The sequence below is a fragment of the Gordonia effusa NBRC 100432 genome (assembly GCF_000241305.1).
GTDB classification, from domain to species: Bacteria; Actinomycetota; Actinomycetes; order Mycobacteriales; family Mycobacteriaceae; genus Gordonia; species Gordonia effusa.
Window position 1 is genome coordinate 1 of record NZ_BAEH01000124.1, and the last position, 41,335, is coordinate 41,335.

Sequence of the window (41,335 nt, forward strand, 5' to 3'; positions counted from 1 at the left end):
TCGCGCCACCAACACAGTCGACGGCGGCGGCCCATTTGGATTTGCCGAGCGGCCGCGGCTTGGCTTCGGGATCCTCGGGGAGACGGCCGATAACGGTAGAGGCTCCGAGATCGGTGAGAAGTGTTGCGGAATCTGACTTTCCGGTCGACGCGTAGACGTCGAAACCGAGTGCGGCGAGCAAGTCAATCGCGACACTGCCAACCCCGCCGCTCGCGCCGGTAACGACAACAGGACCATCGTCGGGGGTCAGACCGTGGTCGAGGAGTGCCGCGACACTCATCGCCGACGTGAATCCCGCCGTGCCGATGGCTGCGGCCTCACGAGTAGTCAGCACGTCAAGCTTGACCACCTGGCCGGCAGGTACACGGGCGAACGCCGCATAACCGCCGTGGGCGTCGGTGCCGATTGGACCGCCGTGGGCGACAACTGTGTCCCCAGCGGTGAAGGCGGGGTCGGTCGACTCGACGACGGTGCCCGCGATATCGATGCCGGGGACGATCGGGTAATTGCGAACCACTCCACCGCGCGGCGTAATGGCAAGTGCGTCTTTGTAATTGACGCCGGAATATTCGACGGCGATGGTGACGTCGGCGTCGGGGAGATCACTCGGCGTCAGAGTGCCGGGGGACAGATCGATGGCGCCGTCGTTCTCGGTGGCGATAAGTGCGGGGAAATCGGCGGGGACGGTCACGCGGAGGCTCCTCGGTAATTCAGGCGGTCGGTACGCGATTGGTGTTCTGCGATGTAATGGCAAAGGTGGCGGCGGACGCGGCGGCGGTTACCACCGCGACCGACGGCCAGGCACCGATCTTCTTGGCCAGTGGATGCGAAACACCGAACGCACCGAGATAGCCGGCGAGCAAACCGGCCGCGACGCCTGGACCCTGCTTGACCCATTCACGGGTGCTGTACGCCCCGGCGGCGGCTAACACCACGCCGCCGAGTTCACGCCGGCCGGAGTAGCGTGCCGCGGCATACCCTCCGACGAGACCCGCAGCGACGACTGGAACCGTTGGACTAATCGTTGGTCTGATCGACATGAAACCCAGAGTAGGCGGTCAGTGTTTGACAGCGCCGCCCACGATGGTGAATCGCGCCGAGCGGGTCTTGCACGCGATGCTCGCGTGGTCCCCGACAACGCAGGTGATGCCCTCGACAGAGATTTCGTGATTGGGCGCGATGCGACGGGCGGCGGACCACGTGGTGTCGTAGGTGGTGGCGGTGACGTTGCGGCCGAGCAGCCGAACCGCACTGGGCTGCGCCTCGCATTCGACAGCCAGCGACCTGCCAACCGGGGAGATTCGACACTCGTGGCCGGTGCCGGCGGCGTAGCGCCAACGGAAGTTGCCGTGCCCGCCGGGAGTGGCGTAGACGCTGGAGTCGACAGTGGTCGCGCCCGGCGTCGCGGAGGCCGGATGCGCCGCAACAGTCAGCCCACCGATGGCGAGGGCAGCCAGTACTCCGGCGCCCAGGTGGCGGGTAAACGTATGACGTGAACGCATCAGTGTCCTTTTCGATTGGCGGATCGCGGGTACGACAACGTCAAGTAGCTTCTCATGTGCTGGAAGCGGGACATGCGGGGAGGTAGGGCACCATAGGCAGATGGTCATCGCCACACCGCTGCCCGACATCCCCGAGCCGACCGCGCTTACCGCCGAGCGGGGGTACGGTCCGTATCGAGCATCCTGGCCAGTTCGGCTCGCAGATACCGATCAGCATCGTCGACTACGTCTCGACGCGATCGCGCGGTATATGCAAGACATCGGTTATGAACATCTCGACCACACTCCCGATGGCGACGTCCACCAAGGTTGGGTGGTGCGACGCAACGTGATTGACGTAATCCGGCCGATTGAGTTCGGTTCCGACGTCGTGTTGCAGAGATGGTGTGCGGCAACGTCGAATCGGTGGTGCAATATGCGCGTCCGGATCGAAGGCAGCGACGGTGGCCTGGTGGAAACCGAAGCCTTTCTCATTCACTTCGACACCGAGTCGGGGCTGCCCTCTCGAATGAGCGACGCCTTTCTAGAGCCGATGCTGGCGACTACCACCGAACACCGGCTGCGCTGGAAAGCCGCGCTGCCCACCGCGGCGCCCGACGACGCTTCCGAACGCGAATATCCTTTGCGGACAGTCGATTTGGATTGGCTCGGCCACGTCAATAACGCGGCGTACCTCGGCGCGGTCGAGGAGTTGATGGGTGATCGCGAGGCGCCATACCGAACGATCATCGAATACGCGAAGCCGCTGGTGCTCGCTGACCCGCTGACACTCGCGACTACCACCGATGGCGACGCGCTCAACGTGTGGTTCGTCGTCGGTGAGCAAGCGCGGGCATCGTCTCGGGTGGAGCCGCTCAGATAGATCGAAGGCGTCAGCGCTTCAGAAGCCCCCGGATGATGCGCTCGAGTCGGGTGGATCGCACGTTGACGGGATCGAAAAGGTCGGCGTGCGCTAGCGCCGAGCCTTCGTTGGCGACCGTCTGCGGCGTGAACGGCTTCAGCGTCTTGCCGTCGCCGCGTAGCGAATCAATCGCGGCGATCATCGATGACGATTCGATGGCATCGTCGAGGACGTCGGTCGTCACGTCGAGATGCTCGGCCAATAGCCTCGCCCGGACCGAAGCGATTGTGTGTCGAAGTACTTGATCGGCGCTGGAATTCGGGTCTGCTTCCACGGCCACGTCACATTCGCTGTCAAAGCCCATCGAGCGATTGTTGAGATTCGCCGACCCGACTCTCAGCAGCGCGTCATCGACAATAAGTACCTTAGCGTGGACGTAGATCGGATCACCCGCCGTCGTCACGGGATAGTAGGCCCGGAATCTATTGTGCCGGTCGGCGTCCCACAGTTTGGTGAGTGACGACTGACGGGCACCGTCCATCACCTTTCGTTCCACGTCGCCATCGGCATGACGCGGCAGCACAATCGCGATCTGCGGGCCATCGGGCTCAGCCAGCCGAGACACAAGGGCGTCGACCATATGTTGCGACGCCAGGTACTGACTTTCGATGTACAGGGTGCTCCTGGCTGCCGCGATCGCCGCCAGGTGCAGATTGCGGATCTCGCAGATCTCGGCGCGATCGCCGTATTCCGGAATGGTGCGGGCCACACCAACATCCTGATCGGTGAAAGTTGGCGCAAGTCCCGTCGGCCAGATCTCGTTTCTGTTGTCCGACAAGGGTTCTAGGTACTCGCCGGTGGCAGCCTCCCAACGGGCCCGGGCGACGTCGGCGACCACGCGGGCGGCGGCACCGTCGAGCGCCACGGTGACGTCGTGCCACGGGTCGTGTTGCTTGCCATCGGGTCCGGTTCGAAAGTCATTGTCGGGCAGATGGTCTGAGGTGTCCCACCGATTCAGGGTCATATCGATTCCGCCGCAGAAGGCGAACTCGTCGTCGATGACGACAATCTTTTGGTGATGGGCTGAACCCACCGGGTGCGCGGCGTCGGCGTGTAGATGAATTCGCTTGCCGCCCAGTATGTTCTGGATGAAGTACGGCAGCGACCCTCGGGTGATCCCGGCAAGTGCCTCGACACTCCATTTGAGGATGTAGATCTCGAGGTCGGGTTTCTCGCTCCGCAGCCACCCGAGGAACGCTCCCAGCTCGTCGGGAACCCCATCCTCCGCTTCACGCGGGTCCAGGTGGATACGACGGTCGAAATCCCAGCCAATCAACATCGCGCGACGGTTAGCTTGGCGCAGAGCCGATTTCGCGTAGGCAAAGTAGTCAGCGGCATCGACGATGACCGACATCCGCCCTGCGGGTGCGATTCGCCAGCAGGTATCGCCGGGGACGAGAATTGGCCGAGTTTCGCTCATAGGACTACCTGTTCGATGCGCGTAAGTAAGTCTAGTAGCTGCCGATTGACGAACAGGCGATCCCGCCCGGCGCGTATCTCTTCGAGAAGTCCGGCCTCAGACATCGAAGTCAACCAGCCTGTAGCCGTCGGACGAGAGACCGCGCAGCGCTCCATCACTGTCTTGATTCGGCAGTACGGCTGCTCGAACAGAACGTTCTGGAACTCGAAATCGGCACCACCCTTGCTCACTTCCCTTGCACTCCGGGCGAATTCGTCTTGGAGAGAACGTACAGCGGCGATTTTCTGTGTCGCTGAAAGCGCGGTCACCCGCACTCCGCGCAGCATGTACAACACCCATTGTTCCCATTCTTGGCTAACGGTAACGGCAAGTAGGTTGCGGTAGTACTCGTCCTTGGTGGCAATGACGTAGCGGGAGAGGTACAAAATTGGCTCGCGCAGGAGACCGGCCTCGTTGAGCATCAGGATGTTCAAGATTCGACCCGTACGGCCGTTGCCATCGCTGAATGGATGGATAGCTTCAAATTGGTAGTGCGCCACGGCCATTCGTACCAACGCATCCATCTCGTCCGTTCCATGGACGAAAGTCTCCCAGTCCTTGAGCTTGTCCAGGATGACGTCGGTGCCTTCGGGCGGACTATATGTCACAGCGCCGGTCAGTGGGTTGGCGAGTCGCGTGCCGGGCCGATCCCGAATACGCATTTCCCGACCCTTGATAACGCTGCAGACCTCGATCGCAGTCGTCGCACTGAGTCCTCGCTCGCGGGTGTGCTCGTAGCCGACCCGAAGCGCGGTTCGATAACGAAGAGTTTCCCGAGTGGCCGCATCAGCCGTCCCCTCATCGCCTCTGAAACGGAACAGGTCGTCGGCGGTGGTAACGATGTTCTCGATCTCGGAGCTGGCTTGCGCTTCCAAGAGCGGGATCGTATTGATGAGTACCGCCGGGTTTGGAATCGACATGGCCGATTGGTCCAGCTTGGCAAGTGCGGTGTTGGCGCCGATCGCGGCCTTCAATACGCGTGGGGTCTCGAGTAGATCCAGAGTCGGCGGCGGCGCGAGGGTGTTGTACGGAACGTCGGGATCCCAGGTGCGCGGCATCACCGCATGGTTGCACGACGGCTCCGATATGTAAAGAAATCGCCAATTTTTTGACATGTTCTGGCGACATGCAAGCATTCTTTGCATATTCACCTGGCGGATCCGCGGAAATATGCCCCCTCGCGGACTCAGACGTCCATATGACATCTCTCCCAGCCAGGGGACATTTCTCGCCCCTAAGAGTGATGTGGAGCGGTGGCTCGGGCGGAAATACTCCCACTTATGGAGATCACCGGGGCGTTCACCGCTCGCTACGTCGCCTTCGCCTTCTCGTGGAGTTGGGCGTGGTGGACACTGGCGATAGCCGCCAGAAATCACCTCGACGATGAGGTCCTAGCTTCGCTGTTCGGCATCCTCGGCGACATCGGCCCATTCGTCGCCGTCATTCTCGCGCTGCTTGCCCAGCGTGTCCGTGCTCGACGGATCGCGCAGCTGCTCCGCTCAGCACTACGACTTCCTCGACAGAGGATCGCGTTGCTCGGATTCAGCGGGCTCGTCGTCACCATCGTCGCGGTCGCCGCCTACACGCAGCATCGAGCCGATCCAGTCTCACGGGGGCCGAGTCCATGGCTATTCGTTCCGTATTTGCTTCTCATGCTGATCGTCGGTGGCGGCCAGGAAGAGGTCGGCTGGCGCGGTGTGCTGCAACCGTGGCTGGTGAGCAAGTTCGGCCGCTGGCAGGGGTCAATCACCGCGGGAGTCGTCTGGTTCGCCTGGCATCTGCCGCTCTTCTGGACTCCGGGCAGCCTGCAGACTCACCTCCCCCTACTCGCGTTCGCCGGGTTCGCCGTGGGGTTCTCCCTTCTCGTATGGAAAGCGATGGAGATGACGTCGTATCGTCCGGCGACCGCGATCTGGCTCCACGCGCTGAACAATTGTGTCGGTATATTCTGCGTCTTCTACAGCACCCAGCCGGGATCGCCGCAGCCGGGCGCGTGGGCGTTAGCGGCCGGCTACCTCGTTGCCGGAATCATCGCGCTCGCTATTCCAGCTTCTCCAAAACTTTCGCCCGAGAAGCAGAGCGGTCGTCCCGAAGCCAGCGCATAGACCGGTCCACACACCCCAGCCTTCCCAACCAAATACATAGGCGCACAACGCCATCACCGGAACACCGACGCCCCAATACCCGATCAGGGTGCCCCGCAGACCAGACTTGGTATCACCAAGTCCGCGCAACAGGCCGACGAAGATGTTCTGCGTGCCCTTGCAGAATTGCTGCACGACGGCGAATACCAGCAAAGTCGACGCCGTGCCGATCACCGCGGCGTCGGCATGCGCTCCGAGGAATGGCCACAGCGCGACGCCTGGCACGGCAAGGTAGAAGATCGACACCACCGCCATCAAACTCCACGAAGCAGTCAGCACCCGCCGCGCGACCACCATCGGAGCATCCGTCTCACCGCGGGCAAGTGCTCGGCTGAGCAGAATCGACGCCCCCTGGGAAAGCCCGATATTGCACTGGTAGACGATGTACGCCAGCTGGTTCACGACATTCGACGCCGCCAGCATCGCCGGACCGAAGCCTCCCATCATCAGCGTGGCAATCGACGTGATCGCCGCCTCCGAGCCATAGGTCAAGCAGATCGGAGTGCCGTGTCGAACGATGTGGCGCACCACCTTTGGGTCCGCGCGCCACGCGGCGAGGGATACGAGTGACCGGAGCATCCGATCTCGGCGGAGTGTCGACACGAACGCCGCCAGCGTGAACACCTGCACCAATGAGGTCGCCAAGCCGACACCCGCGACGCCGAGCTTAGGCAGTCCGAGCCATCCGTAGATGAACACGGCATTGAGCGCCGCGTTCACTCCGATCGAAACAATGGTGACCGCCAATAGCGACCCTGGCCGACGCAGACCAACAGCGAACTGCCGCAACACATTTAGCCACACCATCGGGAACAGTCCACCGGCGAGGGCATAAAGCATCGCCCGCGCTAGCGAAACGACTTCGGCGCGCTGCCCAAGCAACGGCAGTAGGAGTGCGATGCCGACGAGTACAGCCGCACCCGCAGCGGCGGTGAGTGTCGCGACAAGCAGCGCCGAGCGCAGCAGCGAGCGGATCTCGTCTTCCGCATCCGCATCGAGATCGACACTGCCCGTACGCTGTTCGCCCCGTCCGGCAGCAGCGGCGATGAGGTTACCTACACCGGTGACCATGCCGACGCACATAGTGCGCACCTGGTTGTACAGCAGGATCGCCAAGCCGCCAGCGGCCACCGCGGTGACGCCGAGCAAACCGAGCATTGCGAGGTCGACGGTGGTGAGCGCGACCTGAGCGAGCTGAACACCGGCGATCGGACCTGCGAGCAATGCCAATTCGCGATAGCCCCCGACGTCGGGCCGCCGAAATGTGATGCTCATGCGGTCGCTCGCCTTCGCTGATCTCGCTGCAGTCGATCTCGCCGCTGTTGATCTTGCTGGGCCACGCGCACCGAATCCGCATACGCCGACAGCCACCGGTCGACTCGGCGGTGCGCGGGTTCGTCGTATACACCGCGTTCGCGTAGCCACTCCACGTCGAATACCGATGCGAGATACTTTTCGCCCGCGTCATTGCATAACACCACGACGGTGCTGCCCGGCGGGTAGTCGAGCAACCGGCGTAGGGCAACGTGAACCGCTCCCCCGGTGGTTCCGCCGACGAGCATGCCGTTGCGGCGAGCCATCACCCTGGCGCAGGCAAATGCGTCCGCGTCGCTCACTTGATGAGACTCATCGATCACCGATCGAATTACATTGCGACCCACTGGAAATCCCGCCGGGCTGCCTGCTCCGGTCTGATGGTAGACGCCAGGCGAGCCGTCGAAGATGATCGACCCAACCGGCTCGACGGCGACCGATCGCGTGTGTGCGCCACGAGCGTGCAACTCCTTTGTGGTGCCGCAGAGCGAACCACCGGTTCCGATGGCGGCGATGAGGACATCGACGTGGCCGAGTTCGTCGAGCAGTTCGCCAGCCAGATCCATGTAGCCGTTTCCGTTTCCAGTGTGGTTGTGCTGATCTGGATGAAAGGCATTGCGCTGCACCGCCAGACGACCGGCCACCTCGCGCCTGCGAACCGACGCAACGCCGCCGTCGGGCGGGCAGTCAACGAAGACCAACTCCGCGCCGAGCGCCGTGAGCATCCGCAGCTTGTCCGGCGCGGCATGATGATCGACGACGGCGGTGAACCGGTAACCACGTTCAAGCGCTATCAGTGCGAGGCCGCAACCGGTATTACCCGACGTCGGCTCGACGATCTCGCCGCCCACCTTGAGGTGACCGGCTTCCTCGGCCTCGTCGATGATTCGGCGAGCCATACGCACCTTGCACGACCCGGTGGGATTGAGGTGATCGAGTTTGAGCAGCAGACGTGTCCCGGTGCCGGTGCGGGCCAACTCGTAGAGCGGGGTGTCGCCGATCAGGTCGGAGGTGCGGGTGACGATCGTCATGGCCGAGACCCCTCATCGAACCGCCACGACGTATCCGCCCAGATAACCTTGGGCGGCAACGGAAGCTGGTGGAACTCGCTCTCGTTTTTGTCCATCTGATAGCCAGCGGTGTTGGGATAGACCAGCAGGTCTCCATAGCGCGGCGTGGTGGGCAGCTGGACCAACCGCCACGTAAGCACGTCGTATTCCATACAACTCGATCCACCGACCGCGGTGTAGACCGGCCCGTCGTCACGTCCGCGCGGGTCGCTCGGCGTCACGAGAATCGGATCGGGCAGAAACTCGCTGCCCTTCCACTGTTCGGACACACTCATCGACAGGCCGGCGACGGTGGTAATCAGATGTTCCGGAATGTCTCCGGCCGTCGGGCTTTGCTTGCAGCCCAGCACCGGGAACACACTGAATCCAGCACCGTCGACCAACGCGCGGCCCGGTTCGATCAGCAACGCCACCCCGGCATCGCGGAGTCGTTCGGCCAACGAGATCCCGGCACTCTCATGCCGCGCGATCGCGGTTACCATATCGGCGCCGGTCGGCGCCTGATAGTAGGGATAGGTGCGCTGTGGGTTGCGGCCAGCGTGGAACCACGCATCGGTGCGTCCTTCTTCGAAAGTCGCCCAATCGGTTTCGTCCACATATGCGCACGCGATTCCGCCGCCGATGCTGATCCGATCGGCCCGATGACCGAGTGAACGAGCCCGCAGGCAACGATCAACGAGTTCGGCTGCCAGTTCGGCGCGGGGTACCGGGTCGTAACCGTCAAGATGGAAGGAGAAGCCGCACAAATCAATTCGCAGGTCCGCGCACTTCGCGACGACGTCGCCCAATTCGTCGGGGCCGAACCCGAACCGGCTCGCCGGTGCTGCCGGCGGTCGTATACGGAGCAGGACTCGGGGGGTCAGTTTGGTTCGCACGGCGAGGTCGGCGAGACGGACAAGTTCGGAGTACTCGTCGATGGCGATGAGGCAGTCGTGACGCATAGCCAGCCACAGCAGCGCATCGGACTTTGCCGCACCGGTCACTCCGATATCCGTTCCGCGGATACCGCCACCGAGCGCTGCGACGAGTTCGGGAACGCTTGCGACATCGACTCCCGTTGCGGGACGGGCACATTGGGTCAACCACGCGGCGGCTTTGTTCGCCTTCTTTCCGAAATACACCATCCCGTCGATGTTTTCGGCGGCCAGCGCAGAGGTGATTCGATCGAGATTGTCGGCGAAAGTCGGTGGATGGACGACGTGGAATGGTCCGTCGACCGCCCGGGCGATGTCGAACAGCGTCGATGACTCACGCGCTGCTCGGGCCCAATCCCGTTCGACGGCCGGCAATGTCACGACCACAGGGCCACCTCCGAACCGCGGCCCGCGGCGATCGCTCGAGTAGCCAAAGCGTGCGCGACGGGGATGTCGGTGATAATCATCCCGCTACTGAACGCGAACACCCGGTCGTCATCGCTGCGGCGTCCAATCGCACTGCCCGACAGGATATCTGGCAGTTCGGCATCGAGTCGGAACGCCCCGTCGACGCCTGCCATTCGTCGCCCGGTTACCTCGACCTGCGCGGCGTTGGTTGCGACCGTGTAGTCAGCCTGGGACAGTGTTCCTTCCGCAACGCCTTTACTCGCAACCGAAATCAGCAGTCCGCCGGGTGGCAGCCAGCCGAGCTGGATCTTCGGGTGCGCCGCCCGTCCGGATGCCGCGACGACGATGTCGGCGTCGGCGGCCGCCTGTTCCACGTCGTCAACCAATTCGACGTCGCAGGCGGGAAAGGTGGCGCGCACCGCCGCCAGCGAGTCGGCGATGCCGCCGGGGTGGGTGCCGAACAGGCGCAGCCGGTTAAGGCTGGGCACGGCGGTGAGTAGGTATGGCAGGGTGCGTATTCCCTGAATTCCGGTGCCGACCATGAGCGCAGTCCGCGCGCCGGGACGGGCACAGGTCCGTGCCAACAGAGCAGTGCTCGCCGGTGTGCGCGTGGCGCCGACGCGCTGGCAATCCATCAGGACGTGCGGCATGCCGGTGGCGTCGTCGTACAGCGTGATCGTCGTGTAGTACCGCTCCGACGACGTGCTGCCCTGCCGGTAGCTGGTCTTGAACGCGGCCTGATGCAGTGAGCCGTCGTAGCCGAGCATCGAATATGCGACCGAATCACGCTCGGGCATCGGCACCATGAGTTTGGCCGGATTGGCCGACTTACCTTGCGCGTAGGCAAGATAGCCGTCCTCGACGAGCCCGATCGCCTCGGACGGACTCAGTTCTAAGTCGTCGAGATCACTTCGGGTGAGGATATGTAGACGTGGTCCGGGACGGGTCACGATGTAGATGCCTCTTTCTTCACTATGGAATGGTCATGGATTTCGAGCACGCGGTCACAGGTGGCGACAAGAAGCGGGACGTCGTGCGAGGCAATCAAAAGTCCAGTGCCATCGCCGGTTACGCGACGCAGCGCGGTCATCACCGCGGCGGCCGCCAGGGGATCGAGCGCCGACGTCGGCTCGTCGCAGACCAGGAACTTGGGTTTCGACACCAGCGCACGGACGAGGGATACGCGCTGGAGCTGCCCCTGGGACACTTGTCTCGGGAGTCGGTCGAGCAATTCGCCCGGCAGCTCGACGAGATCGCACAGTCTTCTCCACTCATCCTCTGCGAGTGGCCCTTTCGCGCAGACCCGCACCGCATCGCGTAGCCGCAGCCGCGGATCGAAGGAACGGCGAGGCGACTGAAACAGCATCGTGACACTGCCGTTAGGGCGGCGCGGCAGTGGATTGCCGTCAAGTTCGACGGTCCCGGAGTCGGGCGGTGTGAGCCCCACCATTACGCGGCCGAGCGTCGTCTTCCCCGACCCTGACGGGCCGATCAGTCCGACGATCTCCCCGGCGTCGACCTCGAGGTCGACGCCGCTCAATAATGGTCTCCCGGCCACCGAGATGCTGAGGTCGCGTGCGGCGATCATCGCGCTGCCCCCAGCCGAAAGTTACTCGCCGCGAGTAGGTTTTGAGTGTAGGTATGTGTCGGGTCGTCGAATACCCGTCTAATCGAGCCGCGTTCCACAATGTGCGCGTCACACATAACCGAGACGTCGGCCTCGCCATCGACGGCAGCTTTCCGAACCGCGGCGATGTCATGTGTCGCCACCACGACGACGCGTCCCGTCTCGGCGAGGTTTGTCAACATCGTCAGAACGGCGAGCGCGAGGTGCGGGTCGAGTGAAGCCGTGGGCTCATCGGCGATCAAGATCGCTGGGTCACCCGCGAGCGCAGTAGCGATGGCCGCACGTTGCGCCATGCCGCCGGACAATTCGAATGGGTAGCGCCGCAACACATCTGGTTCGAGTTCGACCAGTTCTAGAAGTTCTTCCGGCGTTCGTTTTCCGTCCAGGTATCGGACCACCTCCGACAGTTGTGAGCCGAGCCGTCGGATCGGGGTGAAGCTGGTCGTCGGTGACTGCGGAACCACACCGATGTCGCGACCGAGGACGCGCTGCGGATCGCCAGTTGTGATCTCGCCGGAGACGATCGCGGCGTCGGGCAGAAGCCCAGAAACGGCGTCGAGAAGAGTGGACTTGCCCGATCCCGACCCACCCACAATGTAGTGGACCCGATTGCGTAGTGCGACAAGGGAAGCGTTTCTCACCGCCTCAACGACATCACCGTCGGGCAATGGGATTCGGACGGACAGGTCGGTGATGTGCAGGGTCATCGACGTTCCTTCCCCACGGAATGAGCCACCACGGTAAGTGACAATGTGCAGGCGATAATCGCTCCAGCCGGAAATACCAGCAGCCACCATTGCCCGAGGAGTAGTGATTCCTGAGCGTCGGAGAGCAGCGTGCCGAGTGATGCCTCGTGGGGTGGCAATCCGACGCCCAGAAAGGACAGTGTCGACTCGTGCCAGATGGCGTGAGCCACCAACAGGGCACCGCCGATCGCCGCCTGCGCGCTCGCCACCGGAAGCAGGTGTACTCGGATGACACGCCGCTGAGGCAGTCCCGAAAGCTTCGCCGCTTCAACATATTCGGCGTTGCGCAGGGGTAGGACATCACTGCGAACCACGCGGGCTACCGTCGTCCAGTGGGTCAGTACGAGCGAAACGACGATGGCCACCACCGATCCGCGGAACATCGCGACGATCAGCAACGAAAGCAGCAGACTCGGCACGGCTGTCATCGCGTCGGCGATACGCATGGCGATCCGATCCCACCAACCGCCGAAGGTGCCGGCCGCGAGGCCAACCGCGAGCCCGACAGCGGTTGAGAGTAGCGCCGTCGCGAAGGCAATACCCAGGGAGACCCGCATCGCGTTGGCCACCATCGTGAATAGGTCTCGTCCCGATGAATCGGTGCCGAACCAATGCGCGGCGCCCGGGCCAATTCCCGTGGCGGAGAAGTCCGTGTCGGACGACCCCGAAGGCGACAGCATCGGGCCGAATACCGCGTAGCCCAGCAGCACGACGAGCACAAATGTCGCCGCCCGAGCGGTCATCCGTCTGCCTCGATCCGCGGATCGACGATTGCGGCGCCCAAATCTGCCGCCAAGTTACCGACGACCACCACCGCGACTGTCAACACGGTGACTACGGCTAGTAGTGGAAAGTCTTGTGCGCGTACGGCATTGATGGTGGCCTCGCCAAGCCCGGGCCAACTGAACACTGTCTCCACGACCGCTGCCCCGATTATCAACTCCGGCAGGCGAGCTCCGACGAGCGCGAAGAACGGTGCGAGACCCATCGGCACGATATGCCGAAGTTCGATGACACGGCGCGGCAGCCCCCGGGCGTATGCGCCGCGGATCGCGTCGGAGCTCACGGCCGATACGATTGCCTGCCGCAAACCCAAAGCGAGCCAGGGAGTTTGAGATATTCCGAGCACGAGAGCCGGCAATATGAGATGACGTAGCGTGGATTCGGCGGTTATCGCGCCGCCTGGATCGGTTAGTCCTGACGCCGGAAACAATCGCAGAGTTACGGAGAACACCAGCACACTGCCCAGCGCGACGATGAACGGCGGAACCGCTTGCAGCACTGAGGCAAAGACCGTAACTAGGCGGTCGGCGATGCCGCCGGCACGCAGACCCGCCACGATGCCGAGCGCCGCGCCGACGATGACAGCGACCACCGCGCCGGAGATTCCGAGTAGCACGGTCCAGCCGAATCTGTCGCCGAGTACGTCGGTTACCGGCTGGTGATAGGCGCGGGAGAAGCCGAGATCGCCACCGGCGGTGTGTGATACCCAGTGGACCCACGCGGAGAACCAGCCTTGGTCGAGTCCCAGGGTGCGCCGAAGGTCGGCACGCTGTGCCTCGGTGTAGCCATCACCAGAATTGCCCAGATACGAGTCAAGCGGATCAAAGGGACTCGCACCCGCGAGAGCGAAGGTGCCGAGCGACACGACGACGACCAAGGCCACTCCGAAGGCCGCGCGCCGACCGCTCATCGAAATGAGTTGCCGGGCGCGACTACTCACCGAGTCCACCGCGGCAGCGAATACCACGGACCCCACGCGACGCCATGGGTATGCGGTTCGAGCGCCGTCGGCCCCGGGCGCCAGCCATTGTCGCGTATCACGTAGACGTGATTCTCGTTGACCAGAGCCAACATTGGCGGGTCGCGGTGGTACTCGGCCTGGAATTCCCGATACAGCGCATCACGTTTACGCACGTCTGTCTCGGTGCGAGCCGAGTCCAACAGCCGATCTATCGTCGGGTTGACGTAGCGAGAAGCGTTGTCCCACTTAGAGCCGACCCCTGCGGGTGCGTACTTGGAGTGGAATTTCGGATAGAGCTGCGTGTCCAGGGTGTATGGCTGACCACCACCGCCGAGAAGAAACGCGGTCTTGGTGATGTACTGCTCGGTCATCGTCGATTTCTCCACGGCGACCGGATTGATCTCGATTCCGAGCTGCTTCGCGTCGGCGACGGTGGCCATCGTGAGGTCACGGCGGAGCAGGTCCGTCGGGTAGTAGGCGAGGTCGAATCGTGCGCGGCGGCCATCTTTGGCGCGAATGCCGTCGGCCCCCACTTGCCATCCGGCAGAATCGAGTTCACGCTTGGCCTGATCCGGTGCGGTCCGGAAATCCTGGGACGGATCGTATGCGGCTCCGTATTGAGCGGTGACCAGAGTCGACACCGGCTGACCTTCGCCCTTGAGGATGTCGCGCACCATCGCGTCACGGTCGACGCCGAGGTTGAGAGCGCGGCGGATCGCGAGATCGCCGGCTACCGGATCTGCCTGCGGCAGAGTAATTCCGAGCCAATCGTCGGTCTTCGCGCTCACCACTCGGTAGCCGTTCTTGGCGACAGCCTTGGCGAGTTCGGGTGGTAGGCGGGTGCCGTCAGCATTGCCGATAAGTTGTGCGGCTCGTGCCTTGTCGTCGTCAGTACGACGAACGACAAACGTGCGGATGCCGGGTTTGCTGCCCCAGTAATCCGACCGCGCCGTCAGCACCATCTGATCTGGGCGCAATTCGGTAAGCGCATACGGACCGGTACCGATGGGATGGTCGTTCAGGGCGGACTGGTCGGCCGGCGCAGGCGTGGCTAGCGATGCGGCCGGGACTATCGACAGGAATAGACGGTGTGGGACATCGGCATATGCACCTGTGAGGTGGAAGTCGACGGTATTGGGTCCGCTCGCGTCTACCGATTTGATGAAGTCGAAGTTGGCCGCGATCGGCGATGCGAAACGCTTGTCGATGACGGCGTTGTAGGTGGCGGCGACGTCGGCCGGTCCGAATAGCGAGCCGTCGGAGAAGTGGATACCCGGGCGGGTTTTTACCCGCCAGTGCGAAAGATCGCCGTCGACCGGCGTTGGTGATCCGTCGGCGAGGACCGGGGTGGCGTCGGGAATGCGGTTGTCCTGCCCCTCGGTGATCCGGTAGAGGCTTTCGTAGATCTTCGACTCGCCGCTATCACCATGTCCCATAAGGGGATTGAGCTGACCAAGCTCCTCGGCGTCGATCACGACGAATCGATCGGAGCTACCTGATTGCTGCGCGGATCCACATCCGGCCAGCGCGGAAGCGGCGACGAGAACTGCGGCGAGCGGCTTGAGATAACGCGGGATCGATTGCACAGCGCAGATCGTAGCAGTTAACGATAATGGTTATCATTATTGCTAACGTGAGCTGACTCACTTTCCCGACATGCGGTTTTGGCTATGGAATCAGTCGTTGATCGCGCAGATCCTGGAAGATTCGCGTGAACATCTCCTCGGTATCGACGTAGCGGTGGAAGCCGGCACGGCGTGACTTCGACGTGTCCGCGATGACGTCGTAGTCCCACGAGAAGACGAAGTCACCGAACACCCAGGAGGAGACGTCGTCATACGACGTCGGCTTCAATCCGTACTTCGCGACCATCGCGTCCCAGACCGGCGCCTTGTCCGCCATGACCTCAGCGAGCGACATCGGCAGCGGGTCGGCTACCGGCAACTCGAAGAACGCCGCTACCGACGCCCACATGCGGCTCCAGCGAAACATGTCTCCGTTGGTGATGTTGTATGCCTCGTTGGCAGCACCGGGAGCGGTCGCCGCCCATTCGGTTGCCTGGGCCAATAGCGTGGCGTCGGTCATCTCGATCAGACTTGTGTAGGCTCCGGGTTTGCCCGGAAAGCGCAGTGGCACACCGAGTTCCTTGCTGATCGACGCATAGATCGCCAACACCATCGCGAGGTTCATCGGATTGCCCAACCCGATGCCAGCGACCACCGACGGTCGCAGCGCTGACCACGTCCACCGCTGGCCGGATTGTCGAGCCTCGAGCAATTGCTGCTGGTCGACGTTGAACTCGGGCGGCATATGGGGCGGGTCGCTTTCCTTCGCGGGCGTCGCGAACGGTCCCAAATGCGCGCCGTAGACCTTGTACCCCTGCATAAGGCTGACGTGCTGGAGGTCGGACAACACATCAAGCGAATCGAGGACGTTGCGCAGCATTGTCAGGTTTGGCTCGACGAGTTCTGACCACGTCACTCGGTCTTGATAGGCGGCGTAGAACAGATGGGTCGCGGTTGACGCTTGCGCTATCGCCGAGCGCGTCGACGCCGCGTTGAACAAGTCCGCCTTGACATGTCGCACGCCGGGCCGGTCCACACCCCCTCGCCTGGACAGGCCAATCACGTTCCACTCACCGGTAGCGGCGAGATGGTCGACCAGATTGCCCCCGATAACCCCTCGCGCCCCTACCACCAATGCTGTCTTCGGACTCATGACTCCTCCATCTGTAGATCACGATTTTATGATGAACTTGTTTATCACATAATTACGATGATGCGATAGGCTGGAGCCGTGCACGACGAAGAATGGCTGGTGGCAGCGCTCAAAGCTGTCGCCCATCCGCAACGGTTGACGATCCTCGGCTGGCTCCGCGAGCCCGAGTCGTTCCCGCCGCAGCTGCGTCCCGCCGAAGAAGTTGGCGTGTGCCTCAAGCACATCCAGGCTCGATTGGGCGCCTCACAATCCACCGTCTCGCAGTATCTGGCGGTGTTGCAGCGAGCCGGTTTGGTGCACTGCACCAAGATCGGACAGTGGTCGCATTACCGTCGAGACGAAGCCGCCGTCGGAAGGCTGACGAGTCAGTTGCCGTCGGTTATCTGAGCCGAGAGCCACTGGTGCTCTGGGTGATTCGCGCGGAGATAGTCGTGAACCACCCGCCGGGCATCGGGGGTGAGCAGCGGCCAGGTGCGGTTGAAGTCGTCAATATCCTTGTCCCGCAGGTACTTTGCTTTGAAGCAGAGAACAAACTCAGGCGACATGTAGGAGATACCGTCGCCGGCTTTCCATCTGGTCCCACGACGATCCTCCGGCCGGGTAACCAAAACATCGAGCAGCCAAGGCGATTGGGCATTCTCGCGCATCCAGATCTGATCGGCGTCGGGGTGCAGCGCTACGCCGTCGGTGATTGGTCGCAGTCCTGCGGGGCCAGCCGACCAGAGGTGGAATCGACCCGCCAGCACTCGGCAGAACTCTTCGACATCGTCGCGATAGATGCAGACATCGATGTCGTCATGTTCTCGGCACGACCCGACGAAGGCGTCGATCGCCCAGCCGCCCGCGATCCACCACGGTGAGCCGAAGCCGTCGAGGATCGCGGGGACATCGTCGGGGGTTAGCATCGCCCAGTCGCCGTAGCGCGCGTAGAACTCCGCGGTGTCGGGTGTGGTCGGCACTCGCAGGCGAAAAGGCATGGGTCACATGCTAACTGGCGTCAGTCAGTCGCTTCGCCGGGCGAGCTATTCTTCCGTCGCACGGGAATTGGTCAACGAGAGGGCTCCGACCGCGGCAATCAACCCGACAACCACCGCCAGCACCCCGTAGGTGATTCGTTCACCGTGGAAGAACGACTCGACGAGTTCGTTGCTCCAAATGCCGGTTGGCAGTTGGGTTGTCACCAGAGCCGCGATCAGTGTTCCGAAGACGGCGGTGCCGACACTAGTACCGACTTCTTGCGCGGTGTCGTTGAGGGCGGTGCCGATTGACGTGCGATTGGCCGGCATGGCGGCGACCAGCGCGACGGCGCAGATCGTCATGACGGTGCGCAGGCCGATGGTCATCACGACCATCGATATCGCGATCGGGAGATATCCGTGTCCGACGCCCCAAGCGAGGCCGCCGAGCGAACCAGCCAAGCAAAGCGCACCGATGAGGCAGGCGATGCGATGGCCAAACCGCGCTGCGAGCCATTCCGATAGCGGCGAGGCCGCAAGCATCGTCACGATGATGGGCAGATTGGCCAGACCCGCTTTGACCGGGCTCCAACCGTAGGCGTACTGGAAGTGCAGGATGAGCCCGAACATCACGCTCGCCATCGCGATCGCCGTACCGATCTGGGCGATGGCCGCGCCCCGGACGGTGCCGTTGGAGAACAACCGAATGTCGAGCATCGGTGCTGCACTTCGGCGCTCATGCCAAACGAACGCGATACCCGCGGCGATGGCGCCGACAATCGCGGCAAGGGTCGCCGCCGACAACCAGCCGTGCTCGACTCCACTGGTCAACGACCAGCACGCGAGCCCGATCGTAATGATGCTGAGCACGGCGCCGGGTATATCGAGCGCATCTTTGGTCAATCCGTCCGGGCTGTCGGGGGCGACGCCGCGCCACACGCCGATCCCGGCGATCAGCGCGATCGGTGCGTTGACCACGAGCAGCCACTCCCACCGGAAATGCGCGAGCGCCGTGCCGCCGAGTAGCGGACCGAGGACGAACCCCGCCATACCGACGACGATCATGATGGTCATCGCGCGCATCCGTAGCTTTTCGTCGTCGAATAGCCGGAAGACCAGCGAATTGGTGATCGGGGCCATCGCGGCAGCGGCGATGCCGAGTGCGGCGCGCAACGCGATGAGTTCGCCGGTGCTGTCGACGAAGAGGACCAACAGACTCAGTGCGCCGAACGCACCTAGACCTACTAGGAGAACTCGACGTCGGCCGAATCTGTCGGCGACCGATCCAGCGGTGAGCAACAGGCCGCCGAATGTCAGCGAGTAGATACCGGTAACCCACTGCAGGTCGGTGGTTCCGCCCCCGAGGTCACGGCCAATCGTCGGCAAGGCGATCGACAACAGGGTGTTATCGACCATCTCGACGAAGAACGCCAGGCATAGGGCGGCGAGCGGAATCCACGCCGCGGCGAGCGACGTATAGGTACGTGGTGGTGCCGGCGATGCGGCGCGAGTGATGGTCATAGCGGTCTCCTAGCGAGTTGTCGAACTTGAGACCGAGGCTAGGAAGACGGGCTTTCATCAGTCTGTCGTGTGCTGTCGGGGTCTGTCATCGACCTGCGATCCCCGCCATTTGCCGACAGTTTCGGGCCGACTCAGCACAGGGCGGTAGACGGTGCCGCGCGCCACCTCAAGAAGTTCTCGCCCGACTTTCGTGACGTTTCGGCAGCCTCGTCCATCATCTCCATACGCTTGCGCCGCTGTCGCGAAGTTGCTGCCGCTCGCCGCGAGCGCGATGAACAGCGGTATGAGCACCAGTCGAAGTAGACGCGTCAGATTCATCCAGTTTCCCCATTTGGTGTCGGTCGCGTCGGGTCATTCCTGGCGACTCGACGATACGTTAACGTATTTAAGACACAAGCACATTGAATACACGCTGCACCGTGTCGTTTCCGCGCACTTCCCGCTGGGACGCGGCGGTTCGGAGGCAGGGGGCGAGCGGAGAGCCGCGATCAGGGATAAGGTGAGTAGTGCCACTCCACCCAGGTGAACAGGAAGAACACCAAATGATGCGGCATGATGCACGCGAAGCGCGCACCAGAAGTTGAGTTTGTCGCTCTCCGACCAAGTAGGGTTAATTCAGTCGGGGACACGCTCTCATGGGTCGTGCACGAGAGTGCCAATCCACATCCAGTATATTAGCGCACTGAAAGCGAAGGACATCGGAGGGAAATATGGCCAGAATGGATCCGCCGGTCGGCGACCTGGCCGTTCGTCGAAAGGCTAATACGAGGCAGCGTCTGTTGGACGCCGCGCTGGCGGTATTCGCCGAACGCGGCTTCGGGCAGGCCACCGTCCAGCAAGTCTGCGCCGCAGCAGATTTCACCCGCGGAGCGTTCTACTCGAACTTCTCCTCGCTCGACGAGTTGTATCTCGAGGTATGGCGCCGTGAGTCGGACCGCATAATCGAACGGCTCAAGGCTGCCGGCGACCGAGTGGTCGCCAACGCGAAACTCTCGCTCGATGACGCCATTGCGCAGATCGATGCCGGGCTATCCCAAGATATGGACTGGTTTCGGGTTTCCACCGAGTTCACCGTCCTCGCGACGAGGCGACCCGAACTCTGGCATGTGAGAGATCTCAGCGAGCGGGCGATCATGTCAGCGTTGCAAACAGTCGTGGACGGAATAGTTACTCGCCTGGGGCGGCAGCCGAATGACCTAGATGAACTGTGCAGCGCGGTGTGGGCAGTACACGACGGCACGCTCGTTCAGTGCGTTACAAAATCCGACCCCGCGACCGCACGGCATCGCCGAGCGAAATTGCTTGCCACGGTGGTCACCAGCTATACCACCGTGACGAGCTGAGTCGAGTTCTCACTCGGTGATCGGATGGGCGACCTTGGCGAGGGTGCGTGCTCCCGACCGAACTCGCCAGGACTGAGCGTGAAATTGCGCGGTGGAGCGGACGGCCTTGTCCATCAGGAAATGCCAATCCATTTGTGCCGCTTGTCGAGTGACCGTGAGAATCCCGTAACCGTGGGAGTCGGTGTCCACCCACCGGGTGTTCGGATTGGCTATCTGAATCGCGGTTGCCTCAGCGCCGAACATGCGTTCGGGAGTCTTCAGGCTGTCATCAAAATTGGGCGAAGTGATCGACGGCACGACGAATTCGACGGCGGCAGAAACTGATTGGGACTTCGTGGAAGGCGAGATTGCCCGAGTAAGTGAATTGATCGGCCAGTTTCAAGAGCAGCTGATAGATCCGTTGCAGTTGGCCGACCGAGTGACCGAGGAGGCGCTGACTGCACTCGGCTGGCGACCGGCTCATCCCCGGTCACCGCGGAACAGCTACTGAAGGTCGTGTTGGGAGCGAGTTCGCTTGGCGAAGACGGTGGCCGCCGCGATGAGGAGAACGGCGAGCAACAGCGGAACTAGGAAGGCGCTGCGCAGCCCGACTGCGGTCGACACCGCTCCGACGACAGCACCACCCACCAGCGTGCCCGCGTAGTTGAACAAATTGAGACGCGCGATGACGGAGTCGAGTTCCTTACCGACCGTCCGCTGACCGAGTTCGCTGAAACACAGCGGCGCGATGAGCGGAAGTCCGATACCCGCGATGAGGAAGCCGATGATCGCCAGCGCGGGCGTCGGGGCCGCGACGACGATCGCCAGACCCACCGCCCCGATCAGCGCGGCATAACGGCACACCGTCCGCGCGCCGAATCGGCGTACCCAGGTGTCGCCGGCCAGCCGGCCGGCCAGCGACGCCGCTTGGTAAGCGGCGAGGGCCAGTGCCGCGGTCGACGTCGTGGCATGCAGATCTTCACTCAGTAGCAGTGCCGACCAATTGCCCACCGCGATATCGATCGCGAATGCCATCGCGAGCACGATTCCGAATATCAGCAGGATGCGGGTCGAGACGGATGTCGTTTCGGTCCGGTCGGCGGCTCCGTCCCCGCTCGAGGTCGCGGACAGGAGAGCCCGTCCGGCGAGTTGACCGCAGATGGCTACCACCGCAGTCGCGATAAGGAAGACCGTTGTGAAATTGAGGCCGATCCCCTCCGCAGCGGAGACGAACAGCGCGCCCGTGATGGCACCAGCACTCCAAGACGCATAGAACGACGACAAAATGAATGTGCCGTATCCGTGTTGAATAAGGACGCCTTGGGTGTTGGTCCCCGCGTCTACCGCACCGAGACCCACACCGTAAATGGCGAGGGCGATCATCAGCACAGTGACGTCGGGTGCGGCGGCGACACCGATTCCCGCCACGGCGACGACACCCAGTCCGATTCGCAGCGCGGTCTTACTCGATCGATGTACCGCGATGCGTTCGGCGAGAAGACTGCCGGCACCGGCCAGAATCGACATAGCTGCGACCGCGACAACCAGCGTGGTGTCGGTGAGGCCGAATTGTTCCTTCGCGGTTGGCAATTCGGTCAGAACCACTGCCAGGAAGAACCCCTGCAGACCGAATGCCAGCGAGTTCGCCCGCCGTGCCCGACCTACCTCACTCGCGGATGTCAGGCGCATCGGTTTCGGCGATCAGCAAGGTAGACAGTGCCGCCATCGACTCGCGCATCCCGTTGCGGAGACCCGGTCGCTGAATCCTCTCGATGAGCCGCCCGATCGGGCCGAGTCCCGGCCGATAGGTGACGGAGTAGGTCATATAGGTCGCGGGCTGATCGTCGGCGAAGTGAATCGGCCGGAATTCAAAGATATTGGTCACGTCATGCATCGGCTCATAGCCGGTCGCCGTGTCGACGCGCCGTCTCATCGGAACGATCTCCTTGACCGTCCAGATCGACCGGGTGGTCAACGGTCCGACGGTGGAGTTCCGCTCGCTGTAGGTTTCGCCGACGGTAGCCGTGCCGTGATGGTCGGTGACTTCGACGACCGACGCAACCCATTCGGCGTAGCGGTTGGTCGCCGAAACGACCTGCCACACACGTTCCAGCGGAGCGTCGACGACAGCGCTTTCGGTCACCGTGATGGTGCTGTTCATATCCGAGGTGGCCCTTCGATTAGTGGTTGCCGACTAGTTGTCGCCGACGATGTCTTTGGCGACCTGTTCGCCCGACCGCACAGCGCCATCCATGAATCCGTTCCAATACGGCGAGAGTTCGGCACCGGCCCAATGCACGCGGCCGAACCTTTTGCCATGCCATCCGCCGTAGGCAGTGGTGACGCCGGGCGCGGCAACTGACGTCGGGCCGCCGAGGGTCCACTGCTCGCTGGTCCAGTCCTGTTCGAAGTAGGTCGTCGGACGTAATGCCCGCGTTCCCAGTGCCGAGGCGAATGACCGCAGCACAGCGCCTCGACGCTCGCGGGCCGGACGTGCCGACCAGGTATGCCAGTTCGGTCCGCCCAGGAATCCCATCAGGATGCCAGGACTGCCCGACGGTGGGGTGTTGTCGAACATCGAGCAGATCGCCGAGCCGTTGCGGAACGTCGCGCTGCCGTTGAGTCCGTCCTCGCGCCAGAACGGTTCGGGATAGATTGCTTCGCATTTCATCAGCGCGCCGAATGGCAGTCGTTGGAGAACACCCTGCTGCTGAACGGGAAGCCCTGGTTCCCAATCGATTCGCGAGGCGAGCACGGGAGGTACCGCGACGACTACGGCGTCAGCGCTCACCGTGTCCGTGCCCGAGCCGACGATCACCCGGCCGGTTTGCTGCCTGACACTGTCCACCGGTGTGGATAGCCGAACCCGGTCGCCGAGCCGGGCGGCCAGCCGGAGCGAAAGTTCTTGTGAGCCACCGACGAACCGCGATTCCTGCGCACCCCGGGCGACACCGATCCCGCGTTCGAGCGTCCCAGGGTGCGTTTCGTTGCCGAAGGTCGCTATGTACCAGAGAGCGAATAGTAGTGACGAGTCGCGGGCCGCGCCGCCGAATGCCGATCCCAGGAATATGTTGATCAGGTCGACGGCGCCCGAGCCCGGTGTGGAGGAGCGGAGCCAGGATTCCAGGGTCATACTGTCCCACTTGCCGGCACGGGATGCCGTCCACGGCGCATGCACCGGGACCTGCGCCGACATGCGGTTGAGTCGTGTGGTCGCGATACCGATGGCCGGTAGCGCGCCGAGATCCGGCGGAATATCGCCGCGATACCGTCGTGACCTGCCGTTCCGCACATAGACGCTCTCACCGACCGTGTTCGCGAGGAAGGTCTCGACGCCCAGTTCGCCGGCGAGCCGCAGGATCCGATCCTGGGTCGGGCCGATGAATTGGCCGCCGGCCTCCACCACCTGACCGTCGTCGAGGTGATGGTTCAACGTCCGGCCGCCGACCCGGTCTCGGGCCTCCAATACGACGGCGTCGACGCCCTCCTGTACCAATCGCCAGGCTGCGGTCAACCCTGCTAACCCGGCACCGATCACGATGACGTCGTGGTCACTCATCGACATTCCCCTCCAAGAATTCCCGCATATACGCGCGCAGTGCTGATGTGATCTCGCGCAGTAGTGCCGGATCACCTTCCGGATCAGCTCGAAACGCTTCTTGCATAACGCCATCCGCCATGAGTTGCGCGGTGCGGCAAGCGACCAGCAGTCGCTCGCTGTCGGCAACGGGCACCTGCGCGAGCAGAACTTCCTTGAGCGTGACCGCCATGCGCTCGTTGTGCTGGCGGTCGGCGGCACGGGCTGTCTCGGTAAGGTGCCGGCTGAACCACAGCGCCCGATAGCCGGGCTCGGTGCGGTAAACATCGGCGAACGCATCGATCAGCACCTTGGCCGGGTCATCCCACTGCTCCCGGTACGCGGCGGTAACCATTTCGGCCATCGTCGCTTCGAAACGTTGGAGATAGGCCGCGGCGAGCGCTTCGATAATCGCCGTGCGATCGGGAAGGTACTGATACAGCGATCCCACGGCGACCCCGGCCGCAGCGGCGACTCTGGTTGTGGTCAACGAATCTGGACCCTGGTCGGCAAGCAATACATCGGCGGCTTCCAAGACACGTGCGAGCAGTTTGCGGCTGCGCGCCTGTTGGGGTACCCGGCGCAGAGCGTCGTCGGGTACCGCTAGTTCGATTGGCATCTCACCTCTAAATATGAATGAAAGTTTGATTCAGGTTAATATAACCGCATGACGGAGCTCACATATCCGACGGACCTAGACGAACTTGTCACGGTATGTCACCGGCTGGCGGAATCCGGCCTGGTCATCGGTACCGCCGGCAATGTCAGCCGTCGGATCGGAGACCACGTACTCATCACTGCGACCGGCGCGGTTCTCGCGGATATCAGCACCGCGGACATCACCGTCGTGGATCTAGATGGCCGCGTTCTCGAAGGGACACTCGCCCCGACGTCCGAGCTTGAACTCCACCTGGGTGTGTACCGGCGATTCGACGCACGGGCGGTCGTCCACACCCACGCCCCGCGCTCGACCGCGGTTGCCTGCGCCGTCGAGAAACTCCCGGTCATCCACTACCAGCAGCTGTTACTGGGTGGTGCGACGCCGGTTGTGCCATTCGCGGCATTCGGCACCCAGGAACTGGCGGATGGCGTGGTCGAGGCGCTGACCGGTCGCCAAGCCGCGCTACTGGCTGGACATGGCGCAGTCACCATCGGGCAAACACTGCACCAGGCGGTCGAGAACTCATTGCTCCTCGAGTGGGCATGCGGCGTGTTCATCGACAGCGCCGCGTTGGGCGGCGCGTGGGTGTTGACCACCGATGAGCAGGCAGCGGTGATCGAAGCCGCCACCCGGCGGAGTTACGGAACGACCAAGACGATTGAGCAGGAGCAATAGATGAAGGTTGTGTGCGCGGGTGTCCATGTGCTCGATGTGCTGGTCCGACCGGTTGATGGGATACCCGCCGGACAGAACACCGCTTTGGTCGAACAGATGCATATCACCGCTGCGGGTACCGCCGCCGGCACCGCATTGACGCTGGCGAAGCTCGGTGCGCAGGTGTGGTCTGCCGGTGCCATTGGCGACGATCCGGCCGGCGACCTGCTTGTCAGCCTGCTCGATCGCGCGGGTATCCACACGTCGACGGTCATCCGCAAACCCGGTTTATCGACCTCGATGTCAGTACTCCCAATCCGCCCCAACGGTGAACGTCCGAGTCTGCATCTGCTCGGCGCGAATTACACCTTCGCCCCGGCCGATATCGATTGGGATGTCGTCGGCGCCGCCGAACATCTCCACCTGGGCGGCCCGGAACTACTGGGCCCGCAGACGTCTGTCGACATACTCGACCGGGCCAAATCCCTCGGCCTCACGACGTCGGTCGATTTGATCGCGCCGGGGGAATTGGGATCACTCGACGCTATCGCCGCGGCTTTGCCATTCATCGATTACTTGCTGCCCAACGACGAGCAGGTCATCGGATTCACCGGACAGTCGGACTTGCACGACGGCGCTCGAGTGCTGCTGGAAGCGGGCGCGGGTACCGTCATCGCCACGCGGGGCGCCGACGGCGCGCTGATCGCGGGTGCCGAGTTCGTCGAGAACATCCCCGCATTCGACATCGATGTGGTGGACACATCCGGTTGTGGCGATGCCTTCTCGGCCGGGTTTCTCTTCGGGCTCAGCCTGGGCCGTGACCTGCGGGGCGCCGCTCTGCTTGGTTCGGCGGCGGCAGCACAGGTTGCCCAGGGATTGGGCAGCGACCACGGCGACTTCGACCTCGAATCGCTCGACGCATTCGCCGTGGCTACCCAGCGATCAGCGTAGGCCGTGCCGGCGGGCGACGACCATGGTGACGGCGCCCACCGGCAGTAACCGTTTAAGTAGGAATACCAGCGGTGCCCGCGAACCGACCGCGTAGAACTCTCGTGGCCGTTTGCTCTCGACCGCATCGACGATGACTCGTGCGACTCGCTCCGAACTGATACCTGCTTGTTCGTTGGCGTCGAGGTGTTCGATCATCGTCTCGAAAGCGGTTCGATGCACCGAGTCGTCGGCGATGTATTTGGTGCGTCGAGTTCCGATCCCGGTCGCGATCGAGCCCGGTTCCACGGTGGATATCGAGACGCCGAACGGAAGCAGCTCGCGACGGGCCGCCGATGCAAAGCCGCGTAGCGCGGCCTTGGCCGAGGAATACGAACTGCGGTAGGCCAGTGGGAAACTCCCGAGCATGGAACCCACCATGATCACTCGTCCATACCCGCGGGCACGCATCGCCGGGATGACTAATTGGCTCAGCTGAACCGCACCGAAGACATTGGTTTGAAATAGCCGGTCAATGGCGTCGAGCGGTAGCTCTTCGAATGGTCCGGACTGCGACTCCCCCGCATTGTTGACGACGACGTCGACCTCTCCGGCCGCGGCGGCGCAAGCGATGATCGATGCCCGGTCGGCCAGGTCCAGTTGGAGGTATTCCACTCCGGTGTCTCGTTGAGTGATCGCCTCGGGATCGCGGCTCGTACCGAGCACCCGATAGCCGCGGGCCACCAGTTCTCGTGCGACGTCCCGCCCGATACCCGACGTCGCTCCGGTCACCAGCGCGGTCCGGCTCATCTCGCGCTCCCGATCGCGGTGGCCGCGGCGCGACCGGCCGTCATCCCGGAGAAGATGCACCCGCCAAGGAAGGTGCCTTCCAAAGCGTTATACCCGTGGACGCCGCCGCCACCGAACCCGGTCACTTCGCCGGCGGCGTAGAACCCCGGAATCGGTTTGTCGTCGTGCGGTGTCAGCACCCGTGCCGACAGGTCGGTCTTCAGCCCTCCCAATGTCTTTCGGGAAAGGATGTTAAGCCGGACCGCGATGAGCGGTCCGTGCGCGGGGTCCAGGAGGCGATGCGGCTTAGCGACACGAGTTACCTTGTCGCCGAAGTATTTTCGGGCATTTGCGATGGCGTGCAACTGAGCGTCCTTTCCAAAAGGGTTGTCGAGTTGTGAATCGCGGGCTTCGATCTCGGCTCGCAGGGCATCGTGGTCGATGGTGCCGCCCCGGCCGATTCGGTTCATTCCGTCGACCAGCTCGCGTAAATCGTTGGCCACCACGAAGTCCGCCCCGTGTTTCTTGAAGGCCTCCACGGGGCCCGGGGCGCCCTTCGCGCCGACCCTCGCGAGTGTCTGTTTGAGGTCTTTGCCGGTGATATCGGGATTCTGTTCCGAACCCGACAGCGCGAACTCCTTCTCAATGATGCTCTGCGTCAACACAAACCATGAGTAGTCGTATCCGGTGGAGAGAATCGCCCGCATCGAGGCGTTGGTGTCGAATCCGGGGAAATTGGGCGTCGGCAGCCGCTTGCCATTGGCATCTAGCCATAGCGACGACGGTCCGGGGATTATCCGGATCGCGTGCCGCGGCCAGATCGGGTCCCAGTTGTGAATGCCTTCGGTGTAGGCCCACACTCGGTCGCGGTTGATGATGTGGGCACCGGCCTGTTCGCTGATCGCCAACATACGACCATCGACGTGGGCGGGCACACCGGCGATAATGTGCTCGGGGAACGGTCCGAGTCGATCGGTCGGCCAGTACTGGCGCATGAGATCGAAGTTGTGGCCGATTCCGCCGGATGTGACGATAACCGCAGCGCCGCGAATCTCGAACTCTTCCAATACTTCTCGGTTCGACGCCACACCTCGCGCCTCGGGCGAGGGAGCCAGCACCTGGCCCCGGACGCCGACGACGGTGCCGTCTTCGGTGATCAGTTCATCGACTCGATGGCGGAACAACAGCCGCGCCAGACCGATTGCTTCGGCTCGCTCGACGGGTCGTCGGAATACCCGCACCACCTCCGGCCCGGTACCCCAGGTGAGGTGGAACCGGGGAACCGAGTTCCCGTGGCCGGACGCGAGTCCGCCGCCCCGTTCGGCCCAACCGACGACCGGAGTGACCCGCAGACCGAGGTCATGCAGATACCGCCGCTTCTGGTGGGTCGCGAATTCCACATATGCACGCGCCCACCGACGCGGCCATTCGTCGTCGGTCCGGTCGAACCCTGCCGAATTGAGCCAGTCGTCGTAGGCGAGGTCGAACGAGTCCTTGATGCCCAGCCGCCGTTGCTCTGGCGAGTCGACGAAGAAGAGGCCACCTAGCGACCAAAAGGCTTGTCCGCCTAGGTTATTGCGATTCTCCTGCTCGACGATGGCTACCCGTCGGCCGGCTTTGGTCAGCTCGTACGCGGCGACGAGGCCGGCAAGACCCGCGCCGACGATGACCGCATCGAATTCTTCCGATCCCATTTCATAAACGTATCACTTGTTCGTTTATGAGGTGAGTTATCGTGGGATTTCTCAGTGACCCAACCGGAGGACCCATGGCCAAGGGAGCGCCCACCCGAGCCCGCACCGTCGCGCGGATCCTCGACGCCGCCGAGGAACTGTTCGGAGACAACGGGTTTCACGCCACTTCGATCGAGGATATTTGTCGGCACGCCGGCGTCTCGCGTAGTGCGCTGTATGCCAATTTCCCCGGCAAGGACGAGGTCTTCCTCGGGTTGTTCGATCGACATGCGGCCGCAATGGTCACCTCGATCGAGCGCGCGACCGAGGACGTAAGCTCTTTTCCGGAAATGGTCGGCGCCATCCTCGGAGTGCTCTCCGAAGTGAGTGTCGATGAGCGACGGTGGGCGTTGCTCTCCACTGAGTTTTCGGTATACGCCGCTCGTAACACCGCGGCGGCGGCAATGCTCAACGACCGGGACCGGACATTGCGTTCACAGTTCCGAAACATCCTGGGGCGCATCGGATCAGAGCCGTCTGACGAGGGCGTGGCACTGTTCGTGCGCGGGGCCGTCGCGCTGTACGAAGGCGCCATGTTGCAGTCCGCCGTCGAGGGCGCCGACGACCTGCCGGTGTTGCTGTTGTCCCAATATGCTCGGTTCGCCGCGGACCGACTGTTCGCCTCCGACGGCGGGGTCATCGAAGTATCTCGATGAGCGCGTCGATGACGACTTGCTGGTCTCGCGGGAGCTCACGCAACATCGTCGCCAGTCGGTAGAAGTCGGCGCGATGGCGAAGCCGCGCGTAGGCGAGCCGGTCTTGCTGTGACAGATTCGCGTGCCGTTGGTGGAAGGCACTCGTGAAGTAGGCGATGTCCACCTCGAATGCGTCCGCGAGCGCCGCGACTACCTGAAGACTCGGCCGTGGCGTGACCCCGCTCTGAATCTGCCGCAGGTGTGTTTCACCGACCGCGTGGATGCCCCGGCAGCGAGTGCGGTCAGCGATCACTTTGGCGGGATTTTCTTTGGCGGCGTCGCGCTGAGTCCTCGAGAAATCAGGGGAGTCGAAGAGTGTCATCAGTACCTCGGACAACTCTGGGTGGGATGAGCGCATGTGGCGGCCCCTTCCGCTTGTGACCGCCGCGTTCGCCGGTCGACGTGAACAGCAACCGACAATACAGCATCGAGTACAGAAACGTATCGAGTGCACCTCCGTATCCAGAGGATTTCGATTACTACGTCAGCCGAGACTCGCGATCGGACAAGTACTTGGGAGTGAGGAGCGGGCGCGGTCGATATCAGTCGAAGAGGGAGCGATGGTCGCGCGCCCAGTCTCGATAGCTTCGAGCGGGTCTGCCAAGTACGGACTCGACGGTGGCCGTCAACTCGACGCCGGGCTCCATCGCGAACTCAAATGAGCGCAATAGCGAATCGACCGCCGCGGCCGGTACGCCGGCATCGGTCATCCGAGTGCGGACATCGGCGGCCGGTAAGTCGCGAACGGTCAGGTCGACGTCGAGCAGTTCCGCTAGGACTTGCAACTGCTGACGAGGCGAGACATGTTGGGGCCCAGTCAAATTCAGCGTGCCTGAGGGGAGATCACCGCTAGTGAGAAGTGCGGCGGCCACGTCGGCGACGTCACGTTCGTCAACGGGTGCGGTGGGCGCGTCGAGATAGGGTCCCTCGGCGACTCGACCGGTTCTGATCGTCGGTGCCCACCAATGCGCGGTGTTCAATGCGAACGGCACCGGTCGCAGAATGTAGCGGCGGCCCGCGAAGTCGACGGTCCCGTCTTCTAACGCGCGGTGATAGGCGCCGGTCGGACTGAGCGGGTCAGCTGCTGATGCGGTGGATAACTGGACAAGCCGCTCGACACCCGTGGTGCGCGCCGCTGCCATGAGATCGGCCAGACGGGCGACCGGTGCATCGCCGAGCACTGGCGCCACGATGAGAATGGAGCGACAGCCGGATATCAACTGATCAGCGGGCGCTGTGGAATCCACGACTTCAACGTCGTCGGAAAACCCGGCGTCGGAGGGCGTTCTACTGGTTGCGCGAACGGCAGTGCCCGCCTCACGCAATTGATCGACAACACGTCGGCCCACTACCCCGGTCGCACCGGTAATCAAGATCATGTAGCCATCCTGCCGGAGCCCACTTACCTCCCAGGTAATTGCCGCCGCGCGTAGAGCCGGGCAAAGTTGACCGACATGAGCCGACCTATGATTCTGGTCTCTCCGGCGATGGCCGTGCCGTCACGCGTCTACGGAACATTTTCCTCGGAGCTGACCGCGGCTGGGTTCGATGTGCGCGTCGTCGGACGACGAGGTTTCGAGCCGGGCGACGCGCCGGCGTCGGCGTCGAATGACTGGAGTTACCACGACGAGGCGGCGGACATCGCCGATGCGGTTGCCCAGATCGATGCCGAGTCACCGGAGCGGCGTCCGATCCTGCTCTTCGGCCACAGTCTCGGCGGACAACTGGCGGCGGTGTTGCTATCTGATCCAACGTCGAAGGCCGCCGACCGGATCGACGGGCTCGTTACCGTTGCCGCATCGATTCCGCATATCGCGCACTATCCCCCGGGCTATCTCGCCGGCGATATCGCCAGGGACGTGCTACGCCGGACCGACGTCGAAGGTTATTGGCCCGCACCGGGTTTCGGCGCGCCGGGCGCCAAGACGCTAATGCGGGAGTGGGCGACGATGGTATTGAGCGGCGCGTTACCAGGCGACCATGCGGCCCGCCCGATTGAGATCCCGACGCTCGCCATTCGGCTACACGACGACATGTTCGTCAGCGACTCCGCGGCCGGTGCTTTCGAAGCGCTCGTGGCTCCGAGTTACCTGTCCAGCTGGACCTACGGGCCGGCTGACTGTCCGCCTAATGGCTCGCTCGATCACATCCGCTGGGTGAAATCCCCGGCCCCGGTCGTCGCTCACATCACGGATTGGTGGTGCGCGCCCGGCCCCGGATGCGCGGAGACCGAATCGTAGGTGACGGCCTCGCCGCACTCCGAACACGTGGCTTCGATTGTCGTGCGATTACCGCAGTCGTCGTGCGTGATCTCGATGGGAGGGCCGTCCTCCGCTGTCCACTTGTCGCCCCATTGGCGAAGAGCGTTGATGACAATCCAGAGCTCTCGGCCCTTGTCGGTGAGCTGGTAGTCATAGCGAACCGGGCTGCTCTGGTACGGCTCACGGACCAGCACACCGTGTTCGACGAGGGTGTCGAGGCGTTGGCTGAGGACATTGCGGGCGATGCCCAGCCGCCGCGAGAAGTCGTCGAATCGGGTCACGCCGAACAGTGCGTCTCGGACGATCAGCAGGGTCCACCATTCACCGACGATCTCGAGACTTTGCGCGACCGAACAGTTCATCTCGGAGAAACTGGCGCGGCGCATAGGCTACAGCGTAGTGGGTTGCATGAAGCAACTCAATCTGATTTGCTGAGTTTCATCAAACAACTCACTGGGTTGTATTTGTTGGACAACCTGGAGGGTTGATGACCGAGCTGGCTACCGATGTGCACGCCCGACGTTCTGGCCTGATTCTTGCCGTTCTCTCCCTGGCGGCGTTCATGGCGAGTCTGGACGTTTTCATCGTAAACGTCGCCTTCGACGGCATCGGCATTGACTTTCACGGCGTCCCGCTGTCGAAGCTGTCGTGGGTACTCAACGCCTACACGATCATTTACGCGGCACTGCTCGTTCCGGCCGGGCGTATCGTCGATCGTTATGGCCGAAAGGCCGGCTTTCTCATCGGATTAACCATCTTCACCGTGGCGAGTGCGGCGTGTGCGGCGGCCCAGGGAATCTGGTGGCTCGTGGCATTCCGGGCGATCCAGGCCGTCGGAGCGGCCATCCTCACTCCGGCAAGTCTCGGACTCGTCGTCGCGGCGATGCCAGCGGCAACCCGTGCGCGGTCGGTTCGGATCTGGGCAGCGGTCGGCGCGTCAGCGGCAGCGCTGGGACCGGCCGTTGGCGGCTTGCTGGTCGAGGCTTCGTGGCGCTGGGTGTTTCTGGTCAATATTCCAGTCGGTGCCCTCGCGATTGCCGCCGGAATACTCTTACTGCCGCGTTCGCGCAATGAAGAGGCCGACGAGCTGCCAGACCTCCTCGGCGCGGCGCTACTGGCGATAGCGATAGGATCGCTGACCCTGGGCCTAGTTGAGGGGCCGACCTGGGGTTGGGGTGACCAACGTATCGTCTTCGCCTGGATCGTGACCGTGGCCGGGCTGGTGGGATTCGTGATCAGTTCGGCTCGGCATCGCGAACCGGTCATCGACCCGGCGTTGTTACGGGTACGAGCTTTCTCCTTTGCCAACATCACCGCATTGCTCTTCTCGATACCGTTCGCCGGCGCACTCCTGGCGAATATCCTTTGGATGCAACAGGTATGGGGGTATTCGGCGATCAAGACCGGCTTCGCGGTCTCGCCGGGACCCTTGCTGGTGCCGGTATTCGCAGCAGTTGGGCATCGACTCGCCGCCCGGCTCCCTATCGGGGTGGTCGTCTCGGCCGGCTGTGCGCTATTCGGCCTCGGTGGTGTGCTCATCTCATTGTCGATGTCGGAAACTCCGGCCTACGCGACCGCCGTGCTTCCGGGCTGGCTGATCGGCGGGGCCGGTGTCGGTCTGGCGTTGCCCGCCATCCTGTCGTCGGCGACCGCGGATCTGCCTGCGGCACAGTCGGCTACCGGTAGTGCCGTAGTCAATATGAGTCGTCAGATCGGCATGGCACTCGGAGTCAGCATCCTGGTCGCGGTGCTGGGCAGCCCGGTCGGATACGACGCCGCACACCTGGTGTTCCAGCACGCGTGGTGGGTATTGGCAGTAGTCGCGGCCGCCGGGGCGGTCACGGCCCTCGGAATGTCCCCGAAACAGCCTGTGCCGCAAACCTTGTGAGCGTCGTGGGCCGACTGCCGCGCTGCTGTTGAAACCTCCTCGCTAGGAAGGTTTTCTACGTCCGATCGTCGTCGATGGTGTGCTCGTACTCGGCTCGTGAGTCCGAATCCTTCACGGCGGCAACCTGATTGGGGACGGTGCGGCGCAATACCTCATCGCGCAGGCGTTGCGGCAGAATGCCGGTAACCGCCACCAACGGCCCGACCGATGACGGTACCCACACCTGAAAACGGCGTCGTCCGATGGTGTCGATCACAGCATCGGCGATATCGGAGGGCGCCAGACGTCGAACCGATCCGGCGGATGTGCCGACAGCCAGTTCGGTTTCCACGACAGTCGGCATCACCACCGAAAGGGTTACGCCACTACCGCGCAGCTCTTCCCGCACTCCGGTGAGATAGCCCAGGACGCCGTGTTTGGAAGCGGCATAAGTGGATTCGCCGGGAGGTGCCAGCCGAGACGCGGCCGATGCGATGGTGATGATCTGGCCGCGGCCGCGCGCTCGCATCGCCGGGGCGGCCAGTCGAACACCTCTGATTACTCCGAGGAGATTGACGGCGATCACCTTCTCCGCGGCCTTCGCGGGCTCGGCGTCGAATGGTCCGACCCACATGACACCCGCGTTGTTGATCAGAATGTCGATCGGTCCGAGGTCGGCAGTGACGGAGGCTAGAAACGCTTCGAACGATTGCTCGTCGGTCACGTCCAACGGGTATTGCCGAACCGCGTCGACTGCCGCCAGTGGGCTCGTCGACGCTTCCACCCCGACATCTCCGATGGCGACTCGCGCACCGCGGTCAGCCAATTCCGTCGCGATTGCCTGGCCGATACCGCGCGCTCCACCGGTGACAGCGACCACCGCGCCGGCGATATGTCGTGACCGTTTGCTTCGTCGAATTCGCACGGTGTCTATGGTCCGCGCCGAATCGAGGAGGACGCAAACCGGGCTCCGCGTTTCATTCCTTAATGACAATGGTTATCATTAATGGATGACCGCGCCCACGCTTCCTGTAACCGTCCTGTCCGGCTTCCTCGGTGCCGGGAAGACGACCATGCTCAATCACATCCTCGCCAACCGGGAAGGGCTGAAGATCGCCGTCATTGTCAACGACATGAGTGAGGTCAACATCGACGCCGCGCTTGTCGATCTCGGCGGGTTTGACCGAACCGAGGAAAAGCTCGTCGAACTGACCAACGGATGTATCTGCTGCACCTTGCGCGAGGACTTGCATGAGGCCGTCGGAAGCATTGCGGCACAGACTGATTCGTCGGGCAACCAACGTTTCGACTACCTAGTCATCGAATCGACCGGCATATCGGAACCGATGCCGGTAGCAGCGACCTTCGACTGGGAATTCGATGACGGCACGCGGCGGCTCGGCGACGTCGCGCGCCTGGACACCATGGTCACACTCGTGGACTGCTCGACGTTCCTGTCGGAGGTCGTGCGTGGCGATGGGCTCGCTGAGCGCGACCTCGCGGCCGGCGAAGGTGATCAACGTTCGATCTCCGATCTCCTCGTCGACCAGGTTGAGTTCGCCGACGTGGTGGTGCTCACCAAGACCGACCTTGTCTCCGACTCGGTACGCGGGGCCGTCGAGGCGATGGTGCGGCGGCTCAATCCGCGGGCGCGTCTTGTCGCCGCCGTCCAGGGCGACATTCGAGTCGCGGAGGTCGTCGGCACCGGGCGGTTCGACCACGATGCCGCGGCGTCGATCGCGGGCTGGGACGACGAGGTACTCGGCAACGGACATATTCCAGAGACCGAGGAGTACTCGATCTCGTCGCTCACCTATCGCAGCAATCGGCCGTTCCACGCCCAGCGGCTCAGTGACTCGCTGGCCGAACTCGGATCTATCTTGCGAAGCAAGGGCTTCTGCTGGATCGCGAGTCGCCCGGAGTACGCGGCGGTGTGGTCGCAGGCGGGGCCAAACCTAACCATCGAGCCCGCTGCCTACTGGTCACAACTATCCGGTGAACCGACGCAGGAGTTGGTCTTCATCGGTGCGCGACTCGATCACGATCGGGTGCGAACCTTGCTCGACGCCGCGACCCTGACCGACAGCGAGTTCGCGGCCGGCCCGGCGCTGTGGACGACGTTCGCCGATCCGTTGCCGGGCTGGTCGGTTCCGCATCCCCATTGATCGGGGGGTGGGTTGCGTTTGTCGCCCTGGTTTCGGGACGCGCCAGCTACGTCGCCGCGACCCCACTACCTTCACAGTCAAGAATCTTAACGGGGTCGCTTCAGAAACCCGCAAAGCAGTCGCCGTATATAACGCGGGTTACGAATTGCCAGCACATTTTGGCGGTCAGCTTTGCACTCAACTCGCCGTCTAGCCCCTTTTGGAGCCCTCACACAGACTCGGTGGCAACTCGAGACCCCACGTGGGGCCAAATAGCAATTGTTCTTTGTGGGACTCGAAATCTCAAGCTCCTCAATGCAGCTCTGGAATAGGGCCGCGAATATCCACGCAATAGTCCCGGGGGCTCAGAAATAGCGCGTCATTTGTGAAATTGGCACAGAACGAGCTAGCTGCACTTGCCAGACGAGAGTTCGGACGCGAACACGCACTGCCAGGGCCGGCATCGCTCCAGTGGCGGGTCGTTCTTTCAAACACTCAGGTCTCCAGAATCAACTTCTCTCGCCAGTTCCGGAAATCTTAGTCCAGTTAGAGATATTGACCAGAATGTTCGGTACTTCCGAATTTGCGCGAGAGATCATTTTCGAAACGTGCGAACATAATAAATGTCTAAGATCTGCGGAGTCAGGCAACGGCACGGCACACATCAGGTGTATCTTTACGTACCATGCCTTGCAAACTATGAGAGGATCGATAATGTTCGATGCTGCCGGCATTTCCTTGCACCCGTTGCGGTGGCAATGGACTGCGACCAAGTACTCAATGCACGGCTTAATTAGCGCTGCGTGGCTCTTCATCGCAGCAGTCATTGCCGCTAGCCTTTGGTACGTAAGCCCCTACTCGTTACCCGGTGATCTCGCAGTATGGGCAGTTTGGTTACCAGTACAGCTCGCCATCCTCGTTGTCCAAGTGTCATGCCTTACACTCCAGATTACTTACACGACCATGCTCGCCACGAGTGTTCCCGTCGTCAATTCGGAAGGCCAGCGCCTTCGCTGGCGCCAGCAGATTGCCGAAATCTTAGCAACGCGCGACTGCCACCTTCTGGTCGTTGCATACCTAGGGATGTGCGCCGGGGCATATCTATTGGGCCATGCCCCGAACATGGCGCTCCTGGTAGGCGCTCTAATACCTCTGACTGCCTCGTTGGCGGCATTTCGAGGATTGTTGGACAGCGTTCGCTCCGCTGAACCCGCTGCTGGTCGACCGGCCCTCGACGACCCCGCCGTCGGTAGCGCGTACCTCTTGCCGCCGAGCAGTTTCATCAGACGTTACGGTCGATTCTGGTACGACCCCGCCCAGCTCCAGACGGTCGCGACGGCGCGGGCGTACGCCTCTTTAGTTTCACAGCAACGTTTCAACATCATTTTTGTCAATGCTTCGGCCATGACCCTGATCTCGCTGCTAACTCTGATCCCATTGGACAGTAGCGGCCCGCTCCTTGTGCTCCGCCCCGCACTTCTAATCAGTACCTGCGCCGTTCTGCCCGTTGCTGCGGACCGCCTTGCAAGACTCCGAGAGCTGGGAGACCTCTACATCGACCGCATAGCGGAAATGGAAGATGGCCTCTAGAATGTGACATTCTGTCAATACGGCGCGACGGGACGCGGACAAAAATAGGCTCGAGACATCGTAGCCGAGCTTTATCGTGTACGAAGTGGCCAGTTCGCGGCACCGTCAAGTTTGCCAGCCGAAGTAGTTTATGAAGATCAAGAGTAGCTTGCCGCGTGATGTGCGCTCGCGCCGGTAGTATCCCTCTACCGGAGTGTCGTCAGTGCATTTAATTGGCGCTGTGTTGAAAGGATGTTGCTGGATGGCTTCAGCTGGACTTGCGATTCCAATCATCGCATCAACGTTTGTAGTTCTGACGACACTGCTCGCGATCAGTAAATGGCTTACCCAGCGTTGGCAGGGCACCGTCGGCGCCCGTCGGAGGCAGAGTTACATTCTGAACCAGCTGGTTTGCGGTGCGACAGCACAATCAGTCAACGCGCTCCTCGGAGAGCCAAAGTTCATCCGGAAGATTGACAATCGTTTCGAACGTACCTTCCGCCTTGACGGTGCGTGGGTTACCGTCGAATTCGAGGAAAACCCAGAAAATGGCGCGCCCGTCGTAGCCTTCTCGATCACGGTCACCGATCGTCGTCACTGGTTTGATACCGGCATATTGACTGGGGGATTTCTCGACATCCGACTTGGGGAGGACACAGCCATCGGTTGCCCAGAATCACAGAGCGAGTGGCTCTGGTTTGGAGCGAGTCGCGGTCCCGGGTATCTGCGCCACCACTACTTCGGCAACCCGGGCGGCTATCAAAACTATTGGCTATCACATAATGATGCTGGGTGCGGCGATTTCGCGTCGTACAGTGTTGGATTTAAGACCGGTCAGTATTCGACCCATGACAACAAACCGAGCGTTCCGCCGAACTATCAAGATATAGTCACCGCGGTGACAGTCAACACACTGACTGTGCTGGGTCCCATGCGTGCCCCTAACGTGGAAGAACAGTTCTTTCAGCGCGATATGCTCGGCGTCGAGCGGACGGTGGTCCGCCTCGATCGATCCAGTCGTCCCTCCAAGCGCCAAATCAGCTCTCGTCTCGGGTTGCACCCGGTTGTGCGATTCCTGCCGATCAAGAACACAGGTAGATAGCCAGACAAAGTCGACTATGTGACGAGCAGTTGGCCTGGCTGATCAACTTCGACAAACCAGAGACGAGATCGCGTGGCGGCGAGCAATGGAAGTAGGAGTCTCGAGACTTGCTCGATTGCAGCGCACTCGTCGGAGTCTTCGGGCCGCTGAGCTTGTTGATTGAAAACGGTGGCCATAACCGCGCCATCCCACTCGAATTGAATATTGGAATATGGCCGTAATCGTGGTCAAAGTAGTCGATCGGCATGGGCGAGATTACTGCGACCGACGTCTCACAACACCCTAAAAACCTGCTTGTACAGCCATCTCGCGCCGAAGATCTATAGCTTTGATCCTGTTCAGCTCGTTCTCCATGAGTGGAAGCTCTCCATTATCGGCGCTGCGCCGATTCTCTCCAAAGACCATCCATCCTCCAGAGGAACGCGCAAATCTTGAGAGTTTTCACATGTTGACCATAGGTAGGGTGGGGCCGTCGATGCCGAGACACGAGCTGAAATTCCATTGCTAGGCGCGCCCGAGATGAAGCGGCAGCGGGTTGACTGTCTCAGCGTGATCGCGGGCATGACGATAATGGGATTCGAGTTCGACAATGAGTGATTGAACGCCGCATCTTGGCGGCTGAACAAGTTCGCGAAGGACACCCCAAGTGTACCGAGATTCCGACTTTGCCTCGCGACCGCGACGATTGGGTCCCCGCGCGTCCCACGTACCGCGTCAAGTCAGCGGGCGTCTGCCCGGAACGGAATGCGGGCAGCTTCGACTGCTATCCCTGACGTCGACCGCGATCCCGCAATTTGTTGTCGTCGCGGATGCGGCGGAGTAGCGCCACGCGCCGAGTGTGCCGACGATAGATCCCAACGAGGGTGATCGTCCCAAGGATCGAGTACAGCGCGAGCCCCAGGATCAGGGCGAGTATGAAGTACATGAGTGTTTCGGAAAGTGGCCGGTAGACGATGAACGTGATGAGCGAACTAGCACTGGTAACGAGCGCCACGATTGTCACGATCGCGAAAGGCCGCTGCGACCGGGACTCGTCTGGGTCAGGCAGTCGGACGAGTTCGCCATAGTCCTCCCTCCCGAGGAGTTCTCCGAGGTTACGCATCACGACGAAAGCACCAACGCCTATCGTGATGCCCCCTGCTACCCCAGCAACGAGTATTCCATCGAGGTTCACCAGCTCGCGACGTGTGACCAGGCAACTGACAAGAAATGCCGCCGAGGTGAGCAGTGCCGCGCAGAGGTCCCACTGATGCAGCAGTCGCTTCGTGATCGGCACGCTATCCGGCGACGTCATCTTGGTCGTCCGGGGGTAGGGCCTGGGTTCCAGCCGGAAGCGGGGCCACGGCAGCACGCTGCAGCTCGGCGATTCCGGCTGCGGGTTCCGGCCCCTGAGAATTAAACCGTGCGAGCGCGCGCCCGGGCGCCCGTTTGAGCTTTCGCCACTTAGACTCCTGGCCCGCACCGTCGATGCCCGTGATCGTCGCGCGACCGTAGTTGCGCATCACATGGTCAAGAGCCTGCCGGTAGAGATCTGAGTCGTCATCGACAGCGTCGCCCTCGGCCTTGCCCGCAAGCCTCAAGTACTCAAGTTTCGTGCCCTCAATGAAGCTCTCGATCAGGTCGTCGTCGCCGTAATGCGGATTGGGGCGTTCGAGAGTGAAGTCGAAGCTCTCGATCTGCTGGAAGTTCTTACGCCACTCGCCGTAATCAATCTCGGACGAGAGTTCGGCGACCTTCCACTCGAAGACCAGTCCCGGGGCTGAGTTCATCAACTTGGCGAACACCTTCAGGAAAGTTCGTTCAGCGACCTGACCGGTTAGCACCTGGTAGCTCAGTCGACCCGTCTGCGCCAGGAAGAAGGGAATGGCAACGCCGGCCGAAGCTTCGCCCTCAACGAAGTCTCCGATGCTCGGATCGAAGTCGAGCGTATTAATCTCGCCCTCCCGGACGAAGCCGATTCGGCCGAAGTAGCCGGCGTTAGTGGTATCGAGGATCGTCGAGAGGAACCAGTCACGGTTGTAGTGTGAGACCGAGAGAGGGGCGCTCCACGTCGAACGGACTGCATCTTCTACTGTCGCGGGTGCATGGAGGCCGTAGGTCTCGACCTGGGCGACTCCCAGCGTGTGGGCGTATGCGCGTGCAGTCGGGTTGTTTTCGGCCGCGCCGAAGGCATCGTCGTTCACGCAGGAGGCCTGCCATCGTTGCGCTTCATTGTACGAATGCTACGGCGGACCGCTGCGAACGCTAGCACTTTCGAGCAGTCGGCCAGAACGCTGCACCACACGTCGGAAAAGAGCGCAGAAGTGGCACCTCCCGGCATGCCAGAGAACTGTGTTGATCTCGAACAAGTCGGATAAACTCCGTGACCAGCGAAATTTCAAGCTCGAAATTGCGTTAGTACCCGTGCTCGCCTTGATAGCGAGCGCGGCGCTAACGGAAGGGCTTGAGCGGGGCCGATAACAAACCAGCCCAGGGTCGGGTTATCCCGCGTCGACCTGACAGCTACCCAAAGGCCGCAAATATGCAGCCTGACCTCCATGTACCGATTTCGAGCGAACCGCTCACTGTGGGCGAAGGGGGACTTGAACCCCCACGTCCCGAAGGACACTGGCACCTGAAGCCAGCGCGTCTGCCATTCCGCCACTCGCCCGTGGCCACCGACAGTCGGTGGGTGTCCGTGAAGGACTCGAAGACGTTAGCACGACGCGCCGGCAAAACATAAATCGCGCAGGGTGCCGCAAGCACGCGCACGACGACCCTGTCACCGACCTTCGGTATCATCGAACAACGATCCACGGTTGTATTGACACGCCGCAAAATTTTGAGCACGGAAGGGAGGTCTCGCGATGGGTATCCTGCAACGCTTTGAGCGCAAGCTCGAGGGCGCCGTCGACGGTGGCTTCGCTCGTGTGTTCGGCGGCAAAGTCGCACCTCAGGAGATCGAGCAGGCTCTGTGTCGGGCCGCCGAAGAGTCATTGGAAGACCTCGGCGACGGCGCTGTGCTAGCCGC

Annotated in this window: 44 protein-coding genes and 1 tRNA gene; 13 read left to right on the forward strand and 32 right to left on the reverse strand. The window is 62.4% G+C overall.

The window, feature by feature from the left end; translation table 11 throughout:
* The 3 genes from GOEFS_RS21185 to GOEFS_RS21195 form a co-directional block, all read right to left on the reverse strand.
* A partial coding sequence (locus tag GOEFS_RS21185) for an alcohol dehydrogenase catalytic domain-containing protein (RefSeq protein ID WP_007320004.1) occupies positions 1–691 on the reverse strand: 691 nt, incomplete at its 3' end.
* Positions 692–710: 19 nt separating this feature from the next.
* Positions 711–1,040, reverse strand: a complete 330-nt coding sequence (locus GOEFS_RS21190) for a hypothetical protein (RefSeq protein ID WP_007320005.1) — start codon at positions 1,038–1,040, stop codon at positions 711–713.
* Positions 1,041–1,058: 18 nt separating this feature from the next.
* A complete protein-coding gene (locus GOEFS_RS21195) occupies positions 1,059–1,502 on the reverse strand; it encodes a hypothetical protein (protein WP_007320006.1) in 444 nt (147 codons plus the stop codon).
* A 100-nt stretch (positions 1,503–1,602) separates the two neighbouring features.
* Here GOEFS_RS21195 and GOEFS_RS21200 point away from each other — a divergent pair, with 100 nt between their 5' ends.
* Positions 1,603–2,364: an acyl-[acyl-carrier-protein] thioesterase gene (locus GOEFS_RS21200; RefSeq protein WP_007320007.1), complete on the forward strand. Its 762-nt coding sequence runs from the start codon at positions 1,603–1,605 to the stop codon at positions 2,362–2,364.
* A gap of 10 nt (positions 2,365–2,374) precedes the next feature.
* On the opposite strand, the gene GOEFS_RS21205 is transcribed toward GOEFS_RS21200, so the two are convergent.
* Positions 2,375–3,823 (reverse strand): phospholipase D-like domain-containing protein, encoded by a 1,449-nt coding sequence (locus tag GOEFS_RS21205; RefSeq protein WP_040525870.1) that lies wholly within the window; start codon positions 3,821–3,823, stop codon positions 2,375–2,377.
* The gene (locus tag GOEFS_RS21210) at positions 3,820–4,920 is read right to left on the reverse strand and encodes a Fic family protein (RefSeq protein ID WP_007320009.1); all 1,101 of its coding nucleotides are present in this window, start codon (positions 4,918–4,920) and stop codon (positions 3,820–3,822) included. Before GOEFS_RS21210 ends, GOEFS_RS21205 begins: the two co-directional genes overlap by 4 nt.
* A 222-nt stretch (positions 4,921–5,142) precedes the next feature.
* Here GOEFS_RS21210 and GOEFS_RS21215 point away from each other — a divergent pair, with 222 nt between their 5' ends.
* Positions 5,143–5,967: a CPBP family intramembrane glutamic endopeptidase gene (locus GOEFS_RS21215; RefSeq protein WP_007320010.1), complete on the forward strand. Its 825-nt coding sequence runs from the start codon at positions 5,143–5,145 to the stop codon at positions 5,965–5,967.
* Here the strand turns inward: GOEFS_RS21215 and GOEFS_RS21220 are convergent.
* The 10 genes from GOEFS_RS21220 to GOEFS_RS21265 all read right to left on the reverse strand — a co-directional run bounded on the left by GOEFS_RS21220 (position 5,863) and on the right by GOEFS_RS21265 (position 16,547).
* Positions 5,863–7,281: an MATE family efflux transporter gene (locus GOEFS_RS21220; RefSeq protein ID WP_007320011.1), complete on the reverse strand. Its 1,419-nt coding sequence runs from the start codon at positions 7,279–7,281 to the stop codon at positions 5,863–5,865. The genes GOEFS_RS21215 and GOEFS_RS21220 overlap by 105 nt on opposite strands.
* Complete coding sequence (locus GOEFS_RS21225) at positions 7,278–8,351, reverse strand: PLP-dependent cysteine synthase family protein (protein WP_007320012.1); 1,074 nt, start codon at positions 8,349–8,351, stop codon at positions 7,278–7,280. Before GOEFS_RS21225 ends, GOEFS_RS21220 begins: the two co-directional genes overlap by 4 nt.
* A complete protein-coding gene (locus GOEFS_RS21230) occupies positions 8,348–9,685 on the reverse strand; it encodes an alanine racemase (protein WP_245549939.1) in 1,338 nt (445 codons plus the stop codon). The genes GOEFS_RS21225 and GOEFS_RS21230 overlap by 4 nt, the downstream gene beginning before the upstream one ends.
* On the reverse strand, positions 9,682–10,662 hold the full coding sequence (locus tag GOEFS_RS21235; protein ID WP_007320014.1) for an ornithine cyclodeaminase: 981 nt from the start codon (positions 10,660–10,662) through the stop codon (positions 9,682–9,684). The genes GOEFS_RS21230 and GOEFS_RS21235 overlap by 4 nt, the downstream gene beginning before the upstream one ends.
* Complete coding sequence (locus GOEFS_RS21240) at positions 10,659–11,300, reverse strand: ABC transporter ATP-binding protein (RefSeq protein WP_007320015.1); 642 nt, start codon at positions 11,298–11,300, stop codon at positions 10,659–10,661. The genes GOEFS_RS21235 and GOEFS_RS21240 overlap by 4 nt, the downstream gene beginning before the upstream one ends.
* A complete protein-coding gene (locus GOEFS_RS21245; RefSeq protein WP_007320016.1) occupies positions 11,297–12,046 on the reverse strand; it encodes an ATP-binding cassette domain-containing protein in 750 nt (249 codons plus the stop codon). Before GOEFS_RS21245 ends, GOEFS_RS21240 begins: the two co-directional genes overlap by 4 nt.
* Positions 12,043–12,828 (reverse strand): ABC transporter permease, encoded by a 786-nt coding sequence (locus tag GOEFS_RS21250; RefSeq protein WP_007320017.1) that lies wholly within the window; start codon positions 12,826–12,828, stop codon positions 12,043–12,045. The genes GOEFS_RS21245 and GOEFS_RS21250 overlap by 4 nt, the downstream gene beginning before the upstream one ends.
* On the reverse strand, positions 12,825–13,808 hold the full coding sequence (locus tag GOEFS_RS21255) for an ABC transporter permease (RefSeq protein WP_245549940.1): 984 nt from the start codon (positions 13,806–13,808) through the stop codon (positions 12,825–12,827). The genes GOEFS_RS21250 and GOEFS_RS21255 overlap by 4 nt, the downstream gene beginning before the upstream one ends.
* Positions 13,805–15,415: an ABC transporter substrate-binding protein gene (locus tag GOEFS_RS21260; RefSeq protein ID WP_007320019.1), complete on the reverse strand. Its 1,611-nt coding sequence runs from the start codon at positions 15,413–15,415 to the stop codon at positions 13,805–13,807. Before GOEFS_RS21260 ends, GOEFS_RS21255 begins: the two co-directional genes overlap by 4 nt.
* 82 nt (positions 15,416–15,497) lie before the next feature.
* On the reverse strand, positions 15,498–16,547 hold the full coding sequence (locus tag GOEFS_RS21265) for an SDR family oxidoreductase (protein ID WP_007320020.1): 1,050 nt from the start codon (positions 16,545–16,547) through the stop codon (positions 15,498–15,500).
* Between the two features lie 78 nt (positions 16,548–16,625).
* On the opposite strand from GOEFS_RS21265, the gene GOEFS_RS21270 reads away from it, so the two are divergent.
* On the forward strand, positions 16,626–16,934 hold the full coding sequence (locus tag GOEFS_RS21270; protein ID WP_007320021.1) for an ArsR/SmtB family transcription factor: 309 nt from the start codon (positions 16,626–16,628) through the stop codon (positions 16,932–16,934).
* On the opposite strand, the gene GOEFS_RS21275 is transcribed toward GOEFS_RS21270, so the two are convergent.
* From GOEFS_RS21275 to GOEFS_RS23545, 3 genes are read right to left on the reverse strand one after another with little or no spacing between them, the layout of a single operon-like run.
* A complete protein-coding gene (locus tag GOEFS_RS21275; protein ID WP_007320022.1) occupies positions 16,913–17,524 on the reverse strand; it encodes a nucleotidyltransferase domain-containing protein in 612 nt (203 codons plus the stop codon). The two genes, GOEFS_RS21270 and GOEFS_RS21275, sit on opposite strands and share 22 nt — an antisense overlap.
* Before the next feature lie 45 nt (positions 17,525–17,569).
* Positions 17,570–19,024 carry an MFS transporter gene (locus GOEFS_RS21280; protein ID WP_007320023.1) on the reverse strand — a complete coding sequence of 485 codons (1,455 nt, stop codon included), beginning with the start codon at positions 19,022–19,024 and terminating at the stop codon, positions 17,570–17,572.
* 57 nt (positions 19,025–19,081) lie between these two features.
* Positions 19,082–19,342, reverse strand: a complete 261-nt coding sequence (locus GOEFS_RS23545; RefSeq protein WP_040525871.1) for a hypothetical protein — start codon at positions 19,340–19,342, stop codon at positions 19,082–19,084.
* Positions 19,343–19,734: 392 nt separating this feature from the next.
* On the opposite strand from GOEFS_RS23545, the gene GOEFS_RS21290 reads away from it, so the two are divergent.
* Complete coding sequence (locus GOEFS_RS21290) at positions 19,735–20,367, forward strand: TetR/AcrR family transcriptional regulator (protein ID WP_007320024.1); 633 nt, start codon at positions 19,735–19,737, stop codon at positions 20,365–20,367.
* A gap of 9 nt (positions 20,368–20,376) precedes the next feature.
* On the opposite strand, the gene GOEFS_RS21295 is transcribed toward GOEFS_RS21290, so the two are convergent.
* A complete protein-coding gene (locus GOEFS_RS21295) occupies positions 20,377–20,664 on the reverse strand; it encodes a hypothetical protein (protein WP_007320025.1) in 288 nt (95 codons plus the stop codon).
* Here GOEFS_RS21295 and GOEFS_RS21300 point away from each other — a divergent pair.
* Positions 20,651–20,857 carry a hypothetical protein gene (locus GOEFS_RS21300; protein ID WP_138918102.1) on the forward strand — a complete coding sequence of 69 codons (207 nt, stop codon included), beginning with the start codon at positions 20,651–20,653 and terminating at the stop codon, positions 20,855–20,857. The genes GOEFS_RS21295 and GOEFS_RS21300 overlap by 14 nt on opposite strands.
* On the opposite strand, the gene GOEFS_RS21305 is transcribed toward GOEFS_RS21300, so the two are convergent.
* The 4 genes from GOEFS_RS21305 to GOEFS_RS21320 are packed head-to-tail and all read right to left on the reverse strand — an operon-like array spanning position 20,851 to position 24,542.
* Positions 20,851–22,035 carry an MFS transporter gene (locus GOEFS_RS21305; RefSeq protein WP_007320026.1) on the reverse strand — a complete coding sequence of 395 codons (1,185 nt, stop codon included), beginning with the start codon at positions 22,033–22,035 and terminating at the stop codon, positions 20,851–20,853. The genes GOEFS_RS21300 and GOEFS_RS21305 overlap by 7 nt on opposite strands.
* Entirely contained in the window at positions 22,013–22,507 is a 495-nt protein-coding gene (locus GOEFS_RS21310; RefSeq protein ID WP_007320027.1) for an SRPBCC family protein, read from the reverse strand. The genes GOEFS_RS21305 and GOEFS_RS21310 overlap by 23 nt, the downstream gene beginning before the upstream one ends.
* A gap of 33 nt (positions 22,508–22,540) precedes the next feature.
* Positions 22,541–23,905: a flavin monoamine oxidase family protein gene (locus GOEFS_RS21315; protein WP_007320028.1), complete on the reverse strand. Its 1,365-nt coding sequence runs from the start codon at positions 23,903–23,905 to the stop codon at positions 22,541–22,543.
* Complete coding sequence (locus GOEFS_RS21320; protein WP_007320029.1) at positions 23,898–24,542, reverse strand: TetR/AcrR family transcriptional regulator; 645 nt, start codon at positions 24,540–24,542, stop codon at positions 23,898–23,900. The genes GOEFS_RS21315 and GOEFS_RS21320 overlap by 8 nt, the downstream gene beginning before the upstream one ends.
* A gap of 48 nt (positions 24,543–24,590) precedes the next feature.
* On the opposite strand from GOEFS_RS21320, the gene GOEFS_RS21325 reads away from it, so the two are divergent.
* Complete coding sequence (locus GOEFS_RS21325; protein WP_007320030.1) at positions 24,591–25,259, forward strand: class II aldolase/adducin family protein; 669 nt, start codon at positions 24,591–24,593, stop codon at positions 25,257–25,259.
* Positions 25,260–26,189 carry a carbohydrate kinase family protein gene (locus GOEFS_RS21330; RefSeq protein WP_007320031.1) on the forward strand — a complete coding sequence of 310 codons (930 nt, stop codon included), beginning with the start codon at positions 25,260–25,262 and terminating at the stop codon, positions 26,187–26,189. It begins immediately after the preceding gene.
* On the opposite strand, the gene GOEFS_RS21335 is transcribed toward GOEFS_RS21330, so the two are convergent.
* Both GOEFS_RS21335 and GOEFS_RS21340 read right to left on the reverse strand, forming a co-directional pair.
* Positions 26,181–26,975, reverse strand: a complete 795-nt coding sequence (locus GOEFS_RS21335) for an SDR family oxidoreductase (protein ID WP_007320032.1) — start codon at positions 26,973–26,975, stop codon at positions 26,181–26,183. The two genes, GOEFS_RS21330 and GOEFS_RS21335, sit on opposite strands and share 9 nt — an antisense overlap.
* A complete protein-coding gene (locus GOEFS_RS21340) occupies positions 26,972–28,648 on the reverse strand; it encodes an FAD-binding dehydrogenase (protein WP_007320033.1) in 1,677 nt (558 codons plus the stop codon). The genes GOEFS_RS21335 and GOEFS_RS21340 overlap by 4 nt, the downstream gene beginning before the upstream one ends.
* Before the next feature lie 74 nt (positions 28,649–28,722).
* On the opposite strand from GOEFS_RS21340, the gene GOEFS_RS21345 reads away from it, so the two are divergent.
* Entirely contained in the window at positions 28,723–29,343 is a 621-nt protein-coding gene (locus tag GOEFS_RS21345; RefSeq protein WP_007320034.1) for a TetR/AcrR family transcriptional regulator, read from the forward strand.
* Here GOEFS_RS21345 and GOEFS_RS21350 read toward each other — a convergent pair.
* Both GOEFS_RS21350 and GOEFS_RS21355 read right to left on the reverse strand, forming a co-directional pair.
* Positions 29,324–29,740 carry a hypothetical protein gene (locus tag GOEFS_RS21350; protein WP_007320035.1) on the reverse strand — a complete coding sequence of 139 codons (417 nt, stop codon included), beginning with the start codon at positions 29,738–29,740 and terminating at the stop codon, positions 29,324–29,326. The two genes, GOEFS_RS21345 and GOEFS_RS21350, sit on opposite strands and share 20 nt — an antisense overlap.
* Positions 29,741–29,924: 184 nt before the next feature.
* Positions 29,925–30,761 carry an NAD(P)H-binding protein gene (locus tag GOEFS_RS21355; protein WP_007320036.1) on the reverse strand — a complete coding sequence of 279 codons (837 nt, stop codon included), beginning with the start codon at positions 30,759–30,761 and terminating at the stop codon, positions 29,925–29,927.
* Between the two features lie 75 nt (positions 30,762–30,836).
* Between GOEFS_RS21355 and GOEFS_RS21360 the strand changes: the two genes are divergently transcribed.
* Positions 30,837–31,622 carry an alpha/beta fold hydrolase gene (locus GOEFS_RS21360; RefSeq protein ID WP_040525880.1) on the forward strand — a complete coding sequence of 262 codons (786 nt, stop codon included), beginning with the start codon at positions 30,837–30,839 and terminating at the stop codon, positions 31,620–31,622.
* On the opposite strand, the gene GOEFS_RS21365 is transcribed toward GOEFS_RS21360, so the two are convergent.
* Positions 31,565–32,029 carry a winged helix-turn-helix transcriptional regulator gene (locus GOEFS_RS21365; RefSeq protein WP_007320038.1) on the reverse strand — a complete coding sequence of 155 codons (465 nt, stop codon included), beginning with the start codon at positions 32,027–32,029 and terminating at the stop codon, positions 31,565–31,567. The two genes, GOEFS_RS21360 and GOEFS_RS21365, sit on opposite strands and share 58 nt — an antisense overlap.
* A 101-nt stretch (positions 32,030–32,130) precedes the next feature.
* On the opposite strand from GOEFS_RS21365, the gene GOEFS_RS21370 reads away from it, so the two are divergent.
* Positions 32,131–33,531, forward strand: a complete 1,401-nt coding sequence (locus GOEFS_RS21370) for an MFS transporter (protein ID WP_007320039.1) — start codon at positions 32,131–32,133, stop codon at positions 33,529–33,531.
* A gap of 55 nt (positions 33,532–33,586) precedes the next feature.
* Here GOEFS_RS21370 and GOEFS_RS21375 read toward each other — a convergent pair whose 3' ends face one another.
* Complete coding sequence (locus GOEFS_RS21375; RefSeq protein ID WP_050950005.1) at positions 33,587–34,435, reverse strand: SDR family oxidoreductase; 849 nt, start codon at positions 34,433–34,435, stop codon at positions 33,587–33,589.
* Between the two features lie 85 nt (positions 34,436–34,520).
* Here GOEFS_RS21375 and GOEFS_RS21380 point away from each other — a divergent pair, with 85 nt between their 5' ends.
* The gene (locus GOEFS_RS21380; RefSeq protein WP_007320041.1) at positions 34,521–35,675 is read left to right on the forward strand and encodes a GTP-binding protein; all 1,155 of its coding nucleotides are present in this window, start codon (positions 34,521–34,523) and stop codon (positions 35,673–35,675) included.
* Between the two features lie 1,810 nt (positions 35,676–37,485).
* On the forward strand, positions 37,486–38,325 hold the full coding sequence (locus GOEFS_RS21390) for an ETEC_3214 domain-containing protein (RefSeq protein ID WP_007320043.1): 840 nt from the start codon (positions 37,486–37,488) through the stop codon (positions 38,323–38,325).
* 763 nt (positions 38,326–39,088) lie between these two features.
* Here the strand turns inward: GOEFS_RS21390 and GOEFS_RS21400 are convergent.
* From GOEFS_RS21400 to GOEFS_RS21410, 3 genes are all read right to left on the reverse strand, one after another.
* Positions 39,089–39,619, reverse strand: a complete 531-nt coding sequence (locus GOEFS_RS21400) for a hypothetical protein (protein ID WP_040525885.1) — start codon at positions 39,617–39,619, stop codon at positions 39,089–39,091.
* Positions 39,603–40,508 carry a DUF4747 family protein gene (locus GOEFS_RS21405; RefSeq protein ID WP_007320045.1) on the reverse strand — a complete coding sequence of 302 codons (906 nt, stop codon included), beginning with the start codon at positions 40,506–40,508 and terminating at the stop codon, positions 39,603–39,605. Before GOEFS_RS21405 ends, GOEFS_RS21400 begins: the two co-directional genes overlap by 17 nt.
* A gap of 384 nt (positions 40,509–40,892) precedes the next feature.
* A tRNA-Leu gene (locus GOEFS_RS21410) sits at positions 40,893–40,975 on the reverse strand.
* A 196-nt stretch (positions 40,976–41,171) separates the two neighbouring features.
* Here GOEFS_RS21410 and GOEFS_RS22990 point away from each other — a divergent pair.
* The coding region (locus tag GOEFS_RS22990; RefSeq protein WP_007320046.1) for an FhaA domain-containing protein at positions 41,172–41,335 on the forward strand (164 nt) is incomplete at its 3' end.

What these genes read in the sequence shown, in the direction of transcription:
- GOEFS_RS21190 (WP_007320005.1), bottom strand. Translation starts at nt 1,040, where the DNA reads ATGTCGATCAGACCAACGATTAGTCCAACGGTTCCAGTCGTCGCTGCG.
- GOEFS_RS21195 (WP_007320006.1), bottom strand. Translation starts at nt 1,502, where the DNA reads ATGCGTTCACGTCATACGTTTACCCGCCACCTGGGCGCCGGAGTACTG.
- GOEFS_RS21200 (WP_007320007.1), top strand. Translation starts at nt 1,603, where the DNA reads ATGGTCATCGCCACACCGCTGCCCGACATCCCCGAGCCGACCGCGCTT.
- GOEFS_RS21205 (WP_040525870.1), bottom strand. Translation starts at nt 3,823, where the DNA reads ATGAGCGAAACTCGGCCAATTCTCGTCCCCGGCGATACCTGCTGGCGA.
- GOEFS_RS21210 (WP_007320009.1), bottom strand. Translation starts at nt 4,920, where the DNA reads ATGCCGCGCACCTGGGATCCCGACGTTCCGTACAACACCCTCGCGCCG.
- GOEFS_RS21215 (WP_007320010.1), top strand. Translation starts at nt 5,143, where the DNA reads ATGGAGATCACCGGGGCGTTCACCGCTCGCTACGTCGCCTTCGCCTTC.
- GOEFS_RS21220 (WP_007320011.1), bottom strand. Translation starts at nt 7,281, where the DNA reads ATGAGCATCACATTTCGGCGGCCCGACGTCGGGGGCTATCGCGAATTG.
- GOEFS_RS21225 (WP_007320012.1), bottom strand. Translation starts at nt 8,351, where the DNA reads ATGACGATCGTCACCCGCACCTCCGACCTGATCGGCGACACCCCGCTC.
- GOEFS_RS21240 (WP_007320015.1), bottom strand. Translation starts at nt 11,300, where the DNA reads ATGATCGCCGCACGCGACCTCAGCATCTCGGTGGCCGGGAGACCATTA.
- GOEFS_RS21245 (WP_007320016.1), bottom strand. Translation starts at nt 12,046, where the DNA reads ATGACCCTGCACATCACCGACCTGTCCGTCCGAATCCCATTGCCCGAC.
- GOEFS_RS21250 (WP_007320017.1), bottom strand. Translation starts at nt 12,828, where the DNA reads ATGACCGCTCGGGCGGCGACATTTGTGCTCGTCGTGCTGCTGGGCTAC.
- GOEFS_RS21265 (WP_007320020.1), bottom strand. Translation starts at nt 16,547, where the DNA reads ATGAGTCCGAAGACAGCATTGGTGGTAGGGGCGCGAGGGGTTATCGGG.
- GOEFS_RS21275 (WP_007320022.1), bottom strand. Translation starts at nt 17,524, where the DNA reads ATGCCTTTTCGCCTGCGAGTGCCGACCACACCCGACACCGCGGAGTTC.
- GOEFS_RS21280 (WP_007320023.1), bottom strand. Translation starts at nt 19,024, where the DNA reads ATGACCATCACTCGCGCCGCATCGCCGGCACCACCACGTACCTATACG.
- GOEFS_RS23545 (WP_040525871.1), bottom strand. Translation starts at nt 19,342, where the DNA reads ATGAATCTGACGCGTCTACTTCGACTGGTGCTCATACCGCTGTTCATC.
- GOEFS_RS21290 (WP_007320024.1), top strand. Translation starts at nt 19,735, where the DNA reads ATGGCCAGAATGGATCCGCCGGTCGGCGACCTGGCCGTTCGTCGAAAG.
- GOEFS_RS21305 (WP_007320026.1), bottom strand. Translation starts at nt 22,035, where the DNA reads ATGCGCCTGACATCCGCGAGTGAGGTAGGTCGGGCACGGCGGGCGAAC.
- GOEFS_RS21310 (WP_007320027.1), bottom strand. Translation starts at nt 22,507, where the DNA reads ATGAACAGCACCATCACGGTGACCGAAAGCGCTGTCGTCGACGCTCCG.
- GOEFS_RS21315 (WP_007320028.1), bottom strand. Translation starts at nt 23,905, where the DNA reads ATGAGTGACCACGACGTCATCGTGATCGGTGCCGGGTTAGCAGGGTTG.
- GOEFS_RS21320 (WP_007320029.1), bottom strand. Translation starts at nt 24,542, where the DNA reads ATGCCAATCGAACTAGCGGTACCCGACGACGCTCTGCGCCGGGTACCC.
- GOEFS_RS21325 (WP_007320030.1), top strand. Translation starts at nt 24,591, where the DNA reads ATGACGGAGCTCACATATCCGACGGACCTAGACGAACTTGTCACGGTA.
- GOEFS_RS21330 (WP_007320031.1), top strand. Translation starts at nt 25,260, where the DNA reads ATGAAGGTTGTGTGCGCGGGTGTCCATGTGCTCGATGTGCTGGTCCGA.
- GOEFS_RS21335 (WP_007320032.1), bottom strand. Translation starts at nt 26,975, where the DNA reads ATGAGCCGGACCGCGCTGGTGACCGGAGCGACGTCGGGTATCGGGCGG.
- GOEFS_RS21340 (WP_007320033.1), bottom strand. Translation starts at nt 28,648, where the DNA reads ATGGGATCGGAAGAATTCGATGCGGTCATCGTCGGCGCGGGTCTTGCC.
- GOEFS_RS21345 (WP_007320034.1), top strand. Translation starts at nt 28,723, where the DNA reads ATGGCCAAGGGAGCGCCCACCCGAGCCCGCACCGTCGCGCGGATCCTC.
- GOEFS_RS21350 (WP_007320035.1), bottom strand. Translation starts at nt 29,740, where the DNA reads ATGCGCTCATCCCACCCAGAGTTGTCCGAGGTACTGATGACACTCTTC.
- GOEFS_RS21355 (WP_007320036.1), bottom strand. Translation starts at nt 30,761, where the DNA reads ATGATCTTGATTACCGGTGCGACCGGGGTAGTGGGCCGACGTGTTGTC.
- GOEFS_RS21360 (WP_040525880.1), top strand. Translation starts at nt 30,837, where the DNA reads ATGAGCCGACCTATGATTCTGGTCTCTCCGGCGATGGCCGTGCCGTCA.
- GOEFS_RS21365 (WP_007320038.1), bottom strand. Translation starts at nt 32,029, where the DNA reads ATGCGCCGCGCCAGTTTCTCCGAGATGAACTGTTCGGTCGCGCAAAGT.
- GOEFS_RS21370 (WP_007320039.1), top strand. Translation starts at nt 32,131, where the DNA reads ATGACCGAGCTGGCTACCGATGTGCACGCCCGACGTTCTGGCCTGATT.
- GOEFS_RS21380 (WP_007320041.1), top strand. Translation starts at nt 34,521, where the DNA reads ATGACCGCGCCCACGCTTCCTGTAACCGTCCTGTCCGGCTTCCTCGGT.
- GOEFS_RS21390 (WP_007320043.1), top strand. Translation starts at nt 37,486, where the DNA reads ATGGCTTCAGCTGGACTTGCGATTCCAATCATCGCATCAACGTTTGTA.
- GOEFS_RS21400 (WP_040525885.1), bottom strand. Translation starts at nt 39,619, where the DNA reads ATGACGTCGCCGGATAGCGTGCCGATCACGAAGCGACTGCTGCATCAG.